The organism is Streptomyces sp. NPDC019224 (assembly GCF_040632605.1).
GTDB lineage: Bacteria > Actinomycetota > Actinomycetes > Streptomycetales > Streptomycetaceae > Streptomyces.
This window is the reverse complement of sequence record NZ_JBEYCF010000029.1, coordinates 1-57,646: the sequence shown is the minus strand read 5'-3', so window position 1 is coordinate 57,646 and position 57,646 is coordinate 1. Positions and strand designations below refer to the sequence as shown.

General features: G+C 73.3%; 37 protein-coding genes and 1 pseudogene. 22 read left to right on the top strand and 16 right to left on the bottom strand.

Annotated elements, in window-relative coordinates; translation table 11 throughout:
- Together ABZ564_RS19825 and ABZ564_RS19820 are read right to left on the bottom strand one after the other, a co-directional pair.
- A pseudogene (locus ABZ564_RS19825) lies at positions 1 to 291 on the bottom strand (hypothetical protein); the annotation flags it as partial.
- A gap of 493 nt (positions 292 to 784) precedes the next feature.
- Positions 785 to 5,077, bottom strand: coding sequence for a S8 family serine peptidase (locus ABZ564_RS19820; RefSeq protein ID WP_360857827.1), 4,293 nt, complete (start codon positions 5,075 to 5,077; stop codon positions 785 to 787).
- 335 nt (positions 5,078 to 5,412) lie between these two features.
- Between ABZ564_RS19820 and ABZ564_RS19815 the strand changes: the two genes are divergently transcribed.
- Positions 5,413 to 9,528 carry a S8 family serine peptidase gene (locus tag ABZ564_RS19815; RefSeq protein WP_360857824.1) on the top strand — a complete coding sequence of 1,372 codons (4,116 nt, stop codon included), beginning with the start codon at positions 5,413 to 5,415 and terminating at the stop codon, positions 9,526 to 9,528.
- A gap of 54 nt (positions 9,529 to 9,582) precedes the next feature.
- On the opposite strand, the gene ABZ564_RS19810 is transcribed toward ABZ564_RS19815, so the two are convergent.
- Positions 9,583 to 10,452, bottom strand: a complete 870-nt coding sequence (locus ABZ564_RS19810) for a helix-turn-helix transcriptional regulator (RefSeq protein ID WP_360857821.1) — start codon at positions 10,450 to 10,452, stop codon at positions 9,583 to 9,585.
- Between the two features lie 207 nt (positions 10,453 to 10,659).
- On the opposite strand from ABZ564_RS19810, the gene ABZ564_RS19805 reads away from it, so the two are divergent.
- The 3 genes from ABZ564_RS19805 (at position 10,660) to ABZ564_RS19795 (ending at position 16,359) form a co-directional block, all read left to right on the top strand.
- Positions 10,660 to 14,406: a S8 family peptidase gene (locus ABZ564_RS19805; RefSeq protein WP_360857818.1), complete on the top strand. Its 3,747-nt coding sequence runs from the start codon at positions 10,660 to 10,662 to the stop codon at positions 14,404 to 14,406.
- 235 nt (positions 14,407 to 14,641) lie between these two features.
- The gene (locus ABZ564_RS19800) at positions 14,642 to 14,791 is read left to right on the top strand and encodes an SCO1431 family membrane protein (RefSeq protein WP_360857815.1); all 150 of its coding nucleotides are present in this window, start codon (positions 14,642 to 14,644) and stop codon (positions 14,789 to 14,791) included.
- 395 nt (positions 14,792 to 15,186) lie between these two features.
- Entirely contained in the window at positions 15,187 to 16,359 is a 1,173-nt protein-coding gene (locus ABZ564_RS19795; RefSeq protein WP_360857812.1) for an acyl-CoA dehydrogenase family protein, read from the top strand.
- A 391-nt stretch (positions 16,360 to 16,750) separates the two neighbouring features.
- On the opposite strand, the gene ABZ564_RS19790 is transcribed toward ABZ564_RS19795, so the two are convergent.
- The gene (locus ABZ564_RS19790) at positions 16,751 to 17,137 is read right to left on the bottom strand and encodes a hypothetical protein (protein ID WP_360857809.1); all 387 of its coding nucleotides are present in this window, start codon (positions 17,135 to 17,137) and stop codon (positions 16,751 to 16,753) included.
- 202 nt (positions 17,138 to 17,339) lie between these two features.
- Here ABZ564_RS19790 and ABZ564_RS19785 point away from each other — a divergent pair, with 202 nt between their 5' ends.
- From ABZ564_RS19785 to fxsA, 4 genes are all read left to right on the top strand, one after another.
- The gene (locus ABZ564_RS19785; RefSeq protein WP_360857806.1) at positions 17,340 to 17,780 is read left to right on the top strand and encodes an Lrp/AsnC family transcriptional regulator; all 441 of its coding nucleotides are present in this window, start codon (positions 17,340 to 17,342) and stop codon (positions 17,778 to 17,780) included.
- An 89-nt stretch (positions 17,781 to 17,869) separates the two neighbouring features.
- Positions 17,870 to 19,510 carry an amidohydrolase gene (locus ABZ564_RS19780; protein WP_360857803.1) on the top strand — a complete coding sequence of 547 codons (1,641 nt, stop codon included), beginning with the start codon at positions 17,870 to 17,872 and terminating at the stop codon, positions 19,508 to 19,510.
- A 527-nt stretch (positions 19,511 to 20,037) separates the two neighbouring features.
- Positions 20,038 to 20,805, top strand: coding sequence for a polyprenol monophosphomannose synthase (locus tag ABZ564_RS19775; protein ID WP_360857800.1), 768 nt, complete (start codon positions 20,038 to 20,040; stop codon positions 20,803 to 20,805).
- Between the two features lie 57 nt (positions 20,806 to 20,862).
- The gene (gene fxsA / locus ABZ564_RS19770) at positions 20,863 to 21,441 is read left to right on the top strand and encodes an FxsA family membrane protein (RefSeq protein WP_360857797.1); all 579 of its coding nucleotides are present in this window, start codon (positions 20,863 to 20,865) and stop codon (positions 21,439 to 21,441) included.
- 209 nt (positions 21,442 to 21,650) lie between these two features.
- On the opposite strand, the gene ABZ564_RS19765 is transcribed toward fxsA, so the two are convergent.
- The 4 genes from ABZ564_RS19765 to ABZ564_RS19750 all read right to left on the bottom strand — a co-directional run bounded on the left by ABZ564_RS19765 (position 21,651) and on the right by ABZ564_RS19750 (position 25,156).
- On the bottom strand, positions 21,651 to 22,025 hold the full coding sequence (locus tag ABZ564_RS19765) for an RNA polymerase-binding protein RbpA (RefSeq protein ID WP_003959706.1): 375 nt from the start codon (positions 22,023 to 22,025) through the stop codon (positions 21,651 to 21,653).
- A gap of 274 nt (positions 22,026 to 22,299) precedes the next feature.
- A complete protein-coding gene (locus tag ABZ564_RS19760) occupies positions 22,300 to 23,682 on the bottom strand; it encodes an MFS transporter (RefSeq protein WP_360857794.1) in 1,383 nt (460 codons plus the stop codon).
- A gap of 50 nt (positions 23,683 to 23,732) precedes the next feature.
- On the bottom strand, positions 23,733 to 24,497 hold the full coding sequence (locus ABZ564_RS19755; RefSeq protein WP_360857791.1) for a glycerophosphodiester phosphodiesterase: 765 nt from the start codon (positions 24,495 to 24,497) through the stop codon (positions 23,733 to 23,735).
- Positions 24,494 to 25,156 (bottom strand): hypothetical protein, encoded by a 663-nt coding sequence (locus tag ABZ564_RS19750; protein ID WP_360857788.1) that lies wholly within the window; start codon positions 25,154 to 25,156, stop codon positions 24,494 to 24,496. Before ABZ564_RS19750 ends, ABZ564_RS19755 begins: the two co-directional genes overlap by 4 nt.
- 102 nt (positions 25,157 to 25,258) lie before the next feature.
- On the opposite strand from ABZ564_RS19750, the gene ABZ564_RS19745 reads away from it, so the two are divergent.
- Complete coding sequence (locus ABZ564_RS19745; RefSeq protein ID WP_360857785.1) at positions 25,259 to 26,758, top strand: PLP-dependent aminotransferase family protein; 1,500 nt, start codon at positions 25,259 to 25,261, stop codon at positions 26,756 to 26,758.
- Positions 26,759 to 26,849: 91 nt separating this feature from the next.
- Here the strand turns inward: ABZ564_RS19745 and ABZ564_RS19740 are convergent, their stop codons facing one another.
- Positions 26,850 to 28,439, bottom strand: coding sequence for a hypothetical protein (locus ABZ564_RS19740; protein ID WP_360857782.1), 1,590 nt, complete (start codon positions 28,437 to 28,439; stop codon positions 26,850 to 26,852).
- 44 nt (positions 28,440 to 28,483) lie between these two features.
- Entirely contained in the window at positions 28,484 to 28,678 is a 195-nt protein-coding gene (locus tag ABZ564_RS19735; RefSeq protein ID WP_018103962.1) for a hypothetical protein, read from the bottom strand.
- A gap of 242 nt (positions 28,679 to 28,920) precedes the next feature.
- On the opposite strand from ABZ564_RS19735, the gene ABZ564_RS19730 reads away from it, so the two are divergent.
- The 6 genes from ABZ564_RS19730 to ABZ564_RS19705 all read left to right on the top strand — a co-directional run bounded on the left by ABZ564_RS19730 (position 28,921) and on the right by ABZ564_RS19705 (position 42,192).
- On the top strand, positions 28,921 to 29,313 hold the full coding sequence (locus tag ABZ564_RS19730; RefSeq protein ID WP_360857778.1) for an ankyrin repeat domain-containing protein: 393 nt from the start codon (positions 28,921 to 28,923) through the stop codon (positions 29,311 to 29,313).
- A gap of 218 nt (positions 29,314 to 29,531) precedes the next feature.
- Positions 29,532 to 30,953 carry a HEAT repeat domain-containing protein gene (locus tag ABZ564_RS19725; protein WP_360857775.1) on the top strand — a complete coding sequence of 474 codons (1,422 nt, stop codon included), beginning with the start codon at positions 29,532 to 29,534 and terminating at the stop codon, positions 30,951 to 30,953.
- 117 nt (positions 30,954 to 31,070) lie between these two features.
- Complete coding sequence (locus tag ABZ564_RS19720; protein WP_360857772.1) at positions 31,071 to 34,700, top strand: hydantoinase B/oxoprolinase family protein; 3,630 nt, start codon at positions 31,071 to 31,073, stop codon at positions 34,698 to 34,700.
- A 113-nt stretch (positions 34,701 to 34,813) separates the two neighbouring features.
- Positions 34,814 to 36,340: a hypothetical protein gene (locus ABZ564_RS19715; protein ID WP_360857769.1), complete on the top strand. Its 1,527-nt coding sequence runs from the start codon at positions 34,814 to 34,816 to the stop codon at positions 36,338 to 36,340.
- A 91-nt stretch (positions 36,341 to 36,431) separates the two neighbouring features.
- On the top strand, positions 36,432 to 37,352 hold the full coding sequence (locus tag ABZ564_RS19710) for a hypothetical protein (RefSeq protein WP_360857767.1): 921 nt from the start codon (positions 36,432 to 36,434) through the stop codon (positions 37,350 to 37,352).
- 55 nt (positions 37,353 to 37,407) lie between these two features.
- A complete protein-coding gene (locus ABZ564_RS19705) occupies positions 37,408 to 42,192 on the top strand; it encodes a hypothetical protein (RefSeq protein ID WP_360857764.1) in 4,785 nt (1,594 codons plus the stop codon).
- A 123-nt stretch (positions 42,193 to 42,315) separates the two neighbouring features.
- Here the strand turns inward: ABZ564_RS19705 and ABZ564_RS19700 are convergent, their stop codons facing one another.
- A complete protein-coding gene (locus ABZ564_RS19700; RefSeq protein ID WP_360857901.1) occupies positions 42,316 to 42,756 on the bottom strand; it encodes a hypothetical protein in 441 nt (146 codons plus the stop codon).
- A 423-nt stretch (positions 42,757 to 43,179) separates the two neighbouring features.
- Between ABZ564_RS19700 and ABZ564_RS19695 the strand changes: the two genes are divergently transcribed.
- Genes ABZ564_RS19695 through ABZ564_RS19680 form a run of 4 tightly spaced genes read left to right on the top strand, consistent with a single transcriptional unit; the run spans position 43,180 to position 47,397 of the window.
- On the top strand, positions 43,180 to 45,939 hold the full coding sequence (locus ABZ564_RS19695; protein ID WP_360857761.1) for a nitrate- and nitrite sensing domain-containing protein: 2,760 nt from the start codon (positions 43,180 to 43,182) through the stop codon (positions 45,937 to 45,939).
- A complete protein-coding gene (locus ABZ564_RS19690; protein WP_360857759.1) occupies positions 45,936 to 46,379 on the top strand; it encodes a roadblock/LC7 domain-containing protein in 444 nt (147 codons plus the stop codon). Before ABZ564_RS19695 ends, ABZ564_RS19690 begins: the two co-directional genes overlap by 4 nt.
- Before the next feature lie 9 nt (positions 46,380 to 46,388).
- On the top strand, positions 46,389 to 46,811 hold the full coding sequence (locus tag ABZ564_RS19685; RefSeq protein WP_360857756.1) for a DUF742 domain-containing protein: 423 nt from the start codon (positions 46,389 to 46,391) through the stop codon (positions 46,809 to 46,811).
- Positions 46,792 to 47,397: an ATP/GTP-binding protein gene (locus tag ABZ564_RS19680; protein WP_360857753.1), complete on the top strand. Its 606-nt coding sequence runs from the start codon at positions 46,792 to 46,794 to the stop codon at positions 47,395 to 47,397. Before ABZ564_RS19685 ends, ABZ564_RS19680 begins: the two co-directional genes overlap by 20 nt.
- Here the strand turns inward: ABZ564_RS19680 and ABZ564_RS19675 are convergent.
- Both ABZ564_RS19675 and ABZ564_RS19670 read right to left on the bottom strand, forming a co-directional pair.
- Complete coding sequence (locus ABZ564_RS19675) at positions 47,394 to 47,744, bottom strand: DUF962 domain-containing protein (protein WP_360857750.1); 351 nt, start codon at positions 47,742 to 47,744, stop codon at positions 47,394 to 47,396. The two genes, ABZ564_RS19680 and ABZ564_RS19675, sit on opposite strands and share 4 nt — an antisense overlap.
- 121 nt (positions 47,745 to 47,865) lie before the next feature.
- Positions 47,866 to 48,672, bottom strand: coding sequence for a M15 family metallopeptidase (locus ABZ564_RS19670; RefSeq protein ID WP_360857747.1), 807 nt, complete (start codon positions 48,670 to 48,672; stop codon positions 47,866 to 47,868).
- Between the two features lie 164 nt (positions 48,673 to 48,836).
- Here ABZ564_RS19670 and ABZ564_RS19665 point away from each other — a divergent pair, with 164 nt between their 5' ends.
- Entirely contained in the window at positions 48,837 to 49,346 is a 510-nt protein-coding gene (locus tag ABZ564_RS19665; RefSeq protein ID WP_360857744.1) for an NUDIX domain-containing protein, read from the top strand.
- Positions 49,347 to 49,369: 23 nt separating this feature from the next.
- Here the strand turns inward: ABZ564_RS19665 and ABZ564_RS19660 are convergent, their stop codons facing one another.
- Positions 49,370 to 51,721, bottom strand: a complete 2,352-nt coding sequence (locus tag ABZ564_RS19660) for a glycoside hydrolase family 31 protein (protein ID WP_360857741.1) — start codon at positions 51,719 to 51,721, stop codon at positions 49,370 to 49,372.
- Between the two features lie 241 nt (positions 51,722 to 51,962).
- Here ABZ564_RS19660 and ABZ564_RS19655 point away from each other — a divergent pair, with 241 nt between their 5' ends.
- Both ABZ564_RS19655 and ABZ564_RS19650 read left to right on the top strand, forming a co-directional pair.
- Positions 51,963 to 53,939 carry an acetoacetate--CoA ligase gene (locus ABZ564_RS19655; protein ID WP_360857738.1) on the top strand — a complete coding sequence of 659 codons (1,977 nt, stop codon included), beginning with the start codon at positions 51,963 to 51,965 and terminating at the stop codon, positions 53,937 to 53,939.
- A gap of 40 nt (positions 53,940 to 53,979) precedes the next feature.
- On the top strand, positions 53,980 to 54,927 hold the full coding sequence (locus ABZ564_RS19650; RefSeq protein ID WP_360857735.1) for a hypothetical protein: 948 nt from the start codon (positions 53,980 to 53,982) through the stop codon (positions 54,925 to 54,927).
- A 68-nt stretch (positions 54,928 to 54,995) separates the two neighbouring features.
- On the opposite strand, the gene ptsP is transcribed toward ABZ564_RS19650, so the two are convergent.
- Together ptsP and ABZ564_RS19640 are read right to left on the bottom strand one after the other, a co-directional pair.
- Positions 54,996 to 56,666: a phosphoenolpyruvate--protein phosphotransferase gene (ptsP, locus tag ABZ564_RS19645; protein WP_360857732.1), complete on the bottom strand. Its 1,671-nt coding sequence runs from the start codon at positions 56,664 to 56,666 to the stop codon at positions 54,996 to 54,998.
- A 79-nt stretch (positions 56,667 to 56,745) separates the two neighbouring features.
- A complete protein-coding gene (locus ABZ564_RS19640; protein ID WP_360857729.1) occupies positions 56,746 to 57,195 on the bottom strand; it encodes a PTS glucose transporter subunit IIA in 450 nt (149 codons plus the stop codon).
- Positions 57,196 to 57,646 lie beyond the last annotated feature (451 nt).

Here is a 57,646-nt window from a genome sequence, read left to right as displayed (position 1 = left end):
CAAGCGTTTATTGTATCCCGCGCCATGCGGTGTTCCAATGAGCGGAAAGGGGAGTTCATGGAGATCGCCGCCTCGGTTGGTGGCGAGGGCCAGGTCGAACTTCTGAGAAATCGCCGTTTTCCATGGGATGGTGAGCGTGCCTCGGGAGTTCAGGAATTCTGCTGTGCTGCCGTCGAGGGCGGACGACTCCGTGCAGGTGAAAATGACGTGAATCCGTTCGTCGCCGGAAAAGGCGGCGAGCAGATCGATGAGTCGGGTGGCCGATGTGATGTTGTGTACGACGCCAAGCACCCTCCGAAGAGGTCTGACCGTCATCCATCGGTCGGCATCAGCCCTCAGAGGCAGGGGCAGACGGTCTGTGTTTCCCACTCGCAAGCTCCGCCTCAAGTTCCCAAGTCTGCTCGTCCGCGACGGCACTCACCCTAACCATTCGGCCCTCAGGTCTGCTACGACGCCGCTGAGCCCTCTCCCGTAACCGATGGTCAGAAGCGAGATGATCTTGGTGTGTCTGAGGTGACGCCGGCCGAGTGGTGTCCGGGCCGGCGGGGCACGTCGTCGTGGGCACGCCGGGCGGCGGGGACCGCGGCGTCCGAACGCCGTATCGCGGTTCACGCCGGCTGTCCGATCAGCAGTGGTGAGGCTGCCGTCCTCCCGGTGCAGCGCCTCGGAGAACCTCGCCCTCGACCCCTCGAAACCCACGATCCCCGCACCACCCTGAACTCCAGGGTGGTGCGGGGATCGATGGAACCCGCGGTGGACCGCGGGGCGCCGTGGTGCGACCGGGTCAGCTCGGGAGCTTCGCCAGGACCACCTTCGTCAAGCCGCCGTCCTGGACGTCCATGGCGTAGAACGCCACCTCGTTCCGGTTGTTGATGCCGATGCCCTCCAGCGGGACGAAGCGCGAGGAGCCGGTCATCGCCGACAGCTCGTACATGCGGCCCTCGGGATCCCAGACGACCGCGGTGTCCGTGTCCGGCGTGGTCTGCGCCGTGCCCACGATCCAGCCCGCGTCGTTCACCTGCAGCGCCTTCGCGTCGAAGCCGAAGTCGGGCAGCCGGGTCATCGTGCCGCCGGGCCTGATGACGAACGCGTCGTCACCGCTGGTGCCGACGATGGTGCCGGAGGCGTTGAGGCCATGGGCGAAGCTGTCCGCCATGCCCGGCAGCGTGCCCAGGTCCGTGATCGTGCCGTCTGCGTCCCACTTGACGGCGCGGCGCTGCCCGTCCTTCGACGAGTGGCCGACCACCGTGCCGGCGTTGTTGACGGCCATCGGCTCGGTCAGGTTGCGCCGGTCGGTGAGGTGCGGCAGCTTGCGGAAGCCGTCCGCCGCGCTCCAGACGAAGCCCTCGTTCACTTCGAGGCTGCGGCCGGTGGCCGGGTCGGTGACGTTGCCCGTGGCGTTGCCGACGACCGTACCGGAGTCGTTGACGGCGAAGCCTCGCGCGAAGCGGTAGTTCTCCCAGGTGGGCAGCGGCAGGACGGTGAGCTTGCCGTCCGCGTCCCAGAAACTGGGCCGGGTGCCGCCGTCGGGAAGCGTCAGCTGACCGGTGGCGTACCCCTTGGACGGGCTCTGGCCGAGGACGTGGCCGTCACGGGCCTCGGCGTTGGCGAGCAGCGTGATGCCGTTCTCCGCGTCCCAGCGCATCGGACGGCCGCGGCCGGAGACCTGCTTGGAGCCGGCCACCCGGCCGGTGTCGTCCACGCCGAAGGCGATCGCCGGGCCGAACGAGGACGTGATCTCCGCGTGCGGGGTGACGACCTTGCCGAGCAGCACGTCGGCGCTGCCCAGCGAGGTGCCGGTGTCGCTCGCCAGCGAGAACCGGCCCACCAGGCGGCGGCCCGCCGGCGGCACGGTGTCCACGACCAGACGGCCGCTGACCTTCGTCGACTCGCCGGTGGTGAGGCGCACCGGCTTGTCCTGGTCCATGGTCACCGAGCCGAGCGACGTGGAGAACATCGTGTCCTGGACGTCGAACGAGGTGCTGCCCGAGGGCACGTCCGTACCCGCGATGTAGAGCAGGTAGTAGCCGGGCCTGGGCTTGTCCAGCACGATCGACTCGCGGGAGCCGCCGTTGACGGAGGAGGCGACGAGCGCCCCCGACTGGGTCAGCAGGTACAGGTCCAGGTCGGCGTCCGGGTCGGAGGCGTTGCCCAGCGACACCTCCAGGCGCGTCGCGTCCCTCGGCACCGTGACCTGCTTGCCGGTCATGTCCTGGTGGGAGACGGTCGGGTGCGCCTCGGACAGCGCGCCCAGGGAGCCGCCCACCGCGTGCGCGGTCACCGGCGCGAACCGGTTGACGGCCGTGAAGGACTTCTCGGTCGCCGCGTGCAGCGACGCCTCGTCGACCACCGAGGACGCCGGGTCCAGCGTGACGCCCTGCACGGTCGCGGTCAGCCGGTACGGGTTGGCGAGCACGGGCGAGGTGCGGCGCGCCTCCACCTCGAACTCCCAGACGCCCGGCATGGGCTGCTCGTACGTGCGCGAGCCGGAGGCACAGGCGGCCTCGTCCGAGAAGTTCGCGTAGCAGCGGCTCGCGGCGGTGTCCTCGACCGGCATGCCCTGCGGGTCGATGGCCAAGAAGCGCGTCTGGCTGTCGCGGGTGACGCCGGACAGGTCCACCTTCAGCGCCGCCGCGCCCTTGGGCACGGAGACGAAGACGGAACGGGTGGCGTTGCGGTCCACCGTGCCGGAGCCGGCCACAGCGTACGACGGCTTCGCCGGGTCGGCGGCGGCCACGACGGTGACCGGGACGAGCCGGTCGACGCCGGGCGTGGCCGGGTCGTCGACGCGCAGCAGAGCCGAGTGCGCGCCGGTGGACGTCGCCTGCGCGCGGACGGTGACGGCGGTGGCCTTGCCCTCGTCCAGCTTCACCGTGCGCGGGGCGCTGAACGTGCCGTCGTTGCCGAGCCAGGAGAGGCGGGCCTCACGGCTGCCGGAGCCGGTGCGGGTCAGCTCCACCGTGTAGTTCTTCGGGCGGTGGAGCACCTGCCCGCCGTCGCCCGGGGAGCAGCGGTTGTACACGCCGGTGCCGGACTTGGGGGTGGCCAGCATCCCCGCGAGGGCACCGCACACCGGCGCCTCGACGGAGTAGGCGGTCGGCTCGGTCCCCTTGGCGAGCAGCTTCCACGCCGCCGGCACGGAGAGCAGACCGGCGCCCTGGGCGTAGGCCGGCTGTCCGGGCAGGTACGTCGCCGAGCTGGTCAGCGCGGTGCGCATCGCGGCGGGCGACACCTCGACGTGCGAGGCGGACGCGGCGGAGAGCAGGACGGCGACGGCGCCGGCGGCCTGCGGCGAGGCCATCGACGTACCGTTGAACATGCCGTAGCCCGGGGGCAGTTCGTAACCCGCCTGGGGCACGCCCTCGCCGGGCATCCAGGTCGGGATGGAGGAGACGGCGGCGCCCGGGGCGACGATCTCCGGCTTCATCCCGCCGTCCTCGCGCGGACCGCGCGCGGAGAACGGGAACAGCGACTGGCGGTCCTTCACCTGCGAGCCGTAATCGGCCCACCAGGTGTCCTTGCTGACCGAGGCGCCCACCGCGATGACCTTTTCGGCGACCGCCGGGTCGGACACGGTGTTCATGCCCGGACCGTCGTTGCCGGCCGACGAGACGATCTGCACGCCGTACTCGTCGATCAGCCGGTTGTAGAGGAGTCCGCGGACGTTGCTGCCGTCGTTGAGCGCGGGCAGCCCGCCGATGGAGAGGTTGACGACGTCGGCGCCCTTGTCCGCGACGACGTCGATCATGCCTTCGGCGAGGGCGTACGAGGTGCAGCCGGCGGCGAAGAGGCAGACCCGCTCGGAGACGACGCGGGCGCCGGGGGCGGCGCCGTCCATCTTCCCGCCGAACAGCCCGTGGCCCGCGGTGATGCCGGCGACGTGGCTGCCGTGCGCGCCGGAGACGATGCCGATGTTGACGAAGTCGGCCTTCTTGCCGGTGCTCGTGCCGCCCCGCGCCGACAGGTCCACGTCGTCCCGGTACTCGACCGTGAACGGCATCGACTCGGCGACGGCCGTGGCCGGGTCGTCCTTGCCGAACGTGCCCCAGGTGCCGGACTTCGCGTACGGCTCGATCACATCGGCGTCGCCGAACGCCTGGTCGAGATCGGCGTCGACCCACACCCGGTGGTCCGCCTTGCGGTACAGGACACCGAACTTGTCCTTGTAGTCGCCGTCCCGGTTGACGTCGCCGCCCAGTTCGCCGCCCCAGGTGTCGGCCTCGGAGAAGAGCTGGAACTCGTAGTCGCCGTCGGCGGCCTTGTAGTCCACCCCGCCGTAGCGGAAGGTGCCGTTCTTCGCGGTGACCTTCAGCCGCATCTCCAGCCACGTCGGGTCGGCGTCGGTGACCGGGTCGGTCGCGGTCACCCAGTCCTTGATCTTCGGCTCGCCGGTCGTGGTGGTGCGCAGCGCGGGATGGGACAGGTCGACGCCCGTGTCCAGGATGCCGACGGTCACGCCCCGGCCGTCCCAGGTGCGGTGGTCGGCGGTGAAGCCGGTCGCGCCGGTCTCGGCCACGGGCAGATACGGGTTGTCCGCCGGGGTGGTGCGGCCGGGCGCCTCCGGGGTGGTGGGGCTCCCGTCCCCGGCGCTCTTGTCCCCGTTGGCCTTCTTGTCCTCGGTGGTGACCGGGGACGGGGCGGGGATCTTGAAGGTCTCGTTCAGGTCCACCGCCCGGACCGAGGCCAGCGCCGCGAGCGCGTCGACCTTGCCGGTGGGCACGGTGGCGCGCACGTACCCGAGCTTGTCGTCGGCCCTGGCGACCCGGCCGCCGAGGTCCGCGACCTTCTTGCGCAGGGCCTCGGTGTCGCCCTCGCCGGTGGCCAGCAGGACGGTGACCGTCTTGGCCTTCTTGCTCTCGGCCTTCTGCAGCAGCGTGCGGTCGTGCGAGCCCAGCTTGTCGCGCTGCGAGGCCAGGGCCTTCTTGGGTGCGTCGGGCACGGCCGCGCCCAAGGGGTCGGGCACATCGGCGGCTTGGGCGGGAAGCGCCGACAGGCTCAGCAACGAGCCGGTCAGGCCGGCGGCGAGGACGGCGGCGGTGAACCGGCGTCTGCGGCGCGGGGTGGTGGGGCGGGACATGAGTGCCCTTTCGCATGGCGGGGGCCTCGGCGGAACCGGGACCACGTCGGTGAGCTCCCGCCGCTGCCGGGGCGGCGGCGGAGAGGTCGTGGGCACGGGTCTACCGAGTCGCGCCGGGGTCGTGCAGCTCATACGGGTGGCGGATGTGTGACACGGCGGGTTGTCGCCAGAAGCGAACTCGCCGGACTTCGATGGCGACTTGACGACAGGCGGGATCTCGCCAGTGGTTCCCCTTCTCAATCCGCGGCCCACGCGTTGACGATCATGTGATGTCCGTCTCCCGCTCACGAGGCGGGGGACACCGCCCGACCCTGCCCAGAGCGGAGCCACGAACCATGACGCACCCCCCAGGGCGCAGACACCTGGCCCTGGCCGCGGCGGCGACCGTGATCGCCACCCTGGCGGCCACCGCCCCCGTCGCCCTCGCCGCCCCCTCCCCGGCCGGCGCGCCGAACGCCGCTGCCCTGCTCGCCTCCCTCGACGACCAGGAGCTCCAGGCCCTGCACCGCATGGCCGGCCTGGACATGGGCGGCCTGCACCTCACCGACAAGGCCGCGCTGCGCAGCAGCGAGCCGGTCGACGTGATCGTCCAGCTGAAGACCCCGCCCGCCAGGACCGCGCGTCTGCTCGCCGCGGCCGAGGGGCGTACGGTCAGCGAGGCCGCGGCCCGCGACGCGGTGACGAAGGCGCACGAGAAGTTCCGCACCGCGCTGAACGGCATGTTCGCGCAGCCCGCCGGCGAGGCGGGGCAGAAGGCCGGGAAGAAGACGGCGGTCCCGAAGCCGGAGCGCACCTACACCCACAGCTTCGACGGCATGAGCCTCACGCTCCCCGGCAACCGTGTCGCCGAACTCCTGGACAACGACGAGGTCACCGCCGTCTGGCCGGACACCACGGTCAAGGCGCTCGACCGCCCCGCCCCGGCCTCCGACGGCGGGTCCACCGGCACCGCCGGGGACGGCGACGACGGAGTGGCCCGCCTGCACGCCGAGGGCCTCACCGGCGAGGGCGTCAAGGTCGGCATCATCGACACCGGCATCGACTATCACCACCCCGACCTCAAGGACGCCTACAAGGGCGGCTACGACTTCGTCGACGACGACGCCGACCCGATGGAGACGACCTACGCCGACTGGAAGGCGTCCGGCCGCGCCGAGCACAACCAGGGCTCGACGTACTACACCGAGCACGGCACGCACGTCGCCGGGATCGTCGCCGGCCGGGGCGCGGAGTCGGAGGAGCGCGCGGCCCACGGCGTCGCGCCCGGTGCCTCCGTGTACGCGTACCGGGCGCTGGGCCCGTACGGCGGCGGCCGCACGAGCGACATCATGGCCGCGATGGACCGGGCCGCGGACGACGGCATGGACGTCGTCAACATGTCGCTCGGCGCGTCCGTCAACGACCCGCTCAGCCCCCAGGCGATAGCCGCCGACAACCTCGTGCTCGCCGGCATCACCACGGTCATCGCCGCCGGCAACAGCGGCCCGAAGACCAACACCCTCGGTACCCCGGGCGCCGCCGCCCTGCCGCTCACCGTGGGCGCGCACGACGAGCCGATGACGCTGCCGGAGTACCGCATCGGCGCGGGCTCCACCACGGTCACCGGGCGGCTGCTCGCCCGGCCGTTCGGCACCGCGCTCGACAACCTGACCTCGGGCAGCCGCCCGGTCGTCGACGTCTCCACCGGTACGGCCGCCGGCTACAACGGCAAGGACGTCAAGGGCAAGGCCGTCCTGGTCAAGCGCGGCGGGATCACCCTGGACGAGAAGGTGCGCCGCGCCGCGTCCATGGGCGCCGTCGCCGTCCTCCTCGTCAACGACAACGCCGCCGAGGGGCACATCCCGAACTACATCGGCGAGAGCCCGTCCTATGTGCCGGCCTTCTCGCTCACCGCGGCCGAGGGCGCCGCGCTGACGGCCGGGACCGCGGACGGCACCGCCCGCCTCACGTTCGCCGCGGCGGGCACGTTCGTGCTGGGCGACGGGGACCTCGCGGACTTCAGCTCCCGGGGCCCGGTCTACGGCACCGGCGCCATCAAGCCGGAGATCACCGCACCCGGCGTCAGCGTGCTCTCGTCCGTTCCGGCCGACACCGTCGCCCCGGAGACGGGGGACTACTCCTTCGCGTACGCCCGGCTCAGCGGCACCTCCATGGCCTCGCCGTACGTGGCCGGGGCCGCCGCTCTGCTGCTCCAGCACAACCCCCGGCTCACCCCGGACGACATCAAGATGTCCCTGATGAACACCGCCCGCCCGATGCCGGGCGAGGTGAGCGTCTTCGACGCGGGCGCCGGCGCGATCGACCCGTACGCCGCCGTGCACACCGAGACGTCGGTCCAGGTGCCCGCGAAGACCCCGTACGTCGCCCTCGACGGCACCCGGTCCGAGCTGGACCACCGCACCGGTGCCCTCGACCTCGGTGTGCTCCCGGTCGGCCGGTCCGTCCGCACCGAGAAGCGGCTGAACCTGGTCAACGACAGCGGCACCAAGGCACGTTACGAGGTCGCCGCCGAGTTCACCCGGGGCAACGGGGCCTCCGGTGACGCGCGCGCCGCGGGCATCACCCTGAGCACCGACGCGTACGCCACCACCAAGCCGCACGGCAGCACGCCCGTCCGCACCACCCTGCAGGTGCCGGCCGACGCGCCGGCGGGCTACTACGAGGGCTTCGTCACCCTGACCCCCGTACAGGGCGAGGGACTCCACACGCTCCGGGTTCCGTTCGGGCTGCGGGTCGCCGAGTCCGGCTTCGCGGAGATCGACATGACGAAGCCGGTCATCTCGACCAACCAGTTCTCCGACGCCGGGTCCGTGGGCGGCGGGGCCGCCAACTTCAACCTGCGCATGGCCGGGCAGCTGCGGAGCGTCGACGTGTTCCTCGCCGACGCGGACGGCAAGGACCTCGGCTACATCGGCGGGATCAACACGACCGGTCTCACCGAGGGCGTCCTGTACGGCCCGGCGACGGTCGGCGGCTGGTACCACCCGCTGACCGGGCGCGAGGCCACCCCGTTCGAGCCCCGGGGCCGCTGGATCGACGAGGGTCACTACAAGCTGCGGATCGTGGGCACCGACGGTTTCGGCGCCACCGACTCGGTGCTGCGTGACATCTACGTCGACTCCCACGCCCCGGCCTACGACGACACGTACGGCGCCTGGGACACCTCTCACCCCGTCGTCGTCGAACGCCCGGCCGACGCCACGTCCTTCGCCATTTCCGGCCGGCTGCGCGACGCCGAGGCCGACGCGATCCACGACGCGGGGCTCGACATCGGCCAGGACGACAACGCGCTGTACTACTCCACGTACAGCCCGAACGCGCCGACCGGCCACGTCAACGCCGACGCCGACGGCAAGGTCGACCTCCGGATTCCGATCTCCGCCGGACCGCCGACCACCTTCGTCAAGCTGTGGCCCACGGACGCCGCCGGAAACATCGGGGGCGTGCGTGTGGTGAACCTGATGAAGGACGGCATCCCGTACGTCGTGGCCGACGCCGACAAGGCGGTCGCGCGCGCCGGTGACCGGGTCACGTACACCCTCACGGCGCACGACCTGAAGAACTGGAAGTCCTTCACCTCCCAGATCCGCTACGACGACCGCAACATCCGGATCACCGGCATCGAGCCGACCGCCGAGCTGGCCGCCCACGGCCCGTCCGCGATCAGGACCACCGCGGTCTCCGCCGGCTCGTCGTCGTACAGCACCGTCTCCTTCGACGTCTCGGACCCGAAGGGACTCACCGCCGACTCGATGCCGCTGCTCAAGGTGACGTACGAGGTGACGGGGGAGCACTGGGCGGCGTCCGCGGGATTCTCCACGGGCACCACCAGCGCCATGGACACCGCGGGCACCAAGGTGCCGCTGAACATCCAGTTCTACGGCGGGGTCCGGTTGCTGAACGAGCAGTCCTCCTTCAACGCCCGGCCCGCCGCCGAGGCGCTGCTGACCAGGGACTACGCCTACGACGCCAAGCGCGACTACAGCCTGGACGGCATCAGCACCGAGCTGACCGCCCCGGACGGCACCCGGCACCCCCTGACGGCCGACGCGGCCGCCCGGGTCTCGGCCGGCGGCCTGAAGCCCGCCGAGAAGCCCTACCGCCTGGAGGTCCGGGTGCCGGGCCACTTCACCTGGACCGAGGACATCGACCTCGGCCTGCGCGGCTACGGGGCCGTGGCCGGGACCAGCGCCACCTCGGTGGCGTCCCTGGTCGCCGGTGACGTGAACGGGGACGACGTCATCGACGTACGCGACGCCGCCGCCGTGTACGACGCCCGGGGCACCGCGAACCGGGCCGCCGACATCAACCACGACGGCACGGTCGACGGCAAGGACCTGACCTGGGTGGCGACCAACTACTTCCAGCACAACACCATGTCCGACCGCGTCACCGACCCGGTGAAGCGGCTGCACGGCAAGACGCTGGAGTACTACACCGAACGGATGTGACGACTCGTCGTCCCGGGGCGCCGCACACGCCGGTGCCCCGGGACGACGGGTTCCTCACACCCAGTTGTTGCGCATCGCGTACCAGCCGAGCTGGACCCGCGAGGAGACGCCGGCCGTGTCCATCAGGGCGCGGAGCCGGCGCTGGACCGTACGGGGCGACGTGCCGAGCTGGTGGGCCGTCGCCGCGTCCGTCAGCCCGGACAGCATCAGCTGGAGCAGCCTGCGGTCGGTGGGGTCCAGGTCGCCGTCCTCCCGCAGATAGGGACGTGAACGCCGCCAGACCGACTCGAACAGCTCGACCGCCAACCGGACGACGGGCGGCCCGAGCACCATCGACCGGCCCGCCTCCAGCTGCACCATCGCGGTCTCGTTGTCCGCTATGAGGAGCTTGATCAGGGGCTGGTCCACGATCCGCACCTGATGACCGGCCGCCAGCCGTTCGTCGAGCGCGCGCAGCGCCGCCGGCTCGGTGAGGAAGGCCCGGTCCACGACGACCCGGTACGCGGCCAGGGGATTGCCGTCCTTGCGCAGCGGGGGTTCGTCGCCGGCCTCCGCCGCCGCCTCGCCCTCCGGAGGAACGGGACCCGCCACCCCCTCGCCCCCCTCCGGGGCGGCCAGGGTGGACGGCACGGGAGCGACCGTGTTGGCCCCCGACTGGAACCCCATCAGGGACTTTTGGGCCCCGTACTCCAGCTCGTACAGACGGCGGGCCTGAGCCTCCCGGCCCTCCCAGAACTCGATGAACTGCCCCGGCTCCTCCCGGCCGTCGGGCCGCCACGCCCCCAGCAGCCGCGCCAGCGAGTCGTCCGCCCTGCGCAGGTCCTCCTGGAGCCGGGCCAGGGAGGAGCGGACGGAGGCGGAGGGCGGGCCTGCGAGCGGTTCGGCCGGCGGCGGGAACGGTGGCACTTCCGGATGGGACGACATGGCACAAGTGTCGCCACCTGCGGACCGGCCGGACAACGGACCCCCCGTGCGGAGCGAACGCCGGGTGTCCGCCGCCTGACGGGATTACGCCATGGCAGTCACTCGCCAGCCCGAAAATCCCCATCGGCCTGCGGAGTTGGCCACGCTGCTGGGCACCGGGCGCCTCCCTCCGAGGCAACCGGACACCTTCTTTTCTGGAGACCATCGATGAGACCTACGAGGCCATGGCAGCGGACCGCCGCCGGACTCGCCGCCGCCGCCCTGCTCGCGGCGGTGGCCCCCGCCGCCTCCGCCGGCACCCCGGCGGACGGCACCCAACCGCTCAGCACCGCTGACGGCGGCCGGGCGGTGACCGTCACCCTGATCACCGGTGACGTGGTCGAGGCCCGCGTGGACGGCGCCGGCCGCGTCCTGACGGCGGGCCTCCGGGACGGCGACGGCACCGGACACGCCGCGGCCACCTGGCAGGACGGCAGGCGGACCTACGTGTTCCCGCAGGGCGTCGAGCGCCTGGTGGACGCCGGCCTCGTCGACGCCTCGCTCTTCGACATCGGCCGGCTCGTCGCCGACGGATACGACGACGCCCACACCGACACCCTGCCCGTCGTCGTCGAGTACGCCGGCGGCCGGAGCCTGCGCGGCGCCGCCGTCCCCGGCACCCGGACCACCGCCACCCTGGAGTCCATCGGCGGCGCCGGCCTCGCCATCAGCAAGGAGTCCGCCGCCGACGCCTGGCAGAAGCTCGCCCCCGGCACCGCGCGGACCGCCCGGGCCGCCGGCGGCGTCAGCAAGATCTGGCTCGACGCCAAGGTCAAGGGCACGGCCGTCAGCGACCTCGGCACCCCGACCGTCCCCCTCACCGGCGCCACGACCGCGCACCGGGCCGGGCTCGACGGCTCCGGCGTCAAGGTCGCCGTCCTGGACAGCGGTGTCGACGCCGACCACCCCGACCTCGCCGGACGCGTCGCCGCGAGCAAGACCTTCGTCGGCACCCCGGCCACCGACGACCGCACGGGCCACGGCACCCACACCGCGTCCACCGTCGCCGGCACCGGCGCCGAGTCCCGCGGCGCCTACGCGGGCATGGCCCCCGAGGCGGACCTGCTCATCGGCAAGGTCCTCGGGGACGACGGCTCCGGCAGTCTCAGCGGCATCGTCAACGGCATGGAATGGGCGGTCGACCAGGGCGCCCGGGTCGTCTCCATGTCGCTCGGCTCCGACGGCGACACCGCCTGCGCCGGACCCGGTGTCGAAGCGGTGGAACGCCTCAGCGACAAGGCCCTGTTCGTCATAGCCGCCGGCAACGCCTCGGTGCACGGCTCTGTTTCCACGCCCGGCTGCGCGCCCAGTGCCCTGACCGTCGGCGCGGTCGACCGCGAGAACGCCACCGCGTCGTTCTCCAGCCGAGGCCCCTCCGTCGACGGTGTGAGCGCCAAGCCGGACATCGCCTCCCAGGGCGTCGGCGTGGTCGCCGCCAACTCCGGCGGGCGCGGCGACCAGGCGTACCAGGAGATGTCCGGCACCTCCATGGCGACCCCGCACGTCGCGGGCGGCGCCGCGCTGCTGCTCCAGCAGCACCCGGAGCTGACCCCGGCCGGTGTCAAGGCCCTGCTGACCTCGTCCGCCAAGGCCACGGACGCGCCCGTCCTGGAACAGGGCGCGGGCCCGATGGACGTCGCCCGCGCGGTGTCCCAGCCGGTCACCGCCCCGCCCGTGCCGCGCCTGGGTGACTTCGCGTACCCGCAGCGCGACCTCGACCCGGTGGACAAGACGGTCACCCTGACGAACGTGACCGCCAAGGACGTGCGCCTGAGCCTGCGCGTCGAGGACGTCCGGGGCGACGACGGCAGCCGCGTCTCCGGCTTCGCGCGCGCCGGCCGCACCACGGTCACCGTCCCGGCCGGGGGAACCGCCGACGTGCCGGTCCGCATCGACCCCGGCGCCCGGCTCTCCGCCGGGGCGTACGGCACCGTCACCGGCCGCCTCGTTGCCACCGGGGCGCACGGCGTCCGCGTCACCGTCCCGTTCGGCGTGCACATGGAGGTCCCGTCCGCCGACCTGACCGTCAAGGGTCTGGACCGGCACGGCGACCCGGCGTCCTCGCCGTCCGCCTTCCAGCTGTTCGACGACCACCGCGACACGGCGATGCGCTACACCATCGGCTACCCCGACGCGGGCAGCACCACGATCCGGGTGCCGATCGGCACCTACTCGCTGAGCGGTCTGATCATGACGCGCGACGAGCCGGGCGACATCGGCAGCGTCGAGTCCGTCAGCCAGCTCTACCGCGAGAAGCTGACCGTCTCCGGCGACACCGAGGTCACGCTCGACGCCCGGGACGCGCAGCGCGTCTCCTGGGACACCGAACGCCCCAGCCAGAGCGCCGGCTTCGCCATCGGCCTCGCCCTCGGCATCGACGACTCGCGTCGCCTCCGGGCCGGTTACTTCACCTCCGTGCCGTCCTACGTCAAGGGGATCTACGCCGAGACCGTGCACGGCGACGACCGGCTGACCTTCCTCGCCTCCACCCGGCAGACCGCGCCGCGCGCCGCACTCACGATCACCGGCGGCCGGGTCCTCGACTCGCTCCCGGTGCAGAAGGGGACCGAGTTCGACGGCAAGGGCTCCGCGCCGGTCACGTACATCGGCAAGGGCATCGAGGCGAACTTCGCCGCCCACGACCTGACGGGCCGCATCGCGCTCGTCGACGCGGGCACCGGCGGCGGCAACGCCTTCATCTGGGCCGCGGCCGCCAAGAAGGCGGGCGCCGCAGGTGTGCTGGCGGCGTCCCCGGACAACGAGGGCCGGTTCCAGCTGACCGGCCAGGAGGGCGTCCCGCAGGCCACGATCACCGCGGCCGACTCGCGGGCGATCAGGGCCGCGCTGGAGGAGGGCGACGTCAGCCTGTCCTGGTCCGGTACCGCGACCGACCGCAGCCCGTACGTCTACAACCTGGCCTACGCCTCGCACGGCTCGATCCGCACCGGCACCCAGCGCGTCCGTGACCGCGACCTCGCGGAGACCGACGCCCGCTACCACGTGCAGGGCACCGACGACGCGACGTACTGGTCGGACGTCAAGGTCGGCGCGTCCGGCATCCCCGCGGTCTGGGCCGGCGGCACCACCCTGCCCCTGCACGCGCCGCAGCAGCGCACCGAGTACTTCACCCCGTCCGGGAGCGACGGGCTGACGTGGACCACCCTGATGCGCCGGGACCTGGGGCCGTACAACACCGCCTACGACGGACCGCGTGAGATGGACAAGGGCCGTACGACGTCCCAGTGGTACAAGTCGCCCTACGGCCCCGTCCGCAACACCTACGCCCAGCCGCTGATGACCCGGGAGAGCAACCGCCTGGGCTTCGCCGTCGCCCCGTTCGGTGACGCGGGCGGGCACGACTCCACCCTCGGGCCGCTCGACTACGGCACCCGGCAGCTGCTGGTCGACGGCGAGCCGCAGAACCCGGTCTCCGGCACCTACGACCTGCCCCGCGAGAAGGCCGAAGTGACGTTCCGGCAGCGGTGGCAGCGCCGTGCCGGTGTGCTCGACCGCACGGGTCTCGCCTACGCCACCGAGTGGGCCTTCACCACCGACGCGTCGGTCCAGGGCGCGCAGCACCTGCTGGTCCCGGTGCTCGACGTACCGTCCGACCTGCGCAACTCCCGGCCGGTGGGGGAGCCGACCACGATCGGCCTGAGCGCCGTCACCGACGACGCCGTCCTGCCGGCCACGCTGGAGAAGGTGCGCCTGGAGTACGCGTACGGCACCGAGACCACCGTCGACCCGGTCACCGACTGGCACGACGCCTCCGCCACGCACTCCCGTGACGGGTGGCGGGCGCTGCTTCCGGGTGACGCCCCCGCCGGCACGTTCGTGCACCTGCGGGTCACGCTCACGGACAAGGAAGGCGCCCGGGTGAGCCAGACCATGATCAGGGCGTACGAGGTGCGCTGATCCCCTGCGGCGGGGTGGCGGGGCGGGTGTGGTCTCCGGCACAGGAGGCCGGCGCCCCGCCTCCCCGCTCGTACGGTTTGCGCACGTCGCGGGGGCGGTGGCGGGTCCGGGACCCACCGGCCCGTCCCGGGGCGGTGACGGACATCTCTACCCCCGGGCCCGCCGGACTGGCACTGTGGTCGGAGCCCGGCCGGGAGCTGGGCGCTCCTCCTGCCGGCCGACCGAACGAGATGCCATGACCGCGACTGCCGCCCCCCTCACCGCTGCCCGCCGCCGCGCCCGCACCGGCGGACCCGACGACGGCCCCGAGCTGCTGGAGCACGTTCTGGGCTGGACCCTCGTGGTCGTCGTCGCCATGCTCGTCACCCAGCTCGGCCTGCTCTGAGCCGTACGCACGCGACAGGGGCGGGGAGCCCGAGCGGCTCCCCGCCCCTCGGCGTCTCCGGCGCGCGTATGGATTTGGCATGAACGCATAAAAACAGTCCGCCGGGAACCACGGACGGACCGGACCGGTCGGGTCGATGGTTCGTACCAATCCCGTCGATCTCCGCGGCTTCCGAACTCCGTTGATCCGTATGTTCGGTCAACCGGTGACGGATGCCGTCCGATCGGGCATACTCGACCCGCCACAGCCGCCTGCCTGCGCCTCTCGTAATCCGGGAGGGCAACATCGGCTGGGCAGAAGTGATTTCGGGCATCGCCCGGAGATCCCCCCGGCGGCGCCGTTCACACCCCGCGCGCGCGACCGCCGCAACGCCCGACAGGGAGGAGAGCGCCGTCATGTCCGACCGTGCCCCGCAGTGGGTCGAACGCCGACTGCCCACCGAGGAGTCCAGCCAGCTCATCGACCTCGTCCGCGACATCGCCCAGCGGGAGATCGCGCCGCGGGCGGCCGAGGAGGAGGAAGCGGGCCGCTTCCCCCGCGAGGTCTTCACCCTGCTCTCCGAGTCCGGTCTGCTCGGCCTGCCCTACGACTCCGAACACGGCGGCGGCGACCAGCCGTACGAGGTCTACCTCCAGGTACTCGAAGAGCTCAGCGCCGCCCGGCTCACCATCGGCCTCGGCGTCAGCGTCCACTCCCTGGCCTGCCACGCGCTCGCCGGCTACGGCACCAAGGAACAGCGGACCGAACACCTCCCGGCGATGCTCTCCGGCGGCCTGCTCGGCGCCTACTGCCTCTCCGAGCCCGCCTCCGGCTCCGACGCCGCCTCGCTGCGCACCAAGGCCGTGCGGGACGGCGACGACTGGGTCGTCACCGGCACCAAGGCGTGGATCACACACGGCGGCATCGCCGACTTCTACACCGTGCTGGCCCGCACCGGCGTCGAGGGCCCCCGGGGCATCACCGCCTTCCTCGTCCCCGGTGACGCCGCCGGGCTGAGTGCGGCCGTCCCCGAGAAGAAGATGGGCATGAAGGGCTCGCCCACCGCCCAACTCCACTTCGACGGCGTGCGCGTCCCCGACGCCCGGCGGCTCGGCGACGAGGGTCAGGGCTTCGCGATCGCCCTGTCCGCCCTCGACTCCGGCCGGCTCGGCATCGCCGCCTGCGCCATCGGCGTGGCCCAGGCCGCGCTGAACGAGGCCCTCGGCTACGCCACCGGCCGCAAGCAGTTCGGCCGGCCCATCGCGGACTTCCAGGGGCTGCGGTTCATGCTGGCCGACATGGCCACCCGGATCGAGGCCGGCCGCGCGCTCTACCTGGAGGCCGCCCGGCTGCGGGACGCCGGCCGCCCCTTCTCGCGCCAGGCCGCCATGGCCAAGCTCTTCTGCACGGACGCCGCGATGCAGGTGACCGTCGACGCGGTCCAGGTGCTCGGCGGGTACGGCTACACGCAGGACTTCCCCGTCGAACGCCTCATGCGCGAGGCCAAGGTGCTCCAGATCGTCGAGGGCACCAACCAGATTCAGCGGATGGTCATCGCCCGCCACCTCGCGGGCCCCGAGTCCCGCTGACCCGCAGCGGCCGCTCCGACCACACGGGCGTCGTCATGATCCGGTTCCAGTCCTGGTCATGGCGGCCCGGCAGCGTCCGGCCGGCGCTCTCCCAGTGCCGCAGCAGCGCCCGGTAGATCGGCGGATCGGCCGAGTGCGGCGCCGAGCGGGGCGGTTCGGACTGCGACGCCGGTACGGAACCGGGCTGCGGAACCGATTCTTCCTCTTCGGGGGCCGGAGCGGCGAGACGGCGGCGACCGGGGCCGCCCGTGGAGTGCAGCAGGGTCATACCGGGCCAACGCCACAGGGCGCTGCGGGGTCACCGGCTGTTCGATTCGGGCGAATGTTCGCCCTGTTCTCCCCGGCTGCCGGGCCGCTCGCGCACCCCGGCCGCACGTTCGGGAGGGGAGGCTCAGGCGGCCTCGCGCCGGGGCACCCGGATCGGGCGGGAACCCGCACCGCCGGCGTGCGAGAAGGGCTGCGTCCGCCAGTCGAGCCCCTGCGGAAGCGTCAGCAGCAGTGCGGTCTCCTGCTCCTGCGGGCCGTCCGCCTCAGCGGGCCGCGTCCCGGCGGCACGTCCTGTGCCGGGGCACACGGTGAGCACGAACGGGTTCCACGGGGACGGGCACAGCGCGTGCTCCGGGAGCACGTCCTCGTCCGCCAGGAGCGCGATGGGCTGCGCGCAGTCCGGGCAGACGACCCGGTGCATCTCGAAGGTGTCGTACGCGTCGGGAGCGGCGTCGTCGAACGGATCAACGGGCTCCGGTTCGGTACGTTCGGTGAGCTTCAGGCTTGGCATGGGAAATCCCCCCTCGGATGGGCCGGCATGACGCTGTGGCCTCGGCCACAGCAAGCACTTCCCGCCACTGATCGGCCGTAATCGTTCCGTGTCCGACTACTGGCGCGTAAACCTGTGGTGTTGGTCACATGCCCGGCGCAGGTGCCGTCCCAGGGGCTGGGCGGCTGTGCCGAGAGCGACTCATGGCCATAGATTGATCCATATGGAGGAGCTGGACCGTCACATCGTGGAGTTGCTCGTCAAGGACGGGCGGATGAGCTACACCGACCTGGGCAAGGCCACCGGCCTGTCCACCTCGGCGGTTCATCAGCGCGTCCGCAGGCTGGAGCAGCGCGGGGTGATCCGGGGCTATGCCGCCGTCGTCGACCCCGAGGCGGTCGGTCTGCCGCTGACCGCGTTCATCTCGGTCAAGCCCTTCGACCCGAGCGCCCCCGACGACATCGCCGAACGGCTCGCCGGCGTCCCCGAGCTGGAGGCGTGCCACAGCGTCGCCGGCGACGAGAACTACATCCTCAAGGTGCGCGTGGCGACCCCGCTGGAGCTGGAGAACCTGCTGACGCGCATCCGCTCCCTCGCCGGCGTCTCCACCCGCACCACCGTGGTCCTGTCGACCCCGTACGAGGCGCGCCCGCCGCGGATCTAGTGCCGGACGCGCCCTGGGCGATTCGGCGGACCCCCTCCAGCCAGGGGGTGCGCACCGGGCACGTTCCGGCAGGCGGGAGACTGGTCCCCATGACCGAGAGCACCGCCCCCCAGAGCGAACACCGCACCGTGCTGCTGCGCGGTGGAGACGTCCACAGCCCCGCCGACCCCTTCGCCACCGCCATGGTGGTCGAACGCGGCCATGTCGCCTGGGTGGGCTCCGAGGGAGCCGCCGACGCCTTCGCGAGCGGCGTCGACGAGGTGATCGACCTTCGAGGGGCTCTGGTCACCCCCGCCTTCACCGACGCCCACGTCCACACCACCTCGACCGGACTGGCCCTCACCGGACTCGACCTCTCCGGCGCCCGCACCCTGGGCGACGCCCTCGCCCTCGTCCGCGCCCACGTCGCCGCGCATCCCGCCGACCGGGTCGTCCTCGGTCACGGCTGGGACGCCACGCGCTGGCCCGAGGGCCGCCCGCCCTCGCGCGCGGAGCTCGACGAGGCGGCGGCCGGGCGGCCCGTCTACCTGCCCCGGATCGACGTGCACTCGGCGGCCGTCACCACCGCCCTGCTCGACCTCGTCCCCGGCGTCACCGCGATGGCCGGATACCACCCCGAAGGCCCGCTGACCGGCGCCGCCCACCACGCGGTGCGCGCGGCCGCCCACAGTGCCGTCTCGCCCGCCCAGCGCGCCGAGGCCCAGCGGGCCGCGCTGCGCCACGCCGCGTCCCTGGGCATCGGCACGGTCCATGAGTGCGGCGGGCCCGACATCTCCGACGAGGAGGACTTCACCGGGCTGCTGAAGCTCGCCGCCGAGCAGCCGGGCCCCCGGGTCTTCGGCTACTGGGCCGAGGAGGTGGCCGACGAGAAGGACGCCCGGCGCATCCGCGAGCTCGGCGCCGTCGGCGCGGCGGGCGATCTCTTCGTGGACGGTTCGCTCGGCTCGCACACCGCCTGCCTGCACGAGCCGTACGCCGACGCCCCGCACACCGGCACCGCCCACCTGGACGCCGGCCGGATCGCGGCCCACGTCGCCGCCTGTACCGAGGCCGGGCTCCAGGCGGGCTTCCACGCCATCGGCGACGCGGCCCTCTCGGCGGTCGTGGAGGGTGTCAGGGCCGCGGCCGGGAAGGTGGGCCTGGGCCGGGTGCGCGCCGCCCGGCACCGCGTCGAGCACGCGGAGATGCTGACCCCCGAGACCATCGCCGCCTTCGCGGAGCTGGGCCTGACCGCCTCGGTCCAGCCCGCCTTCGACGCCGCGTGGGGCGGCGAGGAGGGCATGTACGCCCAGCGCCTCGGCTCCGGGCGGGCCGCCACCCTCAACCCCTACGCCGCGCTCCTGCGGGCCGGTGTGCCCCTCGCCTTCGGCTCGGACAGCCCGGTGACCCCGCTCGACCCGTGGGGGACCGTACGGGCCGCCGCCTTCCACCGGACGCTCGCGCACCGTGTCTCCGTACGGGCGGCCTTCACGGCGCACACCCGGGGCGGCTGGCGGGCCGTGGGGCGGGACGACGCGGGGACCCTGGTACCCGGCGCCCCGGCGGACTACGCGGTCTGGCGCACCGACGAGCTGGTGGTCCAGGCCCCGGACGACCGGGTCGCGCGGTGGTCGACCGACCCCCGCTCCGGGACGCCGGGGCTGCCCGACCTCAGCCCCGGCGCCGACCTCCCGGTGTGCCTGCGCACGGTTGTTCTCGGACAAACGGTCTACGTAAGGCCGAACGAGTGACGTGCGGGTGCGCCGCTCCGCCGATCGAAGGCCGGCCGGCTCTTCCGCTACCTGGGGATCTTCGGGACTGACCAGGCGATTTCGGTAATGAGCGCAGGTCAGGCCGCTATTGACAGAATGCGGCCATCGGCCGGTAGGTTCGGCCGAGTCCACCACAGGACGTCCGACCGGTGAAACCTCCACGCAGTCGTCGAACGCCGCTGGGTCACGGGGTGGTGTGCCGCACCGGCGCACCACCACTGACAGCCAGGTTCAGCGCCCGCGCCTCGGGGGCGAGGGAAGGTTTCAGCCGGACGGAGGGTGCGACCCGGGTGGGGCCCGGACGTTCAGTAGACAACGGCTCTAGGTCGACCCGCAGCCAGCGGGTCCCAGGTCGGCCCGAAGGACACCGGGCCCCGATCCGCACTTCTGTCCCCGATTCCGCTCTTCTGTCCGCCGCGGCCCCCGCGCCACCCCGACCGGGTCGGCATTCCGCGCCGCCGCGGTCGATATGGTGTGCATCTGCGTACGGACGTGAGGGGCAGTAAGTGAACGACGGCGGTCAGCGGCAATTCGGCCCGCTCGGCAGTGTCTTGGTGATCATCCCGACCTACGACGAGGCCGAGAACATCAAGCCGATCGTGAGCCGGGTGCGTACCGCCGTGCCGGACGCCCACATCCTGGTCGCCGACGACAACAGCCCCGACGGCACGGGCAAGCTCGCCGACGAGCTGGCCGCCGCCGACGACCACGTCCACGTGCTGCACCGCAAGGGCAAGGAGGGGCTCGGCGCGGCCTACCTCGCCGGCTTCCGGTGGGGCATGGAGCACGAGTACGGCGTCCTCGTGGAGATGGACGCCGACGGCTCGCACCAGCCCGAGGAACTGCCCCGGCTGCTCACCGCGCTCAAGGGCGCGGACCTGGTCCTCGGCTCCCGCTGGGTGCCCGGTGGCCGGGTGGTGAACTGGCCCAAGTCCCGCGAGTTCATCTCGCGCGGCGGCAGCACCTACTCCCGGCTCATGCTGGGGCTGCGGACCCGGGACGTCACCGGCGGTTACCGGGCCTTCCGCACCGAGACCCTCAAGGGCATCGGCCTGGACGAGGTCGCCTCGCAGGGCTACTGCTTCCAGGTCGACCTGGCCCGCCGGGCGGTCGAGGCCGGCTTCCACGTGGTCGAGGTGCCGATCACCTTCGTGGACCGCGAGGTCGGCGACTCCAAGATGAGCCGGGACATCCTGGTCGAGGCGCTGTGGCGGGTGACGGCCTGGGGCGTCACCACCCGGACGAACCGGGTGCTCGGCCGCCGTACGACCTGAGCCGGCCGGTCTCACCCCCTTACGGCGTACGGACGCGTGGCCAGGCACACTGGGGGCATGACGACCGGCACACCGCCCCCGACCGCCCGCAGGCGCTCGCGCGCCCGGACCTTCGCACCCCTCGCCGTCGCCGCCTGGGCGGTGCTGGAGATCTGGCTGCTGATGCTGGTGGCGGACGTCGCGGGCGGGCTGACCGTCGTGATCCTGCTGGCCGCCGGGATCGTCCTCGGCGCCGCGGTGATCAAGCGGGCCGGCCGTCGCGCGTTCCGCAATCTCACGGAGACGCTCCAGCGGACGCCGGGGCAGCCGGGCGCGGACGGCTCCTCGCCCGCAGCTCCCGAGAGCGGCCGGGGCAACGGCTTCCTGATGCTCGGCGGACTGCTGATCATGATCCCCGGCCTGATCTCGGACGTGGCCGGGCTCCTGCTCCTGGTGCCGCCGGTCCGCACGGCACTCAGCGGGTACGCGGAGCGCTCGCTGGACCGGCGCATGCGTACGGCGGCCCCCGGCGGCTTCTCGGACGCCTTCCGGCAGGCCCGCATCCACCGCCCGGACGGCAAGGTGGTCCAGGGCGAGGTGATCCGCGACGAGCCGCCCCGCCGGGACGAGAACCCCCGCCCGCCGCTGACGCCGTAGGCCGCCGGTCCGGGGCCGGCCGCCCGCTCAAGCCCGTCCGGCGACCGAGGCCCGTCTGTGGACGCCCCCGGACGGGCCCGAGCCCCTGGGAGCCCGCAAGGAAAACCCGGACGGGCCCGAGGCCCGGGGAGCCCGCAAGGAAAAGCCGCGGGCCCCGACACGCAAATGTGTCGAGGCCCGCGGCTCTGTCTCGGTGCCGTGCTACCCGGTCAAGCAGACTTCCTGCTGTCCCGAGGATGCACAGCGATATTCATCGCCCCGGAGCGCAGGACCGCCAGCCGCTCGGCCAGCACTTCCTCCAGCTCCTCGCGTGTGCGCCGCTCCATGAGCATGTCCCAGTGCGTACGCGCAGGCTTGCCCTTCTTCTCCTCGGGGCCGTCCCCGTCCACCAGGAGTGCCTGGGCGCCACACGCCTTGCACTCCCACTCCGGCGGAATTTCCGCCTCTACCGAGAACGGCATCTCGAATCGATGACCGTTCTGGCATGCGTACTCCACCGCCTGGCGCGGGGCCAGATCGATGCCGCGGTCCGTCTCGTAGCTGGTAACCACGAGTCGCGTGCCGCGGAGAGCTCGCTCACTCATGAATCGTGCCTCCCGGGCTTGTCGCCCACAGGACAGGTGTCGCTGTCGTCGTCAATCGGTCAACGTCCGGTCGGCGGCAAAGATTCCCGTTGCCGGTCATGCGTCGCCCGTCGTACCGCTGATTTTTCAGGTTTCCGAGGGTTCAAGTACCCGCCCATACCCGGTTTGTCACCTTTGACGGAAGTTGTCACCCAACGTTCGGCGACTTCCACTCGCGGCAACGGTCACCCGGGGCAGGCCAAAGGCGTACACTACCGGCCTTTTACTTCAACGTCTAAATCCGCTCGGGCACGGGGTTCCCGGCCGCCGCCACCGCACGCCTGACCGGTACCCGCGCGAGCAGCACCGAACCGACGACGAAGAAGACCACCAACGAGATGATCGCGTCCCGGTAGCTCCCGGTCAGCTGGTAGGCGAGACCGAACACCAGGGGCCCCAGCCAGCTCAGTCCCCGGTCGCTCATCTCGTACGCCGAGAAGTACTCGGCCTCCTTGCCGCGCGGCACCAGGTGCGAGAACAGCGAACGCGACAGTGCCTGGCTGCCGCCGAGCACCAGCCCGATCGCCGCCGCCAGCACATAGAAGAAGACCGGCGAGCCGGCCGGCAGGAAGTATCCGGCGACCAGGATCAGCGTCCACACGGCCAGGGAGGCCAGGATCGTGCGCTTCGCGCCGTACACCCGTGCCGTCCGCCCCATCGCGAGCGCCCCGGCGACCGCCAGTACCTGCACCAGCAGCACCGCTGTGATCAGCGTCGACTGGCCGAGGCCCAGCTCCTCGGAGCCGTACACCGACGCCTGCGAGATCACGGTCTGCACGCCGTCGTTGTAGACGAGGTAGGCGAGCAGGAAGGACAGGGTCAGCGGATGGCGCCGCATGTCCGCCAGCGTGGCCCGCAGCTGCCGCCACCCCGAGCCTCCCGCACCCACGGCGTCCCGGCGGGCCGTCGCCGCCGCGCGGTCGCGCAGCCGGCGCAACGGGATGACGGTGAAGACGCCCCACCACACGCCCGCCGCCGCCAGGCAGATCCGTACCGCCTCGGACTCGGAGAGGCCGAAGGAGTCGTGGCCCGAGTACAGGATCAGGTTGAGGACGAGGACCAGCGCCCCGGAGGTGTAGCCGAACGCCCAGCCCCGGGAGGAGACGTCGTCGCGCTCGTCCGGCTCCGCGATCTGCGGCAGGTAGGCGTTGTACAGCATCATCGCCACCGCTGTCGCGGCGTTCGCCACGATGAGCAGGAAGGCGCCGAGCAGATAGCGGTGGCCGTCCAGGAAGAACATCGCGGTCGTCGCGGCGGCGCCGGTGTACGCCGCCGCCGCGAGGAGCGGCTTCTTGCGTCCCGTACGGTCGGCCGCCGCGCCCACCACGGGCATCAGCACGATCGCCAGGACGAGCGAGGCGGAGACCGCGTACGCGAACAGCGACCCGGCGCGGACCGGGACGCCGAGCGGGTGGACGAAGCCGTCGGGGTCCGCCGCCGCCTTCGCGACCGAGGTCAGATACGGGCCGAGGAAGACCGTGAGGACGCTCGTCGAGTAGACGGAGCACGCGAAGTCGTAGAAGTACCAGCCGCGTTGCTCCCTGCGCCGTTCGCCCGGGCCGCCGGGGCCGGTCGCGCCGTCGGCCGGCTCGGCGGTGTCTGCGGTCTCGGCCGTCATGGTGCCCCCTGGAGATCTCCCCGTGAAGACGCCACCCGGCCGGCGGCGGGTCAGACCCAGGCCCCCCGCTCGCTCAGCACCGTGCGCAGCGTCTCGATGTGATCGGTCATGATGCCATCCACACCGAGGTCCAGGAGAGCGGCCATCCGCTCCGGTTCGTTCACCGTCCACACGTGCACCTGCAGTCCCCGCGCATGGGCCTCGCGCACGAAGCGCCGGTCGACGATCCGGACGCCGCTCCGGCTCTCCGGCACCTGCGCGCACACCGCCCCGGCCCGCAGCGCCGCCGGGATGCCGTACGAGCGCAGCCGCAGCCCGAGGACGCCGCGCACACCGTACGAGGTGGCCAGGCGCGGGCCGGCCAGCCGGTGCGCCCTGGCGACCCGGGCCTCGGAGAACGAGCCCACGCACACCCGGTCCCAGGCGTCCGCCGAGCGGATCAGCCCCACCAGCGGCTCCAGGGCGGCCTCCGCCTTGACGTCCACGTTCCACCGGGCCCCGGGGAACGCCTCCAGCAGTTCCTCGAACAGCGGCAGCGGCTCCCGCCCGGCGACCCGGGCCCGGCGTATCTCGCTCCACGGCAGCTCCGCGAGACGGCCCCGGGCGTCCGTCACCCGGTCCAGCGTGGCGTCGTGGAAGGCCACCAGCCGGCCGTCCGCCGAGGCGTGCACATCGGTCTCGAAGTAGCGGTACCCGGCGCCGGCGGCGCGGCGGAAGGCGGCCGCCGTGTTCTCGATGCCGTCCGCCGCGCCGCCCCGGTGGGCGAACGCGAGCGGAGCGGGATGGTCCAGATAGGGGTGGCGTTCGGAAGTCACCGCCGCAGTATGGACTGCCGGGGCGCGACGGCCCCGGCCGAGGCGGCCCCGTCCTCCGGGATCGCGAAGACGCGCAGGAAGAGCTGGGCGAGCGGGCCGATCGCCAGCGCGTAGAGGACCGTGCCGACGCCGAGGGAACCGCCGAGCGCGAAGCCGGTGACCACGACGGCGACCTCGATCGCCGTGCGCACCAGCCGGATCGACCTGCCGGTCCGCCGGTGCAGCCCGGTCATCAGCCCGTCCCGGGGGCCGGGGCCGAACCGGGCACTGATGTAGAGGCCCGTCGCCACCCCGTTGAGGACGATCCCCGCCGCCATCACCCCGGCCCGCGCCACCAGCCCGTGCGCGTCGGGGACGAGGGCGAGCGTGCCGTCCATCGCCAGCCCCACGGCGAACACATTCGAGACCGTGCCCAGGCCCGGCCGCTGCCGCAGTGGAATCCACAGCAGCAGCACGATCGCGCCGATGACGATCGAGACCACGCCGATGCTGATCCCGGTCCGCTCCGCGAGCCCCTGGTGCAGCACGCCCCACGGCTCAAGACCGAGGCCGGCCACGACCAGCAGGGCCGAACTCGCCCCGTACAGCGCGAGCCCCGCGTACAGCTGGACCAGCCGTCGGGTGAGGTGTGCCCCCTGCGGGGCGAGGGTCTTGGACAAGAGGTGCCCCCTGGTGTGGTGGTGTTGGACTGCTCCGTGTCACTCTGTGGCAGGTGATTGGCCCCCAACCATGGCCAATCCGAGGAAGGTGGACTGATTTTCATGGCGCAGTGGACTTCGGCGGTCGGGGCGTCTCAGCTGGCCCGGCAGCTCCAGGCCCAGCAGCGGCGGCCGACGGTCCCCGGCAGCCGCCGCCCGCCCGCCTACCGCGCCCTCGCCGACGGCATCCGGCTGCTCGTCCTGGAGGGCCGGGTCGCGGTCGCCGCCCGGCTCCCGGCCGAACGCGAACTGGCCGCCGCCCTCGCCGTCAGCCGCACCACGGTCGCCGCCGCCTACGAGGCGCTGCGGGCCGAGGGCTTCCTGGAGTCCCGGCGCGGCGCCGGCAGCTGGACATCGGTCCCGGCGGGCAACCCGCTGCCCGCCCGCGGCCTGGAACCGCTGCCGCCCGAGGCCCTGGGCTCCATGATCGACCTGGGCTGCGCCTCGCTGCCGGCCCCCGAGCCCTGGCTGACCCGGGCCGTCCAGGGCGCCCTGGAGGAGCTGCCGCCGTACGCGCACACCCACGGCGACTACCCCGCCGGGCTGCCCGCCCTGCGGCAGATGATCGCCGACCGGTACACCGCCGACGGCATCCCGACCATGCCCGAGCAGATCATGGTCACCACCGGCGCGATGGGTGCGATCGACGCCATCTGCCACCTCTTCGCCGGCCGCGGGGAGCGGATCGCGGTGGAGTCCCCGAGCTACGCCAACATCCTCCAGCTGATGCGCGAGGCGGGTGCCCGGCTGGTGCCGGTGGCCATGGAGGAGGGGCTCGGCGGATGGGACCTGAACCGGTGGCGCCAGGTCCTTTGGGACGCCGCCCCCCGCCTCGGCTACGTCGTCGCCGACTTCCACAACCCCACCGGCGCGCTGGCCGACGAGGACCGCCGCCGGGCACTGGTGGACGCCGCGCGCTCGGCCGGCACGGTCCTGGTCGTCGACGAGACGATGCGGGAGCTGCACCTCGACGAGGACGTGGCGATGCCGCGCCCGGTCTGCGCGTTCGACCCGGCCGGCAGCACGGTCCTGACCGTGGGTTCGGCGAGCAAGGCGTTCTGGGCGGGCATGCGGATCGGCTGGGTACGGGCCGCGCCCGACGTGATCCGCAGCCTGGTCGCCGCCCGCGCGTACGCCGACATGGGCACCCCGGTCCTCGAGCAGCTGGCGGTCAACTGGCTGATGCGCACCGGCGGCTGGCAGGACGCCGTGCGGCTGCGCCGGGAACAGGCCCGCGGCAACCGCGACGCGCTCGTCGCCGCCGTGCGCCGGGAGCTGCCGGAGTGGGAGTTCTCCGTGCCGGCCGGCGGGCTGACGCTCTGGGTGCGCACCGGCGGCCTCTCCGGCTCGCGGCTCGCGGTGGCCGGGGAAGGGGTCGGGGTGCGCGTGCCGTCCGGGCCCCGGTTCGGGGTCGACGGGGCCTTCGAGGGCTACGTACGGCTGCCGTTCACGGTCGGCGGGCCGTTGGCGGACGAGGCGGCCCAGCGTCTCGCCCAGGCCGCCCGCCTGGTCGGCGCGGGCGCCGGGGCGGGCATGGAGGCACCGCGCACGTTCGTGGCCTGAGCGACGAGAGGGGCTGTGCCCCCGGGGCAGCCCAGGAACGGCGGAGGAGGGCCCGGCGCACTGCCGGGCCCTCCTCCGCCGCTTCCCCGCGTCAGTCGCCGACGGCCACGGCCTCCACCCCGGCGGGCCCGGCCGCGGTCTCCGCCATCACCGGTTCCGGCACGCCCGCCTCGACCGCCGTGCGCCGCTCGGGCAGCAGGCTCAGCACCGCCGCGCGCTGCGCCTCGCTGGTGGCGTCGTCGTACGGGTCGGGCGTGGCCGGGACCTGGATGCGCAGGACCGGTCCCGCGCCGAACCGGGCGTAGCCGCGGCCGGGCGGGACGTCCGGCGGCGGGGTGGTGTGCGGGGCGGTGCCGAGCACCGACTCGATCTGCTCGGCGGAGCAGCGGCCGAGTACCACCCGGGCCCGGGTGTGGGTCCTGACGGTCTCGCCGAGGCCGTCGAGGTGGTCGAACGCCTCGGCCAGCACCACGACGACGTTGGCGGCCCGGCCGTGCCGCAGCGGCATCTGGAGCAGTTCCTGCGCGCCGGGCGTCCCGTCGGCGGCCGGCCGGGCGAGCGCGCTCGGGCGGTCCAGCAGAATCCACAGCGGGCGCGTGAGGTCCTCGGGGACGGGGTCGCCGGCCTGCCGGGCGCGGTTCGCCTCGATCAGCCGGCGTTCCGTCTCGTTGGCCGCCCACTCCAGGGTCGACAGGGCGCCGACCGGCCCGCACTCGACGGCCAGGACGCCTTCGCGCCCGGTGAAGCAGGCGTACTCGCCGGTGCCGCTGCCCTCGACGATCAGGATGTCGCCGTACTGGAGCGCCTGGAGGGCGATGGACCGCAGCAGTGCGGTGGTGCCGCTGCCGGGCTGCCCCGCGACGAGCAGGTGCGGTTCGGTGGAGCGGGCCCCGGTGCGCCAGACGACGCCGGGGGCGTCCCGGGTGCCGGTGCCGTCGTTCACGGGGAGCGTGCGCTGCACGGCGTCGTCGTCCGTGAAGCCGAGGACGGTCTCCCCGGGGGCGGTGACGAAGCGCTGGGCGGTGAGGGAGGTGGGCAGGGCGGCGAGCACGCTCATCACGAGCCGGTTGCCCTCCTCGTCCCAGTCGAAGTGGTACTCCCGGCCGCGGCCCGACTTGGCGTGCAGCAGCTGCTCGATCCGGGCCCGGGACCCGGGCTCGCTGTCGGTGAAGTACGCGGGATACGAGACCTGGAGCCGGGAGACGCGGCCGTCGCCGTCGAACTCGTAGCCGCTGAAGGCCTTCTCCCACTCGCCGCCGTGGCTGAACAGCGGGCTGGGGTCCTCGGCCGTGGAGAAGTACGGCACGAGCGCCTCGTACAGGGCCCGCAGACGAGCGGTCTCCGCCTCGTCGGGGCCGGTCTTGACGGGGGTGCGGTCCCGTCCCTTCCATGCGGCGGCGCCCATCACCGCGACGAGGGCCAGCAGCGGCCCGTACGGGATGAGCGCGACCACGAGTACGCAGGCCGCGACGAGGAACAGCGCGGAGCCACGCCGGTCCTTGGGCGTCGCGGCCCACTTGTGCCGTCCTGTGACGGCCAGCACCCGCAGACCACGCGTGAGCGTGATCAGTGGATGGAGCACGTCGGTGGCGCTGTCGGCGGCCGTGCGCGCGATCTCCCGACTGCGGGTGATCGAAGCGCTGCCGCTGCTCAGAATGCGGGGGAGTGGTCGCCGGGCCACGTCTGTCTCCTGTGTCTCCTGAAGGCCGGTGCGGGGGCGGAGGGTCAGAACTTGATCCCGCCCAGGAGCCCGGCCAGGCTCGCTCCGCCCGCGGTGATGCTCGGTGCGATGGCGGTGCCGGCCAGGTAGAAGCCGAACAGCGCGGTCACGAGGGCGTGCGATGCCTTGAGGCCGTCCTTCCTGAAGAACAGGAAGACGATGATGCCGAGGATGACGACGCCTGACATGGAAAGGATCATGAGTGGTTCTCCTGGTCGGGGGGACAGTCACCATGAGTCCTTCCAGGCTCACCCCAAGTATCCGTGAGATAAAAGGCGCAATCGGGTGAAAAGGGTGATTATCCACTCGATCGGCGGACGCGAAGCCCGGACCGGGGCACGCGCCCGTAGGGGCAGTACCCTGTCGGTTCACTCGCACGGCCCCCGCCGTGCACGTCCCGGCCGCCGACGGCGCCGCGAACGGTCAAGGAAGGCGGTACCCGATGAGCGAAACCCCCGATCCCGAGGTGGTGGAGCTGGCGTCCAGGGTGTTCGACCTGGCGCGCGGCGGCGACACCGACACCCTTGCCGCCTACGTGGACGCCGGTGTGCCCGCCGACCTCACCAACGAGCGGGGTGACTCGCTGCTGATGCTCGCCGCCTACCACGGGCACGCCCCCGCGGTCACGGCCCTCGCCGCCCGCGGCGCCGACCCGGACCGGGCGAACGACCGGGGCCAGACCCCGCTCGCCGGAGCGGTCTTCAAGGGTGAGGAAGCGGTGGTCCGCGCCCTCCTCGACGCGGGTGCCGATCCGGCCTCCGGAACGCCCTCCGCGGTGGACACCGCACGCATGTTCGGCAAGGACGACCTGCTGGAACTCTTCGGCGCCCGCTGAACGGGTTCGCCGTAAATGTGGTCGCGGTGGCGAAATGGCTGGGTCATCATGACGTCGCGGGCCCGATCCGGGCCACCCGACGAGAGGCAGGGAAGATGGTCTGCACCAGGCAGAAGACGGCGGTCGGCCGATCATGTTGCTGCGCGGCCTAGTGCCTGCCCGGCACATGGAACTGCACAGTCCCGGTTGCGTCGACAGCTTGATGTGAGGCTTTCCCCATGTTCGATCCGTTCATAGCGCCGAGCGGCACCCTGCTCGGCCTGCTGCAGAGGGGCCGCGGCGACGGCACGCTCCACGCGCTCGCCGCACCGCGCTCCGAGGCCCTGGCGGCTCTCAACCACTGCGTCCTGAGCGACCCCCGCCACGACTGGCAGGTGGAGAACCGCTCCCTGTACTACGCACGCCTCTACCTCGACCTCGACGGCGGTGTCGAGGAGATCGAGCGGCACCTGTCCGACCCCGAGGACCACCTCGACACGGACGACTCACGGACCGGCCTCGCCCTGTCCGTCCTCGGTCACCTCGCCTCCTACGGACGCGGCGACGCCCTCACCCTGCTGCGACGCTACGCCGCGACCGGCTCCAACTGGGCCTGGGCCCTCGACGAGCTGGCCCTGCGCGACGACGACGCGGGCCTGCGCTCCCTCGCCGAACCCGTGCTCGCCCGTTTCCCCGACGACCCCGAGGGCCGCGCCGGACTGGCCGCCACCGTCCGGGACGCCTACGAGCCCCGCCCCTGGCGCCTGTGGGCCGACGACCCGCGCGAGACGGTCGGCGCCCGCGTCCGGGCCGCCTCCGAGCAGGGCTCCTTCGACCGCTGGCAGCGCCAGATGCGCCCCGGCGGCCCGCGGCCCGGCTGGAGCGTCCAGGCGGTCTTCGACTGGGCGCGGCAGGGAATGGAGCGCGGCAGCACCCTGCACGTACCGGCCGCCCGCTGCCTCGCCGCCGTCGCCGGCCCCGAGGACCGGCCCGAGATCGTCGAGGCCGCCCGCAGCGGACCCGACGCCGCCCGCTGCGCGGCCCTCCACTATCTGGCCGCCGAGGTGCGCGACCCCGTCGTGCTCGACCTCATCGAGACCGCCGCAGCCGAACCCCGGGGCCCCGTCGCCGACGCGGCCGTCGCCGCCTTCGAGCGCATGTGCGGCGAGGACGCCGTGGAGCGCGCCCGCCGCTGGGCCCGCAGGCCCGACGCCCTCGGCGCATCGGCGGCCGGCGTGCTGGCCGGACGCGGCGGTCCGCAGGACGCCCCCGCGGTGCTCGGCGCCCTGCGCGACGCCGTACGCGGCGACGGACCGGACGCGCCCCGGCTGTGGGCGCTGGTCGACGGCGCCGGCCGGCTGGGCATCGCCTGCGCCGCCCCCGTACTGCGCCACATCTACCGGGAGACGTCCTCCTCCCAGCTGCGCGGCCGGACCGCCCGAGCCCTGGCCGCCACCGACCCGTCCTTCGCCACCGGATTCGCCGTCGAGTGCCTGTGGGACTGCGAGGAGACGACCCGCGAGGTCGCCGCACTCCACGCCGAGACCGGCGACCTGCGCGTGGCCGAACGGCTGCGCCGGCTGGCCGCCGACCCCGCCGAGGAGGCCGAGGTCCAGTCGGCGGTACGCAGCAGGATCGGCCCGGACGCCCCGGCGGTCTGAACCGCCGGACACCGTCCCCTACGAGGGCCGCGCAAGGCCCTGGGAGCGCAGCGCGTCGGGGGCGCGCCGCTCCCCGCCCTGTTCCGTGATCACCGGGCGGCGGGCCAGTATGGGGGCATGACCGGGCGCTGGGAGTTCTGGATCGACCGTGGCGGCACCTTCACCGATGTGGTGGGACGGCGCCCCGACGGGCAGCTCGTCACCCGCAAGCTCCTCTCCCACGACCCGGACCGCTACCGGGACGCCGCCGTCGCCGGAATCCGGCTGATGCTGGGGCTCGGACCCGACGAGCCGGTCCCCGCCGACCGGGTCGCCGCAGTGAAGATGGGCACCACCGTCGCCACCAACGCCCTGCTGGAGCGGCGCGGCGAACCGACCGTCCTGGTCGTCACCGAAGGATTCCGGGACGCCCTGCGCATCGCGTACCAGAACCGCCCCCGCCTCTTCGACCGCCGCATCCTGCTCCCGGAAGCCGTGTACGACCGGGTCATCGAGGTTCCCGAGCGCATCGACGCCCACGGCCGCACCCTCACCCCGCTGGACCGGGAGGCCGTCGCCGCCCGGCTCCGCGAGGCCCGCGCCGACGGGCTGAGCAGCGCGGCCGTCGTCCTGATGCACGGCTACCGCCACCCCGCCCACGAGCAGGCGGTCGCCGCCGAGGCCAGGACCGCCGGGTTCACCCAGATCAGCTGCTCCCACGAGGTCAGCCCGCTGATCAAGCTCGTCCCGCGCGGCGACACCACCGTCGTCGACGCCTACCTCTCACCGATCCTGCGCCGGTACGTCGACTCGGTCGCCGCCGAACTGCCCGGGATCCGGCTGATGTTCATGCAGTCCAACGGAGGCCTGCGCGAGGCCGCCCACTTCCGGGGCAAGGACGCGGTGCTCTCCGGGCCGGCCGGCGGGGTGGTCGGCATGGTCCGCACCTCCGCGCAGGCCGGCCACGACCGGGTCATCGGCTTCGACATGGGCGGCACCTCCACCGACGTCTCGCACTACGCGGGCGAATTCGAACGCGAACTGGGCGCCGAGGTCGCGGGCGCGCGGATGCGCGTCCCCATGATGAACATCCACACCGTCGCGGCCGGCGGCGGCTCGGTCCTGCACTTCGACGGCCGGCGCTACCGGGTCGGCCCCGACTCCGCGGGGGCGGTGCCCGGCCCCGCCTGCTACCGCCGGGGCGGGCCGCTGACCGTCACCGACGCCCAGGTCATGCTGGGCCGCATCCACCCGGCGCACTTCCCCGCCGTCTTCGGCCCCGACGGCGACCGGCCCCTCGACGCGGACATCGTGCGCGAGCGCTTCGAGGAACTGGCCGAGGAGGTCGCCCGGGCCACCGGCACCAAGCGGACGGCGGCCGAGACCGCGGCCGGCTTCCTGGAGATCGCGGTCCTCTCCATGGCCGGCGCGGTCAAGAAGATCTCCGTGCAGCGCGGGCACGACATCACCCGCTACGCCCTCACCGGCTTCGGCGGGGCCGGCGGCCAGGCCGTCTGCGCCGTCGCCGACGCCCTCGGCATCGACACCGTCCTCGTGCCGCCGCTGGCCGGTGTGCTGTCCGCGTACGGCATCGGTCTCGCCGACGCCACCGCGATGCGCGAGCAGTCCTTCGAGGCCGTCCTGGACGCCGAGGCCGAGAACCGCGTACGGGAGCTGTGCGACGAGCTCGCCGCCCGTACGAGCGCCGACCTGCGCGCCGACGGCGTGCCCCCTCACGCCGTCTCCACCCGCGCCCGGGTGCTGCTGCGCTACGAGGGCACCGACGCGAGCCTGCCCGTCGCCCTGGACACGGCCGATGCCATGACCGGGGCGTTCACCCGGGAGCACCGCGCCCGCTACGGCTTCACGGCCGACCGCCGGCTCGTCGTGGAGACCGTCTCCGTCGAGGCCACCGGGACCGCCGGCGGCCACGCGGAGCTCCGGCCGGCCGGGCGCGACGAGGGCGCCCCCACCACCCCGCGCCCGTACGACACCGTGCGGATGTTCGCCGACGGCCGGTGGCGGGAGGCCCCGCTCCACCGCAGGGCCGACCTCCGGGTCACCGACACGGTCATGGGGCCCGCCGTCGTCGCGGAGGCCGACGCCACCACCGTCGTCGACCCCGGCTGGCAGGCCGAACTCGCCGCCGGCGGGCACCTCGTCCTCACCCGCGCCCGCCCGCGCCCGGCCCGGCAGGCCGTCGGCACCCGGGTCGACCCGGTGATGCTGGAGGTCTTCAACAACCTCTTCATGTCCATCGCCGAGCAGATGGGCGTGACCCTGGAGAACACCGCCCGCTCCGTCAACATCAAGGAGCGCCTCGACTTCTCCTGCGCGCTGTTCGACGCGCACGGCAACCTCATCGCCAACGCACCCCACATCCCGGTACACCTCGGCTCCATGGGGGAGTCCATCAAGGAGGTCCTGCACCGCAACGCCGGCACCATGCGCCCCGGTGACGTCCACGCCATCAACGACCCGTACCACGGCGGCACCCACCTGCCCGATGTCACCGTCGTGACGCCGGTCTTCGACGAGAGCGGTGAGGAACCGGTGCTGAAGTTCCTGGTGGCCTCGCGCGGCCACCACGCCGAGATCGGCGGCATCACCCCCGGCTCCATGCCCGCCTTCAGCCGGACCGTCGACGAGGAGGGCGTCCTCTTCGACAACTGGCTTCTGGTACGGGACGGCACCTTCCGCGAGGACGCCACCCGCGAACTCCTCACCACCGCCCCGTACCCCTCCCGCGACCCCGAGACGAACCTCGCCGATCTGCGCGCCCAGATCGCCGCCAACGAGAAGGGCATCGCCGAACTGCGCGCCATGACCGACCAGTTCGGGACCGAGGTCGTCGAGGCCTACATGGGCCACGTGCAGGACAACGCCGAGGAGTCGGTGCGCCGCATCATCGCCGGGCTGTACGACGGCCACTACCGCTACGAGACGGACAACGGTGCCGTGATCGAGGTGACCCTCACCGTCGACCGCGAGGCCCGCAGCGCGGTCATCGACTTCACCGGCACCTCACCGCAGCAGCCGGGCAACTTCAACGCCCCGAAATCCGTGGTCATGGCCGCCGTGCTGTACGTCTTCCGCACCCTGGTCGCCGACGACATCCCGCTCAACAGCGGCTGCCTCACCCCGCTGGAGATCAGGGTCCCGGAGGGCTCGATGCTCGCGCCCGTCCCGCCCGCCGCCACGGTCGCCGGCAACGTCGAGACCTCGCAGGCCGTCACCGGCGCCCTGTACGCGGCCCTGGGCGTCCAGGCCGAGGGGTCCGGCACCATGAACAACCTCACCTTCGGCAACGACCGGGTGCAGTACTACGAGACCGTGGCCAGCGGCTCCGGCGCGGGCGAGGATTTCGACGGCACCGACGCCGTCCAGACCCACATGACCAACTCCCGCCTCACCGACCCCGAGATCCTGGAGTGGCGCTACCCGGTCCTGCTGGAGAGCTTCCGGGTGCGCGAGGGCAGCGGGGGAGCGGGCCGCCACCGCGGCGGCTGCGGGGTGGAGCGCCGCATCCGCTTCCTCGAACCGGTCACCCTGGCCCTGCTCACCGGACACCGCCGCGTGCCCCCGTACGGCATGGCGGGCGGCGAACCCGGCGCGCTCGGCAGCCAGCACATCGAACGCGCCGACGGCGGCCGCACCGAGCTGGAGGGCTGCGACAGCGCGGACGCCGGCGCGGGCGACGTGCTGGTGCTGCGCACCCCTGGGGGCGGAGGCTACGGGAAGCCGAGCGAGGGGGACGGGCACGGCTGAGCCCCGGACGGGCGGGCGGGAGGCGGGCGCGCGCCGCGCGTGACCGGGGCGCCGGGAGCGGCCCTTCTGCGCCGTTTCGACCGTTGTCGGTGTGAGGACCTAATCTGTGCACCGTGACTTCGCCTGCCTACACGGACAACGCTGCGCCCCAGCTCAGCGCGGGGCCGCGGCCCGCACCGGGCCCGGCCGCCGACGAGGGGCTGTCGCGTCGGCTGCGCGCGCTCGCCTGCACGGCGCCGCTGCACGATCTGGACGTGCGCAAGGCGAACCTCGCCGGTGAGTACAGCGGCTACGCGATGGCCGAGGTCGCCCTCGCGGCGATCGACCACGTCACGCTCAACATGGACTTCGACACCGGCGCGGATCACGACCAGATAGTGACCAGGCTCCTCCCGCGCATCGCCGCCCAGGCCCCCGCCCGCCCCGCCGCCGAGCACGAACGGGTCGCCCGCTGGGTCCTGGAGAACCTGATCAACGTCGGCAGCGTGGACCGCGGATTCCGCGCGGTCTACGGCACCTTCGGCCCCGACGGCGTCTACGTCCGCCGCGACTACGACTTCAAGCTGATCGAGGAGGTCCCCGGGCACGGCGGCAGCGTCTACCTGAGGGCCACCGACGAGGCGGTCAACGTCCTGGTCGGCGCCCTCGACACCGACGTCACCAGCGCCCAGATCGCCGCCGAGGTGAAGCTGGAGGTCCTGATCAGCCGGGGCAGGCTGGCCGACGCCCAGCTCGCCGCCGAGCAGGCCCGCTACCGGACCGTGCAGTACGCGGAGACGCTGCGCAAGACGCTCGACGCCACCCGGCGCAACGTCCGCGCGGTCGACTGGCTCAACGCGGTGCCCGACATGATCGCCGAGGCGCTGGACCACGTAGCCGACCGCTACCGCCACGAGAACGCGATCCTCACCAACATCCGCAAGGCCCGCGACGAGGCCGAGGACCCCGAGCCCAAGCGCCGCGCCGCCGAACTCGTCGACATCGTCAAGGACTGCATCCGCCGCCACACCCAGCTCCAGTCCCGGCTGCTGGAGGCCGGCCCCCTCTTCCGGGCCGAGCAGGACCGCCAGGCCTTCGCCGCACCCGCCGCCCGCACCGGCCTCGACCTCTACGGACAGCTCCTCGGCCCCCTGCTGCCGCTCCCCGTCGAGCAGGCGAGCCGCGCGACCGACGCCTTCTTCGCCCACGGCACGGGCCTGCGCACCCCGGTCTCCGTGCGGGTGGGCGACCTGGTCGACCTGCTCCTCAGCCCGCCCCCGGCCCGCGAACACCTCGGCGCCGAGATGCCCGAGCCGGACCTGATCGCCACCCCGGACGACAGCCGCTTCAGCGAGGAGCAGCTGGCCGCCGCCATGGAACTGCTCGACCTGGAGCACGACGCGCCGCGCCGGCTCTCCGGCCTCCTGGCCGACGCCCGCCGGCGCGACCCCGATCTGCCCTACCTGGTCGCCCTGCTCGCGGTGCACGCCGCGAGCCCCCCGGTCGGTACCGCCTACCGCCAGGGCGAGCGCCGCCTGCTGTTCTCCGTCGACGACGGCACCCCGCTCGACGACGAGGAGTTCGGCGGCGCCGACCTGATCGTGGGCACGGCCCTGCTCGACGCCGCCGGCATGGCCGCGGCCCGCTCGGAGGCGCCGTGACGCCCCGCTCTTCCCCGGCCGGCGGCAGCCCTCTCCGTACGGCTTTGCCCAGCACCCCCCGCAGTACCTTCCGCAGCAAGGAGCGAGTGTCGTGAGCGACCACCACGCAGAGCACGCCGACGCGTGGAGCGAGCCCGCCGACCGGCCCGCCCCCGCCTACGCGCCCGACCGGCCCGCCCCCGCCCCGGCCGCCCTCATTCCGGCGGACGCGGCCGACGCCGCCAGACTCGTCTCCTTCGGCCTCCAGCCCAAGCTGCTGCCCGCCCGCGACGCCGAGTACGCCGAACTGCTGCGCCGCTACCGGGAGGACCCCGCCTTCGCCCGGCTCGCCGACGCCGTCGCCACCGGCCTCGGCCTCATCGTCCTGGAGGTCTCCCCCCGGGCCGGCATGGCCGTCACCGCGGGCGAGGACTCGGTCTTCGCCGTCCGCATGGGCGACTACGCGCGCCGCGCCTCCTCGGACAGCGCCGACCGCTTCCTGCACGGCCTCGCCCACCTCGCCGTCGCCGCCATGGCCTTCCCGCGCCCCGAGGACCTCGCCGACGACGCCTACATCGGCCGCATCACGGTCAACGGCGTCGACGCCTTCGTCCGCCAGGCATGCGACAGGCTGGAGGAACGCGCCGAGGAACAGGGCGACAACACCGACCCGGCCAGCGACGCCCCGGGCCTGGAGGCCGGCTGGCGCGTCTACGCCCGGCGCAGCGCCACTGGCGCCACCAAGGACGCCCGCCGCCTCGCCGGCTCCACCACCGGCATCATCGGCAAGGCCGTCGCCTTCCTCACCGACTCCGGCTTCCTCCAGCGCACCGGCGACGACGCCGGAGGCACCTACCGCACCACCGCCCGCTACCAGCTCCAGGTCCGCGACATGGCCGGCAGCGCCGCCATGGCCGAGCTCCTGGAGCTCGGCGTCGTCCCCGTCACCGACGGAAGCGCCACGCTGCTGCCGCCCCCGGACCCCGACGACCTGGAACTGGCGGCCGACGCCGGCCTGCCGTTCCACGGCTGACCGCCCCGCCACCCACGTCTTCCCCCCGCTCCCCGAACGACGAGAGTCCGCCGCCATGTACGAGCTGTCCCGGGTCCGCCTCTACTCCATCGGGCCGGCCGGCGCACGCTACGCCGACACCGTGCTCGACCTGCGCGGCGTCGGCGAGCCCGTGCCCCGTCCCGCACCGGCGCAGGCGGAGTTCTTCGAGGAGGAGCCGGCCGGACCGCCGCGCCGGCCCGCCCCCGCCGGCGTCCTCTTCCTGGAGAACGGCGGCGGAAAGTCCGTCCTGCTGAAGCTGATCTTCTCGGTGATGCTCCCGGGCCACCGCAACACCCTCGGCGGCGCCAGCTCCGGCGTCCTGCGCAAGTTCCTGCTCGCCGACGACTGCGGCCATGTCGCGCTGGAGTGGCAGCACACGCTGACCGGTGAGTGCGTGGTCGTCGGCAAGGTCAGCGAGTGGCGCGGACGCCAGGTCTCCAACGACCCCCGGAAGTTCGCCGAGGCGTGGTACTCCTTCCGGCCGGGCCCCGGTCTCGGGCTCGACTCGCTGCCCGTCGCCGAGTCCACCGCCGTCGGCCGCCCCGCCGAAGGCGTCTCCGGTGCCCGCGGCAGGCGCCGCACCATGAAGGGCTTCCGCGACGCCCTCACCGAGGCCGGCAAGTTCTACCAGCATCTCGACGTGCACTGGGAGGAGATCCACGACCGCTGGAACGAGCACCTCGGCGAACTGGGCCTCGACCCCGAACTCTTCCGCTACCAGCGCGAGATGAACGCCGACGAGGGCGAGGCGGCCGGCCTCTTCGCGGTCAAGAAGGACTCCGACTTCACCGACCTGCTGCTGCGCGCCGTCACCGACACCCGCGACACCGACGGCCTCGCCGACCTCGTCAGCGGCTTCGGCAACAAGCTCGGCCGCCGCGCCGAACTCACCGCCGAACGCGACTTCACCGCCGGCTCCGTCGACCTCCTCGGCCGCATCGTCGAGGCCGCCGGAACCCGCGCCCGCGCCCGCGACATCCACGCCGGAGCCGAGCGCCGCACCCGCACCCTCGCCCGCCGGCTCTCCGCCCGGGCCGGCGAGGAGCGCGACCGGGCCGCCGAGCTCGCCCAGCAGGTCACCGGCGCCGCCCACACCGTCACCGGCGCCGAGGAGACCCGCAGGCGCAGCGCCCTGGTCGCCGCCGAACTCGCCTACCGGCACGCCTCCCTGGCCCTGACCGCCGCCGAGAAGAGCGCCGCGGCCCAGCGCCGCGAACTCGGTGACGCCCGCACCCTGCACTCCGCCTGGCAGGCCGCCGAAGCCGTCCTGCGGCACCGCGCCGCCGCCGACCGCTCCGCGCGCGTCGCCGCCGCGATCCGGGAGGCCGAGCGCGACGCCGCCCCCGCCCTCGCCGCCCGCGCGAGCGCGGCAGCCGACCTCGTACGGGCCCTGCACATCGCCGCCGAGGCGGGTGAGAACCGGGCCAACGAGGAGGAGGAGCGCTCCGACGCCCTGCAGAGCGCGGGCGAGGCCGCCCACCGGGACGCCACCACCGCCGCCACCGAGGCCCAGCGCGCCCGCAGCGAGGCCGGCCACCTGCGCCAGCGCCTGGCCGAGGTCGAGCAGGAGACCGCCGAAGCCGTCCGCGCCGGCTGGCTCGACGACACCGCGCCCCACGCCGACCCCGCCAGGGCCGCCCTCGCCGCCAACGACGCCGAACAGTCCGCCGTGGCCGCCTGGGACACCGCCCGCGAGGCCGCCGGAGCCGCCGCCGACCGGGCCCGGCAGGCCACCGCCGACGAGAGCCGCGCCGAGCTGGCCGCGGCCCGCGCCGCCGACGCCGCCCGCGCCGCCGAACAGGCCTACGAGGCCGAGCTGAGGGCCGCCGGAGCGATCGCCGCCGAACCCCGCCTCGCCGAACTGCTCGGGCTGCCCGTCACCCGGACCGGCGTCCCCCGGCCCCGGCAGGCCGCCGTCCCCGGCACGGAGCCGGCCGACGACGACCAGCACAGGACCGCCGAGGGACCCGGCTCCGGACCGGCCGCCCCCGGCGGGACGGAGCCCGCACCGCACGGCGCCCCCACCGCGACGGCCGCCCATCCACGCACCGAAGCACAGCCCCTCACCGCCGACGAGTTCGACCGCAGCGCGGACGAGCTGCGCGACCTGCTCGACCAGAGCGTCGCCACCGCCGAACGGCGCCTGTTCGAACTGCGCACCGCGGCGGCCGACGACGCCCGCATCCTGGGCGCGCTCGGCGACGGCGGCCTCCTCCCGCCGAGCCCCGACGTCCTGGCCACCGTGGAATACCTCGGCGAACAGGGCATCCCCGCCCTGCCCGGCTGGCGCTACCTCGCCCAGGCCGTCGACCCCGCCGACCACGCGGCCGTCCTCACCGCCCGCCCCGAGCTCGTCGACGGCGTCGTCATCACCGACCCCGACGCGCACGCCCGCGCCCGCGAGGTCCTCGGCGCCGCCGCGCTCCTGCCCCGCTCCGCCGTCGCCGTCGGCACCGCCGCCGCCCTCCTCGCCCCCGTGCCCGGCCCCGGTGCGTCCGGCGGCATCGAGGACGTCTTCCTCGTACCGCCGAACCCGGCCATGCACGACGAGCACGCCGCCGACGAGGAGCGCCACGCCCTGCGCAGCCGGGCCGCCGCCCGCGACGAGGACATCCGCCTGCTCGCCGCCCGCCTGGGCGCCGACCGCGCGCTCGCCGCCCGCATCGGGTCCTGGCGCGCAGACTGCCCGCCCGGCATGCTCGCCGAGCTGGCCGAAGCCGCCGACGCCGCCCGCACCGCCGCCGAGACCGCCGAGGCCGTCCTCGCCGAGGCCCGCACGGTCCGGGCCGAGGCCGACGAGGCCGCCGCCGACACCGCCCGCCTCCGCGAGGAGCGCCAGGAGGCCGCCCAGCGCGCCCGCCGGGCCGCCGACGCGCTCGCCGGGCTCGCCTTCCGGCTGCGCGAACGGGCCGGCTGGCAGGCCAGGCTGCGCGAACTGACCGACGAGGCCGCGGAGTGCGAGGCCCGCGCCACCGTCTTCCTGGAGCGCGCCAGGGCCGCCGACGAGGACCGCCGCGCCGCCCAGCGCGCCGCCGACGACGCCCGCCGCACCGCCCGCGCCCTGCGCGCCGAACGGGCCGAGATCGCCGGCGCCCCCGAACAGCTCCCGGACCTCGGCGAGGACGGCCCCCGCCAGGCGCTGCCCACCCTGCGCGAGGCGTACCGGGCGGCGTCCCAGCTGTACGAGAAGGTCGGCGTCGGCGCCGACCTGCGCGCCGAACAGGCCCGCGCCGAGAGCGACGAGAGCGCCGCCCTCGCCGAACTGGACCGCCTCACCAACAAGGTCCGCACCCGGGCCGCCCAGCTCCTGGAGGGCACCGACGGCGCCGACGGCCCGTCCCGGCAGGCGGCCGCCGCCCGCGCCGAATCCCTCGTCCAGCTTTTGGAGACCCGGGCGTCCGCCGCCAGCGAGCAGCTGGGCCGGCTGCGCGGCGAGGCCGAACGCCTGGCGCCCGCCGACGGCGAGAGCCTCCACACCGAGCTGCCCGACGACCAGGTGCCCGCCGACGCCGAACAGGCCCAGGCCCTGCTGCGCACCGCCACCGCCGAGCTGGCCGCCGCGACCGCGGCGCTGGACACCGCCCGGGCCGCCCACGCCGAGCTGCTCCACGCCCACCGCACCGCCGAGGACGCGGCGGGCGGCTTCGACGAGACCGCCGCCCTGCTGCGCGACCTGCTCAGGGACCACGGCGCCGAGGACGACCCGGAGGACCCCGAGCCGTACCCGGGCAGCCTGGAGGAGGCCCGGCAGTCCGCCGCCGAGGCCCGCCGCTCCCTGCGCGGCTGCGCCGCCGACCTGTCCGCCGCCGAAGCGGCCGTCCGGGAGGCGAGCGACGTCCTCGTACGGCACGCCAACTCCACCCGTTACGAACAGGTCCGCACCCCCGCCCGCCAGCAGATCCGCGAGCTGCCCGCCGCCGCGCTCCCCGAGCACGCGGAGAAGTGGGCCACCGCCTTCGCGCCCCGGCTGCGGGTCCTCACCGACGAACTGGCCCAGCTGGAGCGCAACCGCGACTCCATCGTCGACCGGCTGCGCGGCCTGGTGGAGTCCGCGCTCACCACGCTCCGCTCCGCACAGCGGCTGTCCCGGCTCCCCGAGGGCCTGGGGGAGTGGTCCGGGCAGGAATTCCTCCGTATCCGCTTCGACGAGCCCGACCAGGCCACCCTCACCGACCGCCTCGGCGACGTCATCGACGAGGCGACCAGCGCGGCCCTGCGCAAGAACTCCGACCTGCGCCGGGACGGCATGTCGCTGCTCCTGCGCGGGGTGCAGGCGGCCCTGGAACCCAGGGGCATCGCCGTGGAGATCCTCAAGCCGGACGCCGTCCTGCGGGCCGAACGCGTGCCCGTGGGGCAGATGGGCGACGTCTTCTCCGGCGGACAGCTGCTCACCGCGGCGATCGCCCTGTACTGCACGATGGCCGCCCTGCGCAGCAACGACCGGGGACGCGACCGTGGCCGGCACCGCCACGCGGGCACGCTGTTCCTGGACAACCCGATCGGCCGGGCCAACGCCACCTATCTGCTGGAGCTCCAGCGTGCGGTGGCCGACGCGCTCGGCGTGCAACTGCTGTACACCACCGGCCTGTTCGACACGACCGCGCTCGCGGAATTCCCGCTCGTCATCCGCCTGCGCAACGACGCGGACCTGCGGGCCGGCCTGAAGTACATCAGCGTCGAGGAGCACCTGCGCCCCGGGCTGCCGCAGCAGGACCCCGGCGGCGAGACGGTGCACGGCGAGATCACCGCCACCCGCATGTTCAAGCGCGGCGCCCCGGCCCCGCGGACCCCGGACGCGGCCGAGACCCGGACTCCCTAGGGCCGCGTCAGCCGGCGTTTGCCCGGAAGGAGCGACGTCAGGTGCGGCGGGAGCGCGTGCAGGGCGTCGCGACCGGGCGAACCCCGGCTGTCGCGGCACCGGCCCCCGGCGGCCGGGGCGCGGTCAGGCCCGCGAGAGGCGGCGGTCCGCGCCCCGGCGGCCTATCCGCGCCGCGGCCCGCTGCGCGGCCCGGGCCTCACGCCTCGCCCTGCGCCGCTCGCGGCGCAACTGCCGGGCAGAGCTGCTGGGCTCGGAGACCACGCCGTTGCGCTGGTTCCACACCTGGCGGGTGACCCAGACGTCCAGCACCGCCCAGGTCGCGACCACCGTGCTCGCCACCCCGCTCAGCACCATCGGGAAGGAGAGCCAGGACCCGGCCAGCGCGGTGAGGAACGCCACCATCGCCAGAATGATCGTCAACGACATGACGAGCACCGCCCGCACGGCCGCCGTGCGCACCGGATCGGGCATCCGCCGCCGCGACGCCGGCTCCTCGACCCAGAGCGGCCGACGGGGAACGGCCTGCCGCTCCCACGAGCCCACCTCCCCCGCCGGCTCCACCACGCCCTCACGCTCCTGTGTGTCCAAGGCCCTTCACTCCCACCGCTGTCCGACTTCAGGGTTGCTGCCCGGCATACACCCTTTCTACGCGGACGGTCCGTCCCGTCCGCCCGAGCGTGCCCCGTTGATCCCCCTACCCCCGTACAGACAGACGAGTGGTCAGCGGTGAAGATTCCTCCCAGCCGTCACGAAACGAAGAATTCCAGCCAACCGGGACGTGAAGGAACGTGCCGCTCCCCAGGGCCTCTTCTGTCGCTTTCGTGAATTTCATCTCCAGGAATACCGGGACAACTCATGGTCAACTCCCGGTAAGGCGGCCGAAAATCGTCCGGACATGCCTTCGAGTTGTCTGCGTGTCGGTAGTAGGCTCGCGCCGTTTGTTGACGAAACCCGTCCCCGCCCCGCGGGGACGACCTGGGGGAGGCCATGCGCTTTCGCGGAAAGTCCATCCGCAGGAAGATCGTGGCGTTGCTCGTGGTGCCCCTCGTATCGCTCACCGCCCTCTGGGGGTTCGCCACCTATCTCACCGGGCGCGAGGCCGGGAAGCTGCTGAGCGCGAGCACCGTCGTGGAGAAGGTGGGCCACCCCCTGGAGGACACCGTCCGGGTCATCCAGAACGAGCGCCGCCAGACCCTCGTCTTCCTCGCCGACCCGCGCGCCTCCGACGCCCTGCCCGTGCTGCGCCGGCAGCGCGCCGCCACCGACCGGGTCGTGGCAGAGGTCCGCGAAAGCGCCGGGGAGAAGGACATCCGCGACGCGCTCGGCGCGACCGCCGGGACCCAGCTCACCTCGATACTCGGCGCCGTCGAAGGACTCGACGCCCTGCGCGACTCCGTCGACGAACGCACCATCGGCCGGCTCAGGGCGATGGCCTACTACAACCGCCTGATCGACCCCTGCTACCGATTCCTGACCGGCCTGCACACCATGGAGAACGTCTCCATGGACCGGCAGGTCCGGGCACTGACCGGAATGTCGCGTGCCCGCGAAATGCTCTCGCGGGAAGACGCCCTGGTCGCCTCGGGCCTCCTGGCCGGCCGCCTCACCGCCCCCGAACTCCGTCAGATCTCCGACCTCGTCGCCCAGCGCACCCTGCTGTACGAGACCAACCTCGACCTGCTCCCCGCCTCCGAACGCCGGCGCGTCGAGCAGTACTGGCAGGGCCCGGACAGCGAACCGCTGCGCTCCGCCGAGGACAGGATCATCGGCCGGGGTCCGGCCACCAGCCCGCACACCGCTGACGCCGCCCGCTGGCAGGAGGTCGCCCCGGCCGCCCTGGACCGGCTGGCCAACGACTCGACGGAGATGAACAACCGCTTCCGGGACCGGGGCAGGCCCGCCGGCTACGGCATCCTGATCAAGGCGGGCATCGCCGGCGTCCTCGGCTTCCTGGCCCTGCTCGTCTCCGTCTTCGTCTCCGTACGCATCGGCCGCGAGCTCGTCCGCGACCTCTCCCGGCTGCGCAAGGACGCCCACGAGGTCTCCGGCGTACGGCTGCCGAGCGTGATGCGCCGCCTGGCCGCGGGCGAACAGGTCGACGTGGAGACCGAGTCCCCCCGCCTCCAGTACGAGCGCGACGAGATCGGCCAGGTCGGCCAGGCCCTCAACACCCTGCAACGCGCCGCCGTCGAGGCCGCCGTCAGACAGGCCGACATGCGACGCGGCGTCTCCGAGGTCTTCGTCAACCTCGCCCGCCGCAACCAGGTCCTGCTGCACCGCCAGCTGACGCTCCTGGACACCATGGAGCGCCGCACCGAGGACACCGACGAACTCGCCGACCTGTTCCGCCTGGACCACCTCACCACCCGCATGCGCCGGCACGCCGAGGGCCTGGTGATCCTCTCCGGGGCGGCCCCCTCCCGACAGTGGCGCAAGCCCATCCAGCTGATGGACGTGGTACGCGCGGCCGTCGCCGAGGTCGAGGACTACGAACGGATCGAGGTCCGCCGGCTGCCCCGGATCGGCGTGGGCGGCCCCGCCGTCGCCGACCTCACCCACCTGATCGCCGAACTCCTGGAGAACGCCACGGTGTTCTCACCCCCGCACACCGCGGTCCAGGTGCACGGGGAGCGCGTCGCCAACGGCTTCAGCCTGGAGATCCACGACCGCGGGCTCGGCATGCCCCCCGACGTCCTCCTCGACGCCAACCTCCGGCTCGCCGAGACCCCCGAGTTCGAACTGTCCGACACCGACCGCCTCGGCCTCTTCGTGGTCAGCCGGCTCGCACAGCGGCAGAACGTCCGGGTGTCCCTCCAGACGTCCCCGTACGGCGGCACCACGGCGGTGGTGTTCATCCCCGCCGCGCTCCTCACCGAGGCCCCCGAGTCGCACGGCACGGGCTTCCGCCTCGACCGCAGGTCGGAGAAGGCCATCGCGAGCAGCAGGCCGGGCGGCCCGGCGGCCGACGACCATGGGGCGGGCCGGCCGAGCGGCCTCTCGCCGGTCCCCACCGGACTGGTCGGCCCGGCCCTGCTGGACGGCCCCGTCGAGCTGGAGGGCGACGAGCCGCTGGACCTCACCCGCGACCCGGTCCTCGAAGCGGTGGCAGGCCCGGGGCTCGCCCCCGTACTCGAGGGCGTGGCCGACCTGGAGGACACCGAGAGCGAACGGGGCGGCATCTTCCGCGCCCGTGCACTGCGCCGCGACGGGGACCGGGAGCAGCACCAGCAGGCCGACGACGGCGTGCGGGCGCTGCACCCCGAGGGCACCAGGCCGCTGCCCCGACGCCGCCGCCCGCCGACGCTGGTCACCGACCGCGGCCGCCGGGTCGACGGGGGAGGCCGCGCCCACCCCGGCTCCGACGGCCGCGAGCCGGTCCGCCCGGCCGCGGCGGACCGGCGCCGCCCCGCGGAGCCCCCGCAGCCCGCCGGCTTCCGCGAGCCCGCCGAGCCGTCGGTGCCGGCGCCCCGTACGCCCGAACCCGTCCCGGACACCGTCGGCGGCCTGCCCCGCCGCGTCCGGCAGGCCAGCCTCGCCCCGCAGCTGCGCGAGGGGCCGGACGGCCGCACGGCGCGGTCCGGCCCGGTGGAGAGCGCCGGGGACATCGAGCGGGACGCCGAAGAGGTACGCAGCCGTATGGCCTCGCTCCAGCGCGGCTGGCAGCGAGGCCGCCAGCAGAACGCCGAGGACGCGACCGGCCACGGTGACACAGCACCAGGAACCACTCCGGGAGAGGACGGTCCATGACCGCACCGAACACCGCAGCACCCGACTCCGCACGCCAGGAGTCCGGCGAACTGAACTGGCTCCTCGACGAACTCGTCGAGCGCGTCGCCAGCATCCGCAAGGCGCTGGTGCTCTCCAGCGACGGTCTTCCCACCGGCGCGTCCAAGGACCTGACGCGGGAGGACGGCGAGCACCTGGCCGCCGTCGCCTCCGGCTTCCACAGTCTGGCCAAGGGCGTGGGCCGGCACTTCGAGGCGGGCAGAGTCCGCCAGACCGTCGTCGAACTCGACGAGGCGTTCCTCTTCGTCACGGCGGCCGGAGACGGCAGCTGCCTCGCGGTGCTGGCCGAATCCGACTCGGACGTGGGGCAGGTGGCTTACGAGATGACGCTGATGGTCAAGCGCGTGGGCCGACACCTGGCCAACGCGCCCCGGACGACCGGTCAGCCCTCCGGGGGGTGAGCGGACGGCATGAGCGTCGCATCGCCCGGTTCCCCGGAGACCCCGGAAAGGCCGCGGACCCCACGCTGGTACGACGACGATGCGGGGCCGGTCGTACGCCCCTACGCGATGACCCGCGGACGCACCGGCAGCGGGTCCCGCCACCGTTTCGACCTGATAGCGATCGTCGTGCCCGAACCCGCGGCCGACGACCCGGACAGGGACGAGATGCTCGCCCCGGAACACGTCGAGATCCTCGAACTCTGCGGTGAGCTGCCGCAGTCGATCGCCGAAATCGCCTCGTCCCTGGACCTCCCGGTGGGGGTGGTCCGGGTCCTGGTGGGCGATCTCGTCGACGACGAGCTGGTGCACGTGACCCGCCCCGTTCCGCCGGCCGAGCTGCCGGACGTGAACATTCTCCGTGAGGTGATCAATGGCCTTCGGGCGCTCTAGCCGCAGCAGGCGGCCCGTGGAGCCCGTCACCCTCAAGATCCTGGTGGCGGGCGGCTTCGGTGTGGGCAAGACGACGCTGGTGGGCGCGGTCAGCGAGATCAGGCCGCTGCGCACAGAGGAGCGGCTGACCGAGGCCGGGCGCCCGGTGGACGACCTGGACGGCGTCGAGGCGAAGACCACGACGACCGTGGCCATGGACTTCGGGCGGATCACGCTCCGCGAGGACCTGGTGCTGTACCTCTTCGGCACGCCGGGACAGGACCGTTTCTGGTTCCTCTGGGACGAGCTGGCCCAGGGTGCGCTGGGGGCGGTGGTGCTCGCGGACACCCGGCGCCTGGAGGACTGCTTCGCGGCCGTCGACTACTTCGAGCGCCGCGGTATCCCGTTCGCCGTCGCCGTCAACTGCTTCGAGGGCGCGCAGCGGTTCCCCGAGGCGACGGTACGGGCCGCCCTCGACCTGGACCCGGAGGTGCCGCTCCTGATGTGCGACGCGCGGGACCGGCCCTCGGCGCGGGACGTGCTGGTGGCCGTCGTCGAACACGCGCTGACCCGCGCGGACCGGCCGCGCGAGCCCGTCACGACCTAACCGTCGTTCTCCGCGAGCCACTTCCCGGCGGTCTCGGCCAGCTCGTGGTCGCGTCCGGCCAGCATCATCCGGATCATCTGCGCGTCCCCGCGCAGCGACCAGGCGGGGTGCCCGAAGGTGGCCGGGTTGTTCTTCTCGATCAGGAAGTGCGCGGGCCAGGCCGTCCCGTAGCCGATGAGCGGCAGCGCGGCCAGATACCGCTTGCGGCCGCGCGCCAGCCCGTACGCGGTGACGGCGAGACCGGTCAGGGTGCCGGTGAGATGCACCCAGCGGGTCGCGGCCCGCGCGTGCATGGCGACGTAGTACGGCCAGAACTCTTCGTACGACTCGAACGTCCGCTGTGGCATACGGGCACCGTAACGGCTGATCCTGCAACCGGAAACGGCTGGACGGCGTCCGAGAGGAAGAACGGACGGCCGGAACCCGCGGGGGTGGTCCCGGCCGTCCCTTCCTCGCGTGGGGACCGGTTCAGTGGCCGGCCACGGACCTGCGGGCCACCGGGAAGTCGAAGTAGGTGGCGGGGAACACCTCGGGCTGGAAGGTGTAGTGCCACCACTCCTCGGCGAGGTTCACGAAACCGGCCTCGGCGAGCGTCCTCTTGAGGAACTGCCGGTTGGCGCGCTGAACACCCTGCACACGCGGATCGTCCGTGTGCGAAAGCGTGTCGAAGCAGTCGAAACCGGTGCCCATGTCGACCGAGTTGTCCGGGAAGCGATCGGTCTGCGGCGCGTAGCAAGGAACCAGCTTCTCACCCGGCCGGTACGGCCTGGTCGGCAGGGCGGGCAGCCGCACCAGCGTCAGGTCCACCGTGCCGCCCCGGCTGTGCCCGGACTTCTCCGCGATGTAACCGTCCGCGAACAGCCGTGACTTGTCGACCCGCGGATAGAACTCGCCCTTCATCGTCTCGTCGTCGAGGTCCTTCGCCCACCGCACGAAGTGGTCGACGGCCCGCTGGGGCCGGTAGCAGTCGTACACCTTCAGCGAGTAGCCCTGCCGCAGCAGCCGGAGCTGGGCGCGGTGCAGGGCCTCGGCGGCGGGCCGGGTCAGGATGCAGACGGACTGGCGGTAGCCGTCCACGGGCTCGCCCATGAAGTCGTGGGCGGTGGGGTAGCGCATCTCCTGGATGATCGTGGGGTCCACCGAACGCAGCGAGACGAACTCCCGGGGCGCCTTCGGCTCGGGTTTCGCCTGCGCCGCCGGCGCGGTGCCGGTCAGGGCGAGCAGAGCGGCGGCGGTGGCCGCCAGGGCGCGGAAAGCGGTCGCGATACCTGTCATGAGCACATCCTCCATGGTCCGGGGCGCCCGGGGAGGCGATCCGGTACAGTCCGCGCGTGTCCGCCACCGCTTCCACGCCCGGTCACCACGAGCACCGCAGGACGCCGGCCCGGCCCCCACGACTTCCGGAGGGCGTTTGGCCCCACGAGGAAACGGAGCAGCCCGTGAGCCACTCCCACTGCGCCGCCTGCGGAGCCCCGTACACCGGCCTCGCGGCCCCCGACAGCCGGCCCCGCACCTGCGCCGCCTGCGGCGAGACCGCCTACCGCAACCCGCTCCCGGTCGCCGTCGCGCTGCTCCCCGTCACCGACGGCGACACCACCGGCCTCGTCGTCATCACCCGCACCATCGAACCCGCACGCGGCGGCCTCGCACTGCCCGGCGGCTTCATCGACCACGCCGAGGACTGGCGGCACGCCGTCGTACGGGAACTGCGCGAGGAGACCCGCATCGAGGCCCGCCCCGAGGACGTCCGCCTCGCCGACGCCCTCAGCTCACCCGCCGGCCACCTGCTCCTGTTCGGACTCCTCCCCGAGCGGCCGGCCGCCACCCTCCCGCCGTCCGCCCCCACCGACGAAACCTCCGGCCACACCCTCCTGAGGGCCCCCGCCGTGCTCGCCTTCCCCCTCCACACCGAGGCCGTCCACCGCTGGTTCGCCGGCCGCTACCACTGAGCCGCCGCCCCGCCCCGCATCCGTCACACCCCTCGCACCCGCACCGGGCAGCCCACCGCCCCGCCCCCGCCGTCCCGCTCCACCACGACCCGCCCGCCCTCCAGCCGCGACGTGTACCGTTCGGCCTCCACCGGATCCCAGCCGTCACCCGCGTCCCGGACCACCGTCCCGCCACCGGCACACCCCTTCACCGGCGCCCACACCTCCAGCTCCAGCCCGCCGTCCGCACCCCGCACCGGGATCACCGACCCCGCCCGCGCCAGCACCGGCACCCTGGACAGCGGCGCCTCCACCACCACCCGCCCCGGCCCCTCGTACACCGCCCCGCTCACCGTGTCGTACCAGCGCCCCGGCGGCAGCAGAACGCCCCGCCGCACCACCCCCGGCTCCAGCACCGGCGCCACCAGGAGCGCATCACCCAGCAGGAACGCGTCCTCGCAGTCCCGCAGCTCCCGGTCACCGGGCGACGACCACCACAGCGGGCGTACGTACGGCGCACCGGTCAGCGCGGCCAGCCGTGCCAGCGTCACCCAGTACGGCCGCAGCCGCTCCCGTCCCACCAGCGCCTCCCGCGCACCGGCCAGCACCTCGGGCCCGAACTCCCACGGCTCCCGGCGCCCCGCGTCGATCGCCGCGTGCGTACGGAACAGCGGCAGATACGCGCCCAGCTGGAACCACCGCAGATACAGCTCGGGCGACGGCGACCCGTCGAACCCGCCCACGTCAGGCCCCGAATACGGCACCCCGCACAACCCGAGCCCCAGCACCAGCGCCAACGACGCCCGCAGCCCCGGCCAGCCCGTAGCCACATCCCCGGACCAGGTGCCCCCGTACCGCTGCATCCCCGCCCAACCCGAACGCGAGAACAGGAACGGCCGCTCGTCCGGCCGCAGCCGGGCCAGCCCCTCGTACCCGGCCCGCGCCATCGCCAGGCCGTAGACGTTGTGCGCCTCCCGGTGGTCGCCGCCGCGCCCCTCCAGGGCGTGCCGCGCCGACCGCGGCAGCGACGGATCACCGAACGCCGCGAACGACACCGGCTCGTTCATGTCGTGCCACACCCCGGAGAACCCCTGCGCCAGCCGCTCCTCGTACAGCCCGCCCCACCACTCCCGCACCTCCGGATCGGTGAAGTCCGGATAGACGCACTCACCCGGCCACACCTCCCCGCGCACCTCGCGGCCCCGGGCGTCCCGGACGAACGCGCCCGAAGGGCCCACCGCCCGGCCGGAGTCGTAGACCTCGTTGCCCGCGACCGCGGCGACCGCGGGATCCACGATGGACACCAGCCGCACGTCGCACTCGCGCAACTCCTTCGCCAGCCCCGGCAGACCGGGGAACCGCTCACGGTCCACCGTGAACACCCGGTGCGCGGCGTAGTGGTCGATGTCCAGATGCAGCACCGACAGCGGCAGCCCCCGCTCTCGGTACCCCGCCACGATCCCGCGCACCGCCCGCTCGGTCCCGAACCCCCACCGGGCGTGCTGCGGACCCAGCGCCCAGGACGGCGGCACCGCGGCCGCCCCCGTCAGCGCCGACCACCCCGCCAGCACCCGGGCCGGCGTACCCGCCACCGCCCAGCAGCGCAGCGGCCCGCCCTCCACCCGCACCTCCGACGCCCCCGGCCGGTCGTGCCCGGACCCCGCCCCCTCCTTCCCCTCCCGCAACACCACTCGGCCCGCCCAGGAGTTGTCGTAGAAGACCAGATGCGTCCCCGCGTCCGACACCACCAGTTGCACCGGCATCGTCAGATACAGCGGATCGTCCCCCGGCCCGAACCGTCCGCCCGGGTCGGTGTTCCACAGCGCGTACGACCCGTCCCGCAGCCGGGGCCCCGCCGCCCGCCCGCCGAGCCCGAAGAACCGCGCGTCCGCCGGAACCTCCGAGCGCTGCACCCACCGCGCGTCCCCGCCCGCCACCGGCTCCCACCAGCGCGGCGGCAGCTCCCGGCGCAGCACCACCCCGCCCGGAGTCCGCAGCTCCACCGCCCCGTGCCGGGACACCGCGACCGTCAGCCGCTCCGCCACCACCTGCCAGCCCCCGTCCGTACCCGGCTCAAGGACCGCCCTCGGATCGGCGGCGGGCGCCTCACCGGACAACGCGTACGAGGGCCCCGGCTCCGCCCCGTCCCACCCCCAGAAGACCGCCCCGCCCACCGCCACCCGGATCCGCAGCTCCGAACGGGCGAACCGCACCACACCGCCGCCGGGCCCCGGCTCCGCCCCCGTCACCGGCCCCGGCACCCGCGCCCGCTCCGCCCCGCGCGCCGGAAACGCCCGCGCGTCCGCGCGCGCCCGGCGCCACGCCGAGCGCACCGTGCGCAACCCCCGCTTCGAACCGACCAGCTTCACCGAGCGCACCAGGTCACGACCGTTCATGCGCTCACCCTGCCACCCGGCAGGCCGCGAACCGGCGCCGTTCAACTTCCGTTCACCCCGTACGCACCCGCCCCGGGCATGGCCGCAGCACATAACGGGACACCAAACCAGGTACGGGCAACCCTGGTGCGAAAGACGATCACATGGCATCGTCCGTGACGTCGCCTTACGCGCACACCCCAGCACGTGCGCGCGACCTGCGCACACACCGCGTACCCGCTACAGCCAGGGAGCCGCCCCCATGACCTCAGCAGCCGACGAAGCCCCCCTGTGGCAGCCCGGCCCCGCCCGCATCGCGGCCGCAGCCGTCACCCGATTCCAGAGCTGGGCGGCCGAGCACCACGGCGCACCGGCCGAGGGCGGCTACGCCAGTCTGCACCGCTGGTCCGTCGACGAGCTCGACACCTTCTGGAAGGCCGTCGCCGAATGGTTCGACGTGCGCTTCTCCACTCCGTACGAGCAGGTCATCGGCGACCGCTCGATGCCCGGTGCCACCTGGTTCCCCGGGGCCACCCTCAACTACGCAGAACACGCGCTGCGCGCCGCCGAGGACCCCCTGCGCGCCGACGCGCCCGCCCTGCTCCACGTCGACGAGAGCCACACCCAGGCCGCCACCTCCTGGTCCGAGCTCCGCCGCCAGGTCGGCTCGCTCGCCGCCGAACTGCGCGCCCTCGGCGTCACCCCCGGCGACCGCGTCAGCGGCTACCTGCCCAACATCCCGCAGGCCGTCGTCGCGTTCCTCGCCACCGCGGCCGTCGGCGGCGTCTGGACCTCCTGCGCCCCCGATTTCGGCGCCCGCAGCGTCCTCGACCGCTTCCAGCAGGTCGAACCCGTCGTCCTGTTCACCGTCGACGGCTACCGCTACGGAGGCAAGGAACACCACCGCGCCGACACCGTCGCCGAACTGCGCCGCGAACTGCCCACCCTGCGCGCCGTCGTCCACATCCCGCTGCTGGGCACCGAGGCTCCTGAAGGCGCCCTCGACTGGGCCGCGCTCACCGCGGCCGACACCGCGCCCGTCTTCGAACAGGTCGCCTTCGACCACCCGCTCTGGGTCCTCTACTCCTCGGGCACGACCGGCCTTCCCAAGGCCATCGTCCAGTCCCAGGGCGGCATCCTGCTCGAGCACTTCAAGCAGATCGGCCTCCACTGCGACCTCGGCCCCGAGGACCGCTTCTTCTGGTACACATCCACCGGCTGGATGATGTGGAACTTCCTCGTCTCCGGCCTCCTCACCGGCACCACCCTCGTGCTGTACGACGGAAGCCCGGGATACCCCGACGTCAGCGCCCAGTGGCGGGTCGCCGAACAGACCGGCGCCACCCTCTTCGGCACCTCCGCCGCCTACGTCATGGCCTGCCGCAAGGCCGGCATCCACCCGGGACGCGACCTCGACCTCTCCCGCGTCCAGTGCGTCGCGACCACCGGCTCGCCGCTCCCGCCCGACGGCTTCCGCTGGCTCCACGACGAGGTCGCCGACGACCTGTGGATCGCTTCCGTCAGCGGCGGCACCGACGTCTGCAGCTGCTTCGCCGGCGCGGTGCCCACCCTCCCCGTCCACATCGGCGAGCTCCAGGCCGCCTGCCTCGGCACGGACCTCCGGTCCTGGGACCCCGCGGGCGAACCGCTGACCGGCGAGGTCGGCGAACTCGTCGTCGCGAAGCCGATGCCCTCCATGCCGGTCCGCTTCTGGAACGACCCCGACGGCAGCCGGTACCACGAGAGCTACTTCGACGTGTACCCCGGCGTCTGGCGCCACGGCGACTGGATCACCCTCACCGACCGCGGCTCCGTCGTCATCCACGGCCGCTCCGACTCCACCCTCAACCGCCAGGGCGTCCGGATGGGCTCCGCCGACATCTACGAGGCCGTCGAACGGCTCCCCGAGATCCGCGAGTCCCTCGTCATCGGCCTGGAGGAACCCGACGGCGGCTACTGGATGCCGCTCTTCGTCCACCTCGCCGAAGGCGCCACCCTCGACGACGCCCTCCGCGACAGCATCAAGCGCACCATCCGCGAGAACCTCTCGCCGCGCCACGTCCCGGACGAGGTCATCGAGGTCCCCGGCATCCCGCACACCCTCACCGGCAAACGCATCGAGGTTCCGGTCAAGCGCCTGCTCCAGGGAACGGCCCTGGAAAAGGCCGTCAACCCCGGCTCGATCGACAACCTGGACCTCCTCCACTTCTACGAGAAGCTGGCCCGCGAACGCCGCTGACCGCACCACTGTCAGTGCCCGTGATTACTCTGAGTGAGCAATGTTCGACAGCGCACTGGGGGAAATCATGGCGCAGACCAGGAACAAGCAGACCACCGGCCACGGACGGACCGTGACCACCACCATGCGACGCACGCTGCGCCGCGAAGCACCCACCACCATCGGCCTCCTGACCGATGAACAGGACTTCGCGGCCATGCGGCGCTACCGCACCTTCACCTTCGACGACCACGGCGTCTACCTGGAACAGGTGGAAGCCCTGCTCAAGGCCCTCACCGCCCAGGGCGTGCACACGACGGTCGCCCTCTTCGACCCCCAGGAGTACGCGCAGTACTGCGCGGAAGCGGGCATCGCCCCCGACACCCCGGCCGGCCGCAGCCGCTTCACCGCGGAGATCGCCTCCTGCGGAGCCACCGTCGCCTACGACGGGCAGCCCCTGGACGCCCTGATCCCGGTGCTCGTCGACCGCGCGGTCCGCCGGGCCACCTGGGAGTACGCCACCATGCTCCTGGCCGGCCTCGGCGAATGCGCGGACTGCGGCCAGGACATCGGCCGCGCGGCCTTCGACCGCGCCTCCCACCTCCTGGAACGCACCCTGGAGGCGGCCGGCCCCGGCACCCACCACCTGGTCTGCAGCACCCCGACGGAGCACGACCAGCTGCTCGCCGCCCTGCACACCGACCGGGCCACGGCGGGACCCGTCCGGCTCGACACCTCGGAGGGTGCCGAGTTCGTGAGTGTGCTCGCCGTCGGCATCGCCCTGGAGAGCCACGGAGGAGTCGTCCTGCGTACGAGCACACCGGGCGCCCCGGACCGCGTGCACGGCTGGCGGCTCACCCGGGGCAGCCTCGCCCCGCTCACCGCCGGCGAGGTCTTCAGTGCCTACTGCACCGACGCCGACACCGGCGAACCCGTCGCCCCCGAATCCGGCGTGGAGTACTGCGCGGGCTTCGACATCGGAGCCGACGAACCGGAACAGCACCACTGACACGGCGAAGGGGCTTCCCGCCGGTCATCGGCGGAAAGCCCCTTCACCACTCGTCGTCCGGCGCGGGACTACTCGCCCGACAGCACCGCCTGCGCGGCCCGGCGCGCTTCCTCGGCGGAGTCCGCCGCACGCGCGGCCGCCGCGGCCCGCTCGCACTGCGCGAGCGTGTACTTGGCCAGAGTGGCCCGCACATAAGGAATGGAGGCCGCACCCATGGACAGGGAGGTCACACCCAGACCGGTCAGCACACAGGCGAGCAGCGGATCGGAGGCCGCCTCACCGCACACACCACAGCTCTTTCCCTCGGCCTTGGCGGCCTCGGCGGACAGCGCGACCAGATCCAGCAGAGCCGGCTGCCACGGGTCCTGGAGCCGGGAGACGGCACCCACCTGACGGTCGGCTGCGAAGGTGTACTGCGCCAGGTCGTTGGTGCCCAGCGACAGGAACTCCACCTCCTGCAGTACCGAGCGCGCCCGCAGTGCGGCGGACGGGATCTCGACCATCGCACCGAACTTCGCGTTCAGCCCGGCCTCGCGGCAGGCGTCGGCGAAGGCCTTGGCGTCCGCGCGGTCGGCCACCATGGGCGCCATGACCTCGAGGTAGACGGGAAGCCCCTCGGCCGCCTTCGACAGGGCGGTCAGCTGGGTACGCAGCACGTCCGGGTGGTCCAGCAGGCTCCGCAGCCCGCGCACCCCCAACGCCGGGTTCGGCTCGTCCGCCGGGGTGAGGAAGTCGAGCGGCTTGTCCGCCCCGGCGTCCAGCACCCGCACCACGACACGGCCCTCGGGGAATGCCTCCAGCACCGCCCGGTACGCGGCGATCTGCTTCTCCTCGGACGGCGCCTGCTTGCTGTCGTCGAGGAAGAGGAATTCGGTACGGAACAGGCCCACGCCCTCCGCACCCGCCTCGACGGCCGCCGGCACATCACCGGGACCGCCCACGTTGGCGAGCAGCGGCACCTTGTGGCCGTCCGACGTGGCACCCGGACCGGTCGACGCGGACAGTGCGGCCTTGCGTGCGGCGGCGGCGCTCTCCAGTTCCGCCCGCTTCTCGGCGCTCGGCTCGACGAAGATCTCGCCGGTGCTGCCGTCCACCGCGACGGTCGTACCCTCGGCCAGCTCGCCGGCGCCGGGCAGTGCCACCACGGCAGGCACACCGAGCGCCCGCGCCAGAATCGCGCTGTGGCTGGTCGGCCCGCCCTCCTCGGTGACGAAGCCGAGGACCAGCGCGGGGTCCAGGAGCGCCGTGTCGGCGGGGGCGAGGTCCCGGGCGATCAGGACATAGGGCTCGTCGCTGTCCGGCACGCCCGGCATCGGCACACCGAGCAGACGCGCCACGATGCGGTTGCGGACGTCGTCGAGGTCGGCTACCCGGCCCGCCAGGTACTCGCCGGCACCCGCCAGCAGGGCCCGGTACGAGGCGAACGCGTCGTACACACCGCGCTCTGCCGTGCTGCCGACGGCGATGCGGCGCTCGACATCTGCCATGAGCTCGGGGTCCTGGGCCATCATGGCCTGGGCCTCCAGCACGTGCTGGGCCTCGCCCCCGGCCAGGTTGCCGCGCGCGATGAGGTCGGCGGCCACTGCCTCCACGGCCTGGCGGGCCCGCCCCTGCTCGCGCTCGGCCTCCTCGGCGGGGATCTGCTTGGCCGGCGGTTCGAGCACCGCGGTGCCCATGTGCCGTACCTCGCCGATCGCCACACCGTGGCTCACGCCTACGCCTCGCAGAGTTGTCTCCATTTCACCCGTCTCCGGTCGTGCGGCGGCCGTTGCCTCCGCGGTGGTGGTTATCCAGTCGGCTGTCACTGCGCCGATCGCGTTACTGCCAACCGAACAGCTTGTCGCCGACCGCCACGTCCCCGGTCTCGGCGACCTCGGAAAGGGAGTCGGCCGTGGCCTCCAGCGCCACGATCGGGCACACCGGGGACTTGCCGGCCTTCTCGACGGCGGAGGGGTCCCACCGGACGATGCCCTGGCCGCAGGCGACGGTGTCGCCCTTGCTCACGAGCAGCTCGAAGCCCTCGCCGTTGAGCTGGACCGTGTCGATGCCGAGGTGTGTCAGTACACCGTGGCCCTCGCTGTCGACGACGACGAAGGCGTGCGGGTGGAGGGAGACGACGATGCCGGCGACGGGGGCGACCGCCTCGGACGGCTCGCGCACGGGGTCGATGGCAGTGCCGGGGCCGACCATCGCCCCGGAGAAGACGGGGTCGGGTACGGCAGCGAGCCCAATGGCACGTCCGGCAAGAGGGGACGTCACAACGGTCATGGGGGGCCTCCCAGTGGAGCTTCGAAGGTGCCGCCGCGGCTAGGTAGGAGGACGGCGTACTGATCAGCAGAGTAAGTCATAAGAAGTCCCGGTTCCGCCCGAGTCCTGACGGTTGGAGGACCTAGGGACGCACCGGAAACGATTTGCCTCGACTCCCGGCAGCCTGTACTGTCGTACTCCTGCCTGGCCCCAACGCGACTTTGAGTCGGGGGTCGGCAGCGGCTATTGAGCCCAAACCCTAACCCGAAATCGGGCACCCGCATGTCTGTGGGGGGCCGGTCAGGGGGACTGGAAAGGTTTGATAGAGTCGGAGTCGCCGGAAAGGGAAACGCGGAAGCGGAGAACTGGAAAGCGAAAAATTGCTTGACCCGCTTCGGCCGGGAATCGGACACGGAAGAGTCTGATAGAGTCGGAAACGCAAGACCGGAGGGAAGCGCCCGGAGGAAAGCCC

Excerpts from the sequence above, each read along its gene's own strand:
- ABZ564_RS19695 (WP_360857761.1), top strand. The coding sequence starts at position 43,180 with ATGCGCTTTCGCGGAAAGTCCATCCGCAGGAAGATCGTGGCGTTGCTC.
- ABZ564_RS19725 (WP_360857775.1), top strand. The coding sequence starts at position 29,532 with ATGTTCGATCCGTTCATAGCGCCGAGCGGCACCCTGCTCGGCCTGCTG.
- ABZ564_RS19640 (WP_360857729.1), bottom strand. The coding sequence starts at position 57,195 with ATGACCGTTGTGACGTCCCCTCTTGCCGGACGTGCCATTGGGCTCGCT.
- ABZ564_RS19660 (WP_360857741.1), bottom strand. The coding sequence starts at position 51,721 with ATGAACGGTCGTGACCTGGTGCGCTCGGTGAAGCTGGTCGGTTCGAAG.
- ABZ564_RS19765 (WP_003959706.1), bottom strand. The coding sequence starts at position 22,025 with ATGAGTGAGCGAGCTCTCCGCGGCACGCGACTCGTGGTTACCAGCTAC.
- ABZ564_RS19810 (WP_360857821.1), bottom strand. The coding sequence starts at position 10,452 with ATGTCGTCCCATCCGGAAGTGCCACCGTTCCCGCCGCCGGCCGAACCG.
- ABZ564_RS19685 (WP_360857756.1), top strand. The coding sequence starts at position 46,389 with ATGAGCGTCGCATCGCCCGGTTCCCCGGAGACCCCGGAAAGGCCGCGG.
- ABZ564_RS19745 (WP_360857785.1), top strand. The coding sequence starts at position 25,259 with ATGGCGCAGTGGACTTCGGCGGTCGGGGCGTCTCAGCTGGCCCGGCAG.
- ABZ564_RS19730 (WP_360857778.1), top strand. The coding sequence starts at position 28,921 with ATGAGCGAAACCCCCGATCCCGAGGTGGTGGAGCTGGCGTCCAGGGTG.
- ABZ564_RS19655 (WP_360857738.1), top strand. The coding sequence starts at position 51,963 with ATGACCTCAGCAGCCGACGAAGCCCCCCTGTGGCAGCCCGGCCCCGCC.
- ABZ564_RS19815 (WP_360857824.1), top strand. The coding sequence starts at position 5,413 with ATGACGCACCCCCCAGGGCGCAGACACCTGGCCCTGGCCGCGGCGGCG.
- ABZ564_RS19795 (WP_360857812.1), top strand. The coding sequence starts at position 15,187 with ATGTCCGACCGTGCCCCGCAGTGGGTCGAACGCCGACTGCCCACCGAG.
- ABZ564_RS19690 (WP_360857759.1), top strand. The coding sequence starts at position 45,936 with ATGACCGCACCGAACACCGCAGCACCCGACTCCGCACGCCAGGAGTCC.
- ABZ564_RS19780 (WP_360857803.1), top strand. The coding sequence starts at position 17,870 with ATGACCGAGAGCACCGCCCCCCAGAGCGAACACCGCACCGTGCTGCTG.
- ABZ564_RS19785 (WP_360857806.1), top strand. The coding sequence starts at position 17,340 with ATGGAGGAGCTGGACCGTCACATCGTGGAGTTGCTCGTCAAGGACGGG.
- ABZ564_RS19650 (WP_360857735.1), top strand. The coding sequence starts at position 53,980 with ATGTTCGACAGCGCACTGGGGGAAATCATGGCGCAGACCAGGAACAAG.
- ABZ564_RS19670 (WP_360857747.1), bottom strand. The coding sequence starts at position 48,672 with ATGACAGGTATCGCGACCGCTTTCCGCGCCCTGGCGGCCACCGCCGCC.
- ABZ564_RS19735 (WP_018103962.1), bottom strand. The coding sequence starts at position 28,678 with ATGATCCTTTCCATGTCAGGCGTCGTCATCCTCGGCATCATCGTCTTC.
- ABZ564_RS19790 (WP_360857809.1), bottom strand. The coding sequence starts at position 17,137 with ATGCCAAGCCTGAAGCTCACCGAACGTACCGAACCGGAGCCCGTTGAT.
- fxsA (WP_360857797.1), top strand. The coding sequence starts at position 20,863 with ATGACGACCGGCACACCGCCCCCGACCGCCCGCAGGCGCTCGCGCGCC.
- ABZ564_RS19820 (WP_360857827.1), bottom strand. The coding sequence starts at position 5,077 with ATGTCCCGCCCCACCACCCCGCGCCGCAGACGCCGGTTCACCGCCGCC.
- ABZ564_RS19800 (WP_360857815.1), top strand. The coding sequence starts at position 14,642 with ATGACCGCGACTGCCGCCCCCCTCACCGCTGCCCGCCGCCGCGCCCGC.
- ABZ564_RS19705 (WP_360857764.1), top strand. The coding sequence starts at position 37,408 with ATGTACGAGCTGTCCCGGGTCCGCCTCTACTCCATCGGGCCGGCCGGC.
- ptsP (WP_360857732.1), bottom strand. The coding sequence starts at position 56,666 with ATGGAGACAACTCTGCGAGGCGTAGGCGTGAGCCACGGTGTGGCGATC.
- ABZ564_RS19680 (WP_360857753.1), top strand. The coding sequence starts at position 46,792 with ATGGCCTTCGGGCGCTCTAGCCGCAGCAGGCGGCCCGTGGAGCCCGTC.
- ABZ564_RS19760 (WP_360857794.1), bottom strand. The coding sequence starts at position 23,682 with ATGACGGCCGAGACCGCAGACACCGCCGAGCCGGCCGACGGCGCGACC.
- ABZ564_RS19675 (WP_360857750.1), bottom strand. The coding sequence starts at position 47,744 with ATGCCACAGCGGACGTTCGAGTCGTACGAAGAGTTCTGGCCGTACTAC.
- ABZ564_RS19720 (WP_360857772.1), top strand. The coding sequence starts at position 31,071 with ATGACCGGGCGCTGGGAGTTCTGGATCGACCGTGGCGGCACCTTCACC.
- ABZ564_RS19805 (WP_360857818.1), top strand. The coding sequence starts at position 10,660 with ATGAGACCTACGAGGCCATGGCAGCGGACCGCCGCCGGACTCGCCGCC.